The organism is Vibrio sp. A1-b2 (assembly GCF_021726015.1).
Lineage (GTDB): Bacteria > Pseudomonadota > Gammaproteobacteria > Enterobacterales > Vibrionaceae > Vibrio > Vibrio diazotrophicus.
Map to the genome: position 1 here is coordinate 576716 of NZ_JAKKCI010000002.1, position 40768 is coordinate 617483.

Annotated in this window: 38 protein-coding genes and 3 pseudogenes; 11 read left to right on the forward strand and 30 right to left on the reverse strand. The window is 38.9% G+C overall.

Features of this window, described 5'->3' with window-relative positions:
* The first annotated feature begins 279 nt into the window (after positions 1–279).
* The 4 genes from L3V23_RS07360 (at position 280) to L3V23_RS07375 (ending at position 1843) form a co-directional block, all read left to right on the forward strand.
* The gene (locus L3V23_RS07360; protein WP_102965641.1) at positions 280–552 is read left to right on the forward strand and encodes a hypothetical protein; all 273 of its coding nucleotides are present in this window, start codon (positions 280–282) and stop codon (positions 550–552) included.
* Positions 553–642: 90 nt separating this feature from the next.
* A complete protein-coding gene (locus L3V23_RS07365) occupies positions 643–849 on the forward strand; it encodes an ANR family transcriptional regulator (RefSeq protein ID WP_102965640.1) in 207 nt (68 codons plus the stop codon).
* A 23-nt stretch (positions 850–872) separates the two neighbouring features.
* The gene (locus tag L3V23_RS07370; RefSeq protein WP_102965639.1) at positions 873–1220 is read left to right on the forward strand and encodes a hypothetical protein; all 348 of its coding nucleotides are present in this window, start codon (positions 873–875) and stop codon (positions 1218–1220) included.
* A gap of 5 nt (positions 1221–1225) precedes the next feature.
* Positions 1226–1843: a response regulator transcription factor gene (locus tag L3V23_RS07375; RefSeq protein WP_102965638.1), complete on the forward strand. Its 618-nt coding sequence runs from the start codon at positions 1226–1228 to the stop codon at positions 1841–1843.
* Here the strand turns inward: L3V23_RS07375 and L3V23_RS07380 are convergent.
* The 5 genes and pseudogenes from L3V23_RS07380 to L3V23_RS07400 all read right to left on the reverse strand — a co-directional run.
* Positions 1828–2853 carry a serine protease gene (locus tag L3V23_RS07380; protein WP_237292142.1) on the reverse strand — a complete coding sequence of 342 codons (1026 nt, stop codon included), beginning with the start codon at positions 2851–2853 and terminating at the stop codon, positions 1828–1830. The two genes, L3V23_RS07375 and L3V23_RS07380, sit on opposite strands and share 16 nt — an antisense overlap.
* Before the next feature lie 348 nt (positions 2854–3201).
* On the reverse strand, positions 3202–3573 hold the full coding sequence (locus L3V23_RS07385; RefSeq protein WP_102965636.1) for a hypothetical protein: 372 nt from the start codon (positions 3571–3573) through the stop codon (positions 3202–3204).
* An 84-nt stretch (positions 3574–3657) separates the two neighbouring features.
* The gene (locus L3V23_RS07390; protein ID WP_102965635.1) at positions 3658–4683 is read right to left on the reverse strand and encodes an OmpA family protein; all 1026 of its coding nucleotides are present in this window, start codon (positions 4681–4683) and stop codon (positions 3658–3660) included.
* A gap of 173 nt (positions 4684–4856) precedes the next feature.
* Positions 4857–4955 (reverse strand): annotated as a pseudogene (locus L3V23_RS07395) (IS200/IS605 family transposase); the annotation flags it as partial.
* Positions 4956–5784: 829 nt separating this feature from the next.
* Positions 5785–6072, reverse strand: a pseudogene (locus tag L3V23_RS07400) (transposase); the annotation flags it as partial.
* Positions 6073–6142: 70 nt separating this feature from the next.
* Between L3V23_RS07400 and L3V23_RS07405 the strand changes: the two are divergent.
* Positions 6143–6848: pseudogene (locus L3V23_RS07405) on the forward strand (DDE-type integrase/transposase/recombinase).
* A gap of 74 nt (positions 6849–6922) precedes the next feature.
* Here L3V23_RS07405 and L3V23_RS07410 read toward each other — a convergent pair.
* The 18 genes from L3V23_RS07410 to L3V23_RS07495 form a co-directional block, all read right to left on the reverse strand.
* Positions 6923–7507 carry an OmpA family protein gene (locus tag L3V23_RS07410; RefSeq protein WP_102965634.1) on the reverse strand — a complete coding sequence of 195 codons (585 nt, stop codon included), beginning with the start codon at positions 7505–7507 and terminating at the stop codon, positions 6923–6925.
* Between the two features lies 1 nt (position 7508).
* Positions 7509–8942, reverse strand: a complete 1434-nt coding sequence (locus tag L3V23_RS07415; protein ID WP_102965633.1) for a hypothetical protein — start codon at positions 8940–8942, stop codon at positions 7509–7511.
* A 1-nt stretch (position 8943) separates the two neighbouring features.
* Positions 8944–9525 (reverse strand): tight adherence pilus pseudopilin TadF, encoded by a 582-nt coding sequence (gene tadF / locus L3V23_RS07420; RefSeq protein ID WP_102965632.1) that lies wholly within the window; start codon positions 9523–9525, stop codon positions 8944–8946.
* A gap of 22 nt (positions 9526–9547) precedes the next feature.
* On the reverse strand, positions 9548–10012 hold the full coding sequence (locus L3V23_RS07425) for a TadE family protein (RefSeq protein WP_102965631.1): 465 nt from the start codon (positions 10010–10012) through the stop codon (positions 9548–9550).
* Positions 10009–11196, reverse strand: coding sequence for a pilus assembly protein TadD (locus L3V23_RS07430; RefSeq protein ID WP_102965630.1), 1188 nt, complete (start codon positions 11194–11196; stop codon positions 10009–10011). Before L3V23_RS07430 ends, L3V23_RS07425 begins: the two co-directional genes overlap by 4 nt.
* Positions 11196–12062: a type II secretion system F family protein gene (locus L3V23_RS07435; RefSeq protein WP_102965629.1), complete on the reverse strand. Its 867-nt coding sequence runs from the start codon at positions 12060–12062 to the stop codon at positions 11196–11198. Before L3V23_RS07435 ends, L3V23_RS07430 begins: the two co-directional genes overlap by 1 nt.
* The gene (locus L3V23_RS07440; protein ID WP_102965628.1) at positions 12062–12979 is read right to left on the reverse strand and encodes a type II secretion system F family protein; all 918 of its coding nucleotides are present in this window, start codon (positions 12977–12979) and stop codon (positions 12062–12064) included. The genes L3V23_RS07435 and L3V23_RS07440 overlap by 1 nt, the downstream gene beginning before the upstream one ends.
* Positions 12976–14247, reverse strand: a complete 1272-nt coding sequence (locus L3V23_RS07445; RefSeq protein WP_102965627.1) for a CpaF family protein — start codon at positions 14245–14247, stop codon at positions 12976–12978. The genes L3V23_RS07440 and L3V23_RS07445 overlap by 4 nt, the downstream gene beginning before the upstream one ends.
* Entirely contained in the window at positions 14244–15455 is a 1212-nt protein-coding gene (locus L3V23_RS07450) for an AAA family ATPase (protein WP_237292151.1), read from the reverse strand. Before L3V23_RS07450 ends, L3V23_RS07445 begins: the two co-directional genes overlap by 4 nt.
* A gap of 8 nt (positions 15456–15463) precedes the next feature.
* Positions 15464–15949 (reverse strand): hypothetical protein, encoded by a 486-nt coding sequence (locus L3V23_RS07455; protein ID WP_102965625.1) that lies wholly within the window; start codon positions 15947–15949, stop codon positions 15464–15466.
* Complete coding sequence (locus tag L3V23_RS07460; protein ID WP_102965624.1) at positions 15949–17286, reverse strand: pilus assembly protein N-terminal domain-containing protein; 1338 nt, start codon at positions 17284–17286, stop codon at positions 15949–15951. The genes L3V23_RS07455 and L3V23_RS07460 overlap by 1 nt, the downstream gene beginning before the upstream one ends.
* 1 nt (position 17287) lies before the next feature.
* Positions 17288–18070 (reverse strand): hypothetical protein, encoded by a 783-nt coding sequence (locus L3V23_RS07465; RefSeq protein ID WP_102965623.1) that lies wholly within the window; start codon positions 18068–18070, stop codon positions 17288–17290.
* 95 nt (positions 18071–18165) lie between these two features.
* Positions 18166–18354 carry a Flp family type IVb pilin gene (locus tag L3V23_RS07470; protein ID WP_102965867.1) on the reverse strand — a complete coding sequence of 63 codons (189 nt, stop codon included), beginning with the start codon at positions 18352–18354 and terminating at the stop codon, positions 18166–18168.
* Between the two features lie 849 nt (positions 18355–19203).
* Complete coding sequence (locus tag L3V23_RS07475; protein ID WP_102965866.1) at positions 19204–22344, reverse strand: autotransporter outer membrane beta-barrel domain-containing protein; 3141 nt, start codon at positions 22342–22344, stop codon at positions 19204–19206.
* 208 nt (positions 22345–22552) lie between these two features.
* A complete protein-coding gene (locus tag L3V23_RS07480; RefSeq protein WP_102965621.1) occupies positions 22553–23512 on the reverse strand; it encodes a hypothetical protein in 960 nt (319 codons plus the stop codon).
* 425 nt (positions 23513–23937) lie between these two features.
* Positions 23938–24840, reverse strand: a complete 903-nt coding sequence (locus tag L3V23_RS07485) for a mechanosensitive ion channel domain-containing protein (RefSeq protein WP_102965620.1) — start codon at positions 24838–24840, stop codon at positions 23938–23940.
* Between the two features lie 48 nt (positions 24841–24888).
* Entirely contained in the window at positions 24889–25329 is a 441-nt protein-coding gene (locus tag L3V23_RS07490; protein ID WP_102965619.1) for a DUF2780 domain-containing protein, read from the reverse strand.
* A gap of 311 nt (positions 25330–25640) precedes the next feature.
* Positions 25641–26591, reverse strand: a complete 951-nt coding sequence (locus L3V23_RS07495) for a hypothetical protein (protein ID WP_102965618.1) — start codon at positions 26589–26591, stop codon at positions 25641–25643.
* A 549-nt stretch (positions 26592–27140) separates the two neighbouring features.
* Between L3V23_RS07495 and L3V23_RS07500 the strand changes: the two genes are divergently transcribed.
* Positions 27141–28436 (forward strand): dicarboxylate/amino acid:cation symporter, encoded by a 1296-nt coding sequence (locus tag L3V23_RS07500; RefSeq protein WP_102962240.1) that lies wholly within the window; start codon positions 27141–27143, stop codon positions 28434–28436.
* Between the two features lie 89 nt (positions 28437–28525).
* Here the strand turns inward: L3V23_RS07500 and L3V23_RS07505 are convergent, their stop codons facing one another.
* Together L3V23_RS07505 and L3V23_RS07510 are read right to left on the reverse strand one after the other, a co-directional pair.
* Entirely contained in the window at positions 28526–29203 is a 678-nt protein-coding gene (locus L3V23_RS07505) for a response regulator (RefSeq protein WP_102965617.1), read from the reverse strand.
* On the reverse strand, positions 29197–30789 hold the full coding sequence (locus L3V23_RS07510; RefSeq protein ID WP_102965616.1) for a sensor histidine kinase: 1593 nt from the start codon (positions 30787–30789) through the stop codon (positions 29197–29199). The genes L3V23_RS07505 and L3V23_RS07510 overlap by 7 nt, the downstream gene beginning before the upstream one ends.
* A 257-nt stretch (positions 30790–31046) precedes the next feature.
* Here L3V23_RS07510 and L3V23_RS07515 point away from each other — a divergent pair, with 257 nt between their 5' ends.
* Positions 31047–32453, forward strand: a complete 1407-nt coding sequence (locus tag L3V23_RS07515; protein WP_042479679.1) for an anion permease — start codon at positions 31047–31049, stop codon at positions 32451–32453.
* A 297-nt stretch (positions 32454–32750) separates the two neighbouring features.
* Positions 32751–34142 carry a sodium:proton antiporter NhaD gene (gene nhaD / locus L3V23_RS07520; protein WP_102962592.1) on the forward strand — a complete coding sequence of 464 codons (1392 nt, stop codon included), beginning with the start codon at positions 32751–32753 and terminating at the stop codon, positions 34140–34142.
* Between the two features lie 40 nt (positions 34143–34182).
* Here nhaD and L3V23_RS07525 read toward each other — a convergent pair whose 3' ends face one another.
* Positions 34183–34656: a methylated-DNA--[protein]-cysteine S-methyltransferase gene (locus tag L3V23_RS07525; RefSeq protein WP_102965615.1), complete on the reverse strand. Its 474-nt coding sequence runs from the start codon at positions 34654–34656 to the stop codon at positions 34183–34185.
* Between the two features lies 1 nt (position 34657).
* A complete protein-coding gene (locus L3V23_RS07530; RefSeq protein WP_180980289.1) occupies positions 34658–36025 on the reverse strand; it encodes a DNA-3-methyladenine glycosylase 2 family protein in 1368 nt (455 codons plus the stop codon).
* Positions 36026–36278: 253 nt separating this feature from the next.
* Here L3V23_RS07530 and L3V23_RS07535 point away from each other — a divergent pair, with 253 nt between their 5' ends.
* Complete coding sequence (locus L3V23_RS07535) at positions 36279–36719, forward strand: DoxX family protein (RefSeq protein WP_042479673.1); 441 nt, start codon at positions 36279–36281, stop codon at positions 36717–36719.
* Between the two features lie 93 nt (positions 36720–36812).
* Here the strand turns inward: L3V23_RS07535 and L3V23_RS07540 are convergent, their stop codons facing one another.
* Entirely contained in the window at positions 36813–37700 is an 888-nt protein-coding gene (locus L3V23_RS07540) for a LysR family transcriptional regulator (protein WP_042479672.1), read from the reverse strand.
* Positions 37701–37850: 150 nt separating this feature from the next.
* On the opposite strand from L3V23_RS07540, the gene L3V23_RS07545 reads away from it, so the two are divergent.
* Positions 37851–38219 carry a DUF413 domain-containing protein gene (locus L3V23_RS07545; RefSeq protein WP_042479670.1) on the forward strand — a complete coding sequence of 123 codons (369 nt, stop codon included), beginning with the start codon at positions 37851–37853 and terminating at the stop codon, positions 38217–38219.
* Positions 38220–38413: 194 nt separating this feature from the next.
* On the opposite strand, the gene L3V23_RS07550 is transcribed toward L3V23_RS07545, so the two are convergent.
* Positions 38414–38665, reverse strand: a complete 252-nt coding sequence (locus L3V23_RS07550; RefSeq protein ID WP_042479668.1) for a DUF3081 domain-containing protein — start codon at positions 38663–38665, stop codon at positions 38414–38416.
* Positions 38666–39052: 387 nt separating this feature from the next.
* Here L3V23_RS07550 and nagB point away from each other — a divergent pair, with 387 nt between their 5' ends.
* Complete coding sequence (nagB, locus tag L3V23_RS07555; RefSeq protein WP_102953330.1) at positions 39053–39853, forward strand: glucosamine-6-phosphate deaminase; 801 nt, start codon at positions 39053–39055, stop codon at positions 39851–39853.
* A 75-nt stretch (positions 39854–39928) separates the two neighbouring features.
* On the opposite strand, the gene L3V23_RS07560 is transcribed toward nagB, so the two are convergent.
* A partial coding sequence (locus L3V23_RS07560; RefSeq protein ID WP_237292143.1) for an IS3 family transposase occupies positions 39929–40768 on the reverse strand: 840 nt, incomplete at its 5' end.

A 40768-nucleotide genomic window follows, 5' to 3' on the forward strand; every position in this document is an offset into this window, starting at 1 on the left:
GAAGCAGAAGCATTATGGTTGAAGGCTCATTCTTATACACATGTAGGCGAACCAAATCGACACTGGTCATGGGCTCGCCAGGTCTATTGTAGGGCTCGTAGATTTTCTGACCATGTGAATTAAAGATCTGTTTTTGCTCATGGAGTTTAAAAATTTGTAGAATTTAAAACGGCAGAAGTTCACTAGGTAAAACATACTAAAATAATTTATTTCTTTGAATTATATGCAATATATCAGTCACTTACCCTATTTAATCTCATAGTTAATTTAGGATATAAAATGAAATATAGTTTGGACATAAACGATTGGATTTGTATTGAAGGTGACGAGAATGATTATGTCATAGAACGTTTTGAAGTGCGGATTAAGGGTAAAAAACCATTAATATTGAATAAACCATCTTTTTCTAAGTTGGTTTTTGTTACACAGCAGTACTTGAACCTACCACTAAATAATACCAAGACTTTCTTAAAAGAAACTGTATTGGACTCACCTGAACCTATGATGTTAGTTGAATATATTAGGTTGATAGAATATTTAGAATCAAACTAATATCTGAAATAATTGACAGGTTTAAAGTAAATTATTATTCAAGACATGATAAAAACAGAACCAATAAATTTTTAGTATAGGCTTAATAATATGAATAAGAAGACGTTATATATAGAACTAGCTCAAGAAGCATGCCAAAAAGAAAGAGAGTTTAAATGGGATGAAGCATATGCATTATGGAAGCTAGCATCTGAAGCGACCGATAATGGATCAGTTGATGAATATTGGGCAAACTGCCGAGCTAAATTTTGTAGCCGTTTCTATAGCTCCAACAACAGAGAAAACCCTTATTTTTAACAAAAAAATCAAAAGAGAGAGAAATGAATTATTTAAGAAGCCCACTAGCTATCAATGAAATCAAAGCAATTTCGCAATTCAGTATTTCGGTATCCATCGGGGAATTTCTTAACAAGAAAGAGATTCGCAATCAACATATTGAAAGTCATCTATTAAAAATTATGAAGATGAACGAAAAATCTGGTCACCCGTTAAATATTGGTTCTTTAAATGGTATGGATATTAATTTTGAAAATGCATTTCTAAAGGTAAAAGACCACGTTAAAATGATTGAAGAGACCAATGATTATTTATCTAAAATTCCTTTGAAAATTCTATTCATAGAGTTATTCAATTTCCACAAAAATATATTATCTGAAATTGACATTTAAATATTATGAAAAGCATAAATAGTACATTAAGCTGCTTGCTAGTAGATACCCCATCTACATCAAGTAATGTAATTTCAAATACACTAAGGAGTAAAGATTTCGGCAAGATTTTTCTAGAAGAAGATGTGTATCGATCAAGCTCGATAGTCGAATATCATGATATTGACCTTATCATCTTTAATATAGGAATAAAGAAAAAAAACGTCCTAGATTTTCACGAAAAATTAAAGGAAATCAATTATAAAGGTAAAATATTATACATGTCAGATCATGAAAGTGAATTGTACATGGAACTCGCTTACAGAAGTGGTGCCGATGGCTATTTTTGTAGGCACCAATGCTGCTTGATATTGAATGAAATTTTAGATTCAGTATTAAATGGATATAGTTATTTCAAAATTAGAAAAGGAATCTCTCCTGAAAGACAAAAAAATAAGCATCCAAAACTCTCTAGTCAAGAACTAAAGGTTTTAAGCTATCTACTAGATGGAATAAGTAACAATGAGATAGCTAAAATACTATCGATAAGTCCAAAAACCATTAGTACTTATAAAACTAGGATATTAAACAAGTACGACGTTAATACAATTTTTGATGTAATGAAGTTTCATAATAAATCGTGATTTTTGTACAACCTTAAAATTAACATAATAAAAATTGTTAACAATGAAAAATACCCGACAGAACCACCGTTATTGTTATTGTTATTGTTATTGTTAGCTTCCGTATATAAATCATCAAAATATTTAATTCTCTTTTCTTTACTAGAGGTAAATTTTGGTTTTTCATTTCCATTGAGGACCTGCTCAATCCATAGACTATAGTGCATTATCTCAGTAAACACTGATGTTGCATTATAACTTGGGTCGCCACAGAAAGTTGCAGGACCATAGCTCGTTAGACCTACCTGTATATAGTTATTTCCATTGTACCAATATAATGGACCACCTGAATCCCCATGACATGTGCTTGCCTCAAGTCCGTTTGATGGATTAATTCTTCCCTCCATACATATTTTCGTTTCCGACATATTACTATAGTTACATTCATCGTTGCTCACATAAATTAGCTCCGATTTCATTAGAGATTTATTGTTGTCCACTCTATATGATGTATTCCCATGCCCTACTGCAAAGAAAATATTCTCCGTTGATCTATAACTAATTCCTTCAACAGGCCGAATCAAAAAATTACTTTCATTAATATTGACCAAAGGTTGCTCTAGCTTCAGTATTGCTATGTCATTATCTAATGTGCCTCTATCGAAATCATTTGGATAGTAAATTTCTGAAACTCTTGATTTTTCAATAATATTAAACGGGTAATCCGTCTCATATTGTAGTAGTGGTACAGCAGTTGTGAAGAGCGAATATATGCTGTTATCTGGTTCTTCACTATAAACACAATGAGCAGCAGTAACTAAATGGAGCGCATCCAAAATCGAGGCTCCGCAATAACTACTACTATAAAAATTGTCGTATTCGATTGAGTCAACAAACAACGCCACATAAGAAGAAAAAGTCGTTATGTCGGCTTCAGTACCATTAACTATATATCCGTGGCTAGCTTCACGTGCTGATGCGCTCGCCCAGCTAATGCTCATGGCTAACAAAGAGACTGTCAAAAGTTTCATTACTACACCTTGTTTACATTTAAACGTCATAAAGGCGCACAATGTAACCAAGCCGTAACATGCTAAGCGAGCAGAAAAGCAAGCAATCCACAAATTAGCAGAGAGAACTAGAATTTTTATAATGTATATATGTAATATTCAGAATATAAAACCAAATAAGGCACAATTAATTTGTGGTTATATATTGTTAGAGAACAAGAACTGTATAAGATTTGGCTGACTGAGGAGGACATAAACACTATGCAGCCTAAAAGGTACTCCTGTTGATATGATTTTGCGCAATCTAAACGAATACGGACAAATCTAAATAAAGGCTAATAAAGGCTATTGACGAAGGAATCGTAATGTTTAATACCTACAGAATACTTCCAGTTTGTTTCCTTCGGGATCAAAAACAGAAGTTTTATAATGTTTATCCTGTCCAATACTAGGACTGCAACAAATATTGGCTCCTAAAACTAATGACTTCCTAAAGAAAAGATTAACAAGTTCACTGTTTTCTACGCTAAAGGAAACTGTTTTGTTCCTAGTTAGTCGTTCAGAATGCGTTACCCAAAAACTCAATTCAGGCCCTTTACCAAAGCCCGCTGCATGCGGTTGGCCGGTTAGATTACTTGGTAGTTCAATGATAAACGAGTAACCGATAGCAGACAGCAATTGCGTATAAAAGTGTTTACTTTCCTCAAAATGAACAACAAAAACACCTATTGAATCATTCATGAATAACCTACAACCTCAACAAAAAAAGCATAGGATGACTATCGTCGAACCTATGCTTTTTGATTTATTCATACTTTAAATAACTTACTTTTTGTATTTAAAAGGTAGTAGATTGGCATCTACACGGCGATTCAACTCACGACCTTTTGGTGTGTTGTTATCGGCGATAGGCTTACTTTCACCAAAACCAGCAAGCACCATCTGCTCGGCTGCAACGCCATTACTATTTAGCCATTTCGCAACAGATAATACTCGTTGCTTCGATAGTTCCAAATTATACTCTTCAGAACCTATTGAATCAGTGTGCCCTACAATTTCAACTTTCGCTTGTGGATGTGCGACTAGTTTTTTTGCAATATCAATAAATTCTTTAGATACATTGCTAGTAGAAAACTCAGTACTATTTACATCGAAATAAATAACTGTGCTTTGTGCTGGCATTTCACTTATAACAATCTCTACTACTGAATCTTTTACTGGTTGTACGGATTCTACATATGTTACGGGTTCAATATAAGATTCAGCCTCAGTGACAGCAGTATTTGACGAATAGTCACTGCCACCAAAAGTATAGGCAAGCCCCATGAAGATCGCGTGACTGTTATATTCATTATGACCTGGATCAATTCCATCAACATATTGATAACTTACAGACATTTTCACATTTGGAATAAAGCTGTAGCTTAAACCAACTTCACCTAAAGGAGAAAAGCCATCATTATCATAGCTACCTGAATCAACATTCCAGTATGCAACACCTAAACGGCCAAATAGACTCATTCGATCACTGAAGTACCAATCATACTTTAGTGCTGTTTCATATAGTTCTGTACTAACATTACTACCAGTGTAGTAATCTTCATAAGACTCAAATGTTTGATAGCCTAAATCCCAACTCCATTGATTATTGAACTGTAGACCACCATAAAAACCCAATACATCTCCATCAGGGCGACCACCTTGGTCATGCTCTTCATTAAAACCTAACTGGTGACCATATTTAAGACCAATAAATGGCGAAACACCTTCACTTGCACTTGCATTCACCAACAGCGAATTACCTAAAAATAAAGCCGTAGCTACCAATAAGCTCTTATTTGAATACCTCATTAAATCCTCATCGAAATAAAAAATGATAGAGATTATATTTTTTTTATTCAAAACACACGAAGCATCATAAATAATAAAAAGCTCTTCATGCTAAATGCGTACCCGTAGAAATCCGCCTCCTTAGAAGGCGGCTATGATTTACAGCCCCCATAAAGACAGCATACCCTTCGCTGTTAATCTAACCGCGCCTCATGTTCTTGGCCTTTCTTGTCTTGGTGTCTAACGTATCGCCTGATAATTTCTTCATTTACACTGACCGTATCAACAAAGTGAAAAAAGGACTTAAGAAATTTAGTTGTATTTTCTTTTTGTTAATTCTAGAAGCAGGCTGTAATTCAGAAGGCGCATTCACTGAACTACAAGCAGAAAGCACAGAATCAAATGTTAGTATTATTGAGATTGAGGTGACACCTTCGAAAGTTACCGTCTACAAAGGTCGTACACAAAAGTTCATAGCAAATGCAACGTACGATGATGGTACAGTTATTGATTTAGGCGATTCAGTGGCATGGGAGATTGTAGGTACCCATACAGTCGTACAAGTTTCACCTATTGGCATGCTCACTGACATTGAGGTAAACACCACAGAGGTTATTGCTTCTAAAGACGGTATTTTAGCAACCTAGTAAATGTTAAGGTATGTGATTTATCAGGGACCTGTATTGACGTATTCGATACAGGAGTGGAAAACTATTTACTAATTCACCATCCGTGCATTATTTGGAAAGTATAAAAGGGGCACCTCACAAGTGGAGTCCCGCGGGCGCTTAATCGTCCTGACAGCACTCAAGTGGAACAATGTAAACGCGCTATGCGCTTTCTATAATACAATACGAATAATTTCGGAGGACGTAATAACACGCGGCTTCCAACAAGATAGAAGTTAATCTCTGAAATATTCGATAGGTTCTGATGTGTGTGGCCTGCCGACCTAACCTATTGGACGTCGACGGAATACGGTTACCCATTTTACCATGTCGTAAATCTCAGCCATGGTGGCGACAGCGCCTATGCCATGAGTTTGGACTATTATGCCACCTGCGTATCAACTACTTAGCGTTTTGCTTTAGTCAAAATGGCTTCGTTGCGAAATATAGGAGTTTACAGCCCCCCTGAAAAGGAGCCTACCTGCTCTGTTAGCTTATCTTCAACTCTAACTTGATCTTTCTTGTCTTGGTGTATTACACATCGACTGATGATCTCTTCATTTACACCAACCATATCAACAATGTACTCTCTTGTCCGAAGATGATTCCCGAAAAAGTTTCTTTCTTATATGGGGAAATTTATTGAACTAGCGGGTTGCTTAACGTCAATTCAACATCTCAATTAAGGTTGATATCGATACTCTTGGGGTGCTATCACAACTAAATGAACGAAGTCCGTCTGGGCTTGTTGCAAAAAAAAACAGTTCTAGGTTGAAACTATCATCGTCTGTAGTAATGATTGGTAATAATCAATGACGAACGAGGCTAAATTGAATGACTTTGCGCCAGAAATTGTCTTATGGTGCGACCGTTGCTATAGGTCAACACCGAGAAGTCACGCCTATCTTAGTGACATGCTACAGGAGCCTGGTACTTCAGTAGATCGTTCAAACATTTACCGCACCATCACTTCGTAAAAAGTGAGACGCTATCAAATGATTAACTAAGAGTCATCCTAGCAACTGGATGAAACCTAAGTCAAAATAAAAGGAAAATGGTTTTATCTCTATCGAACTATCAACAAGCATGGCCAAGCGCTTGATTTTTGCTTCTCTCACAAACAAACGTAATCGTCATTCAGCCTATCAGTTTCTCAGACGTTGTCTGCGTTATCATCACCGAGAAAAACAGCCGCAAACTATAAATACGAACAAGCACTCTTCTCATGGTCACACGTAACTCGACTGAAAAAAGAAGGCAGATACTCAACAACGTCAATTCAAGCGTTTGAATAATGGTATCGAACCCGACCATGCCCCGATAAAAAGCTTGTTATCGCAACAGGCGGTTCAAAATATCGAAAGCGAGCCTGGTCAACAATTCAAGGTCTCCAGTCATTACGAATGTTGAACAAAAGTCAGTTAGATTTTTGTTTGAAAGGGGTGAACAAAAAAATTTAACCGGGAGCGTTCTGCCTTTATGAATCGTTTCTTCGATGCTGAGGTCATTTTCTACTAGAGCCAGAAAGCGTAATAATCGAAGTTTGTTTCGGATTGTTTTTTGCAACAAGTTCGTGCCTTGGATGATGATACCTAGTTTGTCATAAACTCGATTACTACTCTGCGATTACATCCTGAAATGATATTCAGCTCCTCCTCACAAACAGGCACATTTTCTCCGAATCCCTTATCTTCAATCTTTAAGCTTTGCTCCACTCTGTCACTAAGGTAGCTGGCAACTTGCTTAGCCCTGTTTTCTGACAAAATCTTATTATACTGTTCAGTTCCTGAGCTATCTGCATGACCGGATATCATTAACGTACCTTCTAACTGTTTATTCTTTAAATACATTAGGTAATTATCTAATAAGATTGTGTGACTAGGTGTCAAAGTAAACTTATCAACGTTATAATTTAGCAATAAAGATTCAGTATTTAAATCAAAAAAGCAAGTAGCATTCGTTGAACTATTATTCTCATATTTCACTCTTTCTCGGCTTATTACTTTATTTGATTTCTGCAGGCTTTCATCCGATAGCATGCCTGGTATTTGAGTATTGACTGTACGTGAACTTACAAATACCTTAGTGACAATATATTCATTACTTACGCTGTCTAAACAGCTAGCCTTTATGGTTGGCGCTAGTATCAACAGCCAAAAACTTAACCAATATTTCATATTAATTTCTCAATCGACCTTTATTAAGATTATCATCGTTTATCAGGGTAATAATTTTATTATAAACATTGTCAACATAATCAAATTCATAAACACCTTCTGAAAAACAGTTTTCATAGCTATCAAGGTTATGTTGATAAAATACTCCTGGCATAGGCTCACTAATGAAGGGGTTGTAAAAAGCCATCATTTTTACCTTTGTCCTTTCACTATGTTCACGGTTAGCCTTCTGCGCAATTTCATTACGCAGCTTTTCACATAAGCCAGAATTATATAAAGGAAGGGATCCACTGTCCCCACCTGAATAGCCGATGGAAGGCTCAAACAGAATAAACACCTGTTCAGCATTAATATCTTCTTCTTTGTAGGCTTTGTAAGCGGCATGAATAACCCCTTCAGCAGAATAGCCTCCAGAATAGCCAACAAATCTATTTCTAAAATCAGTTAAATATGACGATATTTCTAAACCATTATTAGTGAGAGCAAGAGCTGTATAATTTGCTCCATAATTAGGTCGCTCAAAAAAGAACTCATGCGCACGGTCCATGTTCAAAAACTGTTCCATCGTAGTATCGTCATCGATAATCGGAGTCTGCGAAGTAATTATAGGGTCATCAAATGGAGAAGAAATCACTACATAATCAAGCTTTTTAATATCGTCAAGGAACTTACGAAGCCCCCAGTAATCTCCACTCGTAGTGAATGTAGTACCGTTATTAGAAGAAGTTAAATGAGAAAAAATCTTGTAGTTGCCCCAAGAGTAAGGAAGGCCATAAAAATCCCCTGTAGTTCTTCCAAACTCTTTAGTCATAACCCCGCCAATACTATACCCAATGACAGAAATGCGCGAATAATTATCATTAGTGCTAGTGTGATAATCGTTAACTCTATCAACAATGTCGGCAATAGCTCGGTAGCTGTTATACTCTACAATCTCGTTCCCTAACTCATCTTGAACCCAAGACTCCATTGAGCCATTAAAACCAACAATAAAATAAATATCTTGTGGGGAACCTTGATATTGACGAGCAGCAGCAACACTATCAATATCAAATTGAGGCTCCAGCCCCATGCTGCTGTAACTCACCCATGAATGATAATTGCTTGTCGCGGAGACTTCATAGTCACTAAATGGGCTAGAGCAACCATCTTCAATCAAACACTCTACATGCGAAACATTCACTCTTATCGCACCATCATTATCAATGATATAAGAATCCACCAGTAAGTTGGCGTAAGCATTGTTAGCAATATCACTAACTTTTGGCGAAGCTACAATCGCAAGGCTAGCAACTTCCACTGCTTCTAGTGCTCTGGCATGCACCTGTGCTCGCTGGGATAACTGTACAGCTAATACAGTGATAACTACAATAAATGGCAACACCAAGGCAAAAATAATGCCTGCAGATCCTTTCTGTCGACGATAAATGTTCATACTACAATCTCGCAAAAGACAAAGAGGTACTACTAATGTGAAAGAGCTCACCAGTGCTAACACCACCAATAAGATCCATTGGAACCTCATAGCACAATGAAACTTTGTATAAAGGCATATATTGCCCGTTATAAAAAGGTAATAATTCGAGAGCATCTCTTTTTGTCGTATTTGACAAAGAACCAAAACTACAACCAGCCAACGGACCTCTATCATAAGTATTGCTAACCAAAGAGAAGTCTTCTGTGCCTCCAGAAACAGAATCTAATCTAACTTCACTTAAGCGTACGCCTAACTTATTTACCTCAAAATTTCCCATGGTGCGGTTTAGTGTTGACACCGCTATAGAGTGAACAGTGTCAACGAATGCAAGACACTGCATAGCAGAACCACACAAGCGCAGTTCTGAATCAAATAAAGAACGTTCTGAAACAATAGTAGCGAGAGAATAACTCGTCCGGTTAAGTTGCCCTTTTTGATTCAGTACTAACATGTGATTTGCAACAACTACTGTTAAACTGGTTGCAAGAACTAAGACAATCAGAAATTCAACAATAAAAACACCTTGTTGTTTTTTCAGCATCTGTTATCTCCATTTGATTGATTTAAATTTGATATTCTTGAATTGTCATAATTTCACGCCGAATTGGAATTTCGGGTAGCCATATTGAAAACAAAGGCTGATAAAGGTATTTCAATTCATATATAGCAATAGGCATAGCATAAGGAACATTTGTCGCCCCATAACAAGTCGTCACGTCATTTCCACGACATCCAGATAAAGCTGAAAAGTCTTGGAAATAACGAATATTTATCGTTACATTGTTTTCCCTGATCACATAGCTATAGGCTCCTCGAGCTTCTAACATTTTGTTTTTTGCAACCAATTCATAATTCTGGCCACTACTCAATTTTTTTGCGTACATGACTGCCCGTGTAAAGGCGTGATCTGTCATGCTCATCGAATAAATAAGAATACAATACTCAATCCAAGTAAAAATAATCATAAATAAAATGGGAATACCAATGGCTGCTTCAATAACAAACGAGCCTTTCTGCTTTGTCCTCATAACTCAATAAACCTTCTAGGATCATAATTAACAACAAAAGCGCCTGAAATCTCTATTTCTTTCAAAACTACATTTGCTGAATGTCTGTTATCAAATTGACCAACGCAGTACCTTTTCAGGTTTCCTTCTTGATACAGATAAACGACACCATGTTTAGCTTTTAAATCTTTTAAAAGTGAAGGAGGTATGACTCTATTTGTTGCCAACACTTGAATCCGGTATGAATTACTACCCACATTCACTTTTTCAACATCCATTACGTATGTTTCATCTAATGTGGAATAAGAAATACTTACATCCGAATCAGATTTAGCTCTTGGGGTATCATGCTCAATATCACCGATAGCTACTGATGAAGCCATACTATTCTGGTTAGAACGTGGGGAACTTACCTTTGCTAACGCAGAGCTATCTTCTTTCACTGCATCCGCAGCTTTTAAACTTTTTGCTTCCTCACTGAAACTCGTAGCTATACCAACCTTAGTAACAACCTCATCCAATATTCTTTTTGCAGAAAGTTCGTCATGTTCTTGCTTCAACACATCTAAAGCAATGTCCAGTCTATTCGACTTAACCGATGCTATAAGTAAATTAGATTGGATTTTTTTATCATTAGGTTGTTCAAGGTATAGCTTGTAAAGAATATCTGTAGCTTGGCGATATTTTGACTGCATCATTTGAATAAAAGCAATATTGTTATTTACTGATCGATCAGAAGCACCGAACTTGCGGCTTTCACCAAAATTTATAATTGCTTCATCATAATTTTTCTGCTCCGCATTAATTAAACCACTCAGCCAATAATAATCATAACTCACACCTTTACTCCTACGATATTGTTCCAATTTAATTAATGCAGAATCATACTGTTTTTGCATATAATCAAGTCGAGCGAGAGTAAGAATAAATTGAGGTAGTTTCCTTTCATTATCACTAAATGTATTCGCATAGAAACTCGCAGATTGAATATCGTTAGTATCCAAATAGATTTGGACTAGTTTTACTTTATATTCAGAAGAAATAGATAAATTGGATTTATAAAATTCTATCAACTTATGATTATCTCCAGTATTAATTAAAAGCTGTTCTTTAATAGCTAAACCATCATTATAACTATCTCCACTGACACAACCTGCAAGCACTAAAACCAAGGAAATAAGTGGTATCATAACTTGATTTTTCATCAGCCTAATAACCTCATTATACCTGGAGCAACAATCAAAATAACAACGGGAACCATGATAAAAACAATCATTGGAATAGACATTTTAGTAGACATTTTTCCTATTTTTTCTTCCAATTCGAGCATAGATATTTCACGAATATCTCGAGCCAAAGAACTTAATACTGGACCAATGGAAGAACCAAAGTTCAAACTCTGGTTTAATGTCATAGCAAAACTCTGCACTTCATTAGTAGGTACTAACTCATGAAATTCATCCAGAGCTTGCTCAATGCCGACAATACTGGCCCGTTCAACAGTGCAACGCACTACAAAGGCCAAATCTCTATCTACAACATTTAGCTCAGTACCTAGATAATCTAGGCTAGCTTCTATCGTCATACCAGTACCAACACAAACACTCATTAAGTCAAGCAGAAAGGGCAAACGGGAGCTAATATGCTTAGTTCTAGACTTTGCTCGCATTGAAAGGTACGTGTCAGGTCCGATAATGAAAATGAATACAATAAGCATCAGATAGAGCAATGCCATCATAAGACTAACTTGACCTATTGCCCAACCAGCGCCAATAGCTAGCAACAAAATCACAGATGGTATTATTTTAAAAAGATAATAGGTATTAACAAACAAAGGGTTGTATATCCCTGCTGAAATTAAATTTTTCCTAATTCCTTCCTTGTTAAAACTAAATCGACTGGACAATGTAGAGAGAAGTCGCTTATGATAGGACAATCCTTCATGTCCATTAATAATTTTACTAATAATGATTTCTGTTTTTGCATTTTCAAACATGCGAATAATTGTAAAAGCCATAACAAGCGAAAGAATAAGAAAGCCACCAACCATACCCATTTCATCAAATCTCATTACTTTACACCCCTTAAAATCAGCCAAATGCAAAAAAAACCGATAAACTCACTAAAAACAACATAGTAAAATATAATTTTCCCACCTTCTTCATGAATAACGAAATCATAATTTTCAGGAGTAAGAAAACGCATAATTAACAAGAAAAAAAGTGGTAAAAAGGCTAATATTTTTGCAGAAGATCGAGCTTCGGAAGTTAAAGCCAGTTTCTTTTTCTCTACTGCTCTGGAAACAAACATCAAACGTCCAATTTGTTTAATTACTTCTTTTAATTGACCACCACGATGTAAATTTATACGTATAGCAGATATGAAAAAGAAATACTCTAAATAAGGAAAGTTGGCGCAACTACGTTCTAATACATCGCCAGCATCTTCACCAATAAGTAGTCGATCAGCCATGCGTTTAAACTCATGACCAACCTCATTATCAAGTTGTTTTCCAACATACCCAAATCCATGGACAATACTTTGTCCGGAGGACATCGCTCCGCTAAGTATATTTAATGCATCAGGAAAGTGATTTTTAAATCTCTCTTGTCTATATTTTTTTAATTTTAAAACCAGCATTAAAAAAAGAAACGGTTCAACAACCAACCAACTATAAATAAAATCTTTTCTAAAAAAAATGTCATTAATTAAATATAAAACTACTGAAGTTAAAATGAAAAAAGCCAGTAATTTTTTAAACATATTGGGCTGTAAAATCATTACAATGCTTTTTATAGCTATCTTAATTGAATACAAGTAAGAATGTTCGAAATACTTTATATCAATAGCATTTCTCTCAATTCCAACAGTATCAGACTTGGCTAAACTACCATCTAGTAGTTGATCAAATATTTCACTTTCACGTTTACGAACAACAATCCAATAAACAATCAATAGTATCCAGAATAATGCGATGAGGAATATCATGAAAATAACTCCCTAACAGTAGAGTCCATACTAAAATACTTAGCACGCTCATAGATCACCGAGCGAGTTGATAAACCTAAACAGCGATATTCCCCATCCGGATGCCAGCTATCTTCCCCACATTCCCCGCTAGCTTCATATCGGAATATGTCCTCTAGTACTACATTATTCTCTTCTAATCCGACAACTTCTGTTACACACATAATTCGACGACTACCATCATGCAAACGTTTCACTTGCACTATTAAGTCAACAGCACTAACAATAGTCCTTCGAATAGCATCAACAGGTAATGTAGAAGTGGCCATCATTACCATACTTTCAACACGTGCTATAGCATCTCTTGGAGTATTGGCATGCAGCGTAGACATGGAACCATCATGACCAGTGTTCATAGCCTGAAGCATTTCAAACGCCTCTCCGCCACGGCATTCCCCAACAATGATTCGGTCAGGACGCATACGCAATGAGTTGATAACTAAATCTCGCGCAGTCACCTCCCCAGTACCTTCTACACTTGACTGACGAGTCTCAAGACGAACAACATGCGGTTGCTGTAACTGCAATTCGGCGGCATCTTCTATGGTAACAACTCGCTCCGACTCGCCAATGAATGCAGATAATGCATTAAGCAACGTCGTTTTACCCGACCCAGTTCCCCCCGAAATTAAGATGTTACACTTACAGTGGCTTGCAATAGAAAGCAGTTTCGCCATCCTCACGGAAAGAGCACCAAACTGAACTAAGTGTTCAAGACGGATTTTCTGTTCTTTAAATTTGCGAATCGAAATAGACGTTCCATCCAAGGCCAAAGGCGGTATCACTATATTGACACGACTACCATCTGAAAGCCTGGCATCACATAATGGTCGCGACTCATCAATACGACGCCCAACTGAGCCAGCTATTCGTTTAGCGATAGAATTAAGCTGCTTTTCGTTAACAAACTGAACTGCGGACTTCTGTATCTTACCGTTCATCTCAATAAATACATTATTAGGCCCATTGACCATGATATCGGATATATTATCGTTCTCTAGCAGTACCTGTAGTGGCCCCAAACCTTTCAATTCTGCAAGTAAAGCGTTAACTAATTCGCTTCGATGAGCGGAACTGACGCCAAGACGGCTTCGGTCAATCAACACATTCACAGAGCTAGTCAGCTGTTTATGCAATTCTTCATGACCAATTTCAGTCAAAGTTGCCGCATCTAACGCGTCAAAAATTTCTTCCCGAAGGTCAATATAAATATCTTTTAATTGATTCATTTTCGAAATCTCAACCATGAAAACTGAGATTTGACACTAATATTTTTTTTGGTAAGTAATTCGACAACCTGAGCTATAGGCTTCATATACTTCAAAGAACGTAGCTGTTCCATACCTTGCTTAATCAATATTGAATCTAGACTAGATTCGTAAAGTACATCCACTGCCGACTTCTGATGAATGCGCTCTTTGGCATTCTGCAAAGTCATCACATATTCCTTTGCTAAACGAGTTAGACTAAACACAACTTCAACCTGCTGCGGTTCAACTTGCTTTTTAAAAACGTTATAACAACGCAAAGAAGATACTGAAGGTTCACAAAGTATGAATATCCTATGATACAGGCCAGATTGAATCCTTTCATGTATCTCGTTGTACGCATCACAGGGAACAGAATCAATAATAAAATTGTATTCACTACTTAATGTCGAGGAAAGCTCAAACAAAGCAGAAGAGTGACCTGCTGAATCTACGCGAAGCTTCTCTAATGCCATATACGCTAACCTATCATTTAATTGATGCTGGTAGTTATTAGCGACTGCCCTATCAATATCAGACCGATTAACTACTCCACTTGAAGGTTTTATTTCAAAATTTCGAATACCCAACAATACATCGCTATTGCGTGCAGCAGAATCATAATCAACTAAAAGTGTTTTTAGGTGGGCTTGATTTGCAAGTGAATAAGAAAGTACGGAGCTGAACGTTGAAACACCAATGCCACCTTTTGTTCCGAGCACCAAAATCCGTTTAGCCTTTCGAGTGATGTCTCCACCTAATTTAATTCCTGTATGATCAACAGATAACGCGGCTAGTAGACCTGATAAATCGGGTTCCCACAATACATATACAGCACCAAGTGCTGAGATTTGCTTCTGCAATTTGATCGAGTCAAGCTTACTAAGCACCACTAAAGTTGATGAAACATCCAATCCAACTATGATTTCAGAAATTTTATCTATAATAGTATCTTTATCCATGTCCCTCATATCCAAGATCACATGAGGGAAATTCAAACCACTAGGAATTTGATTACCTTTTTTCTGTAGTAAAGATTGCACTTTCGGCTCAATAAACCCTTCCAGTGCATAAAGATCGTTGATCGATGCCAACAGTACCGAATCATTTGATATGACAAGATCCGGTAGTCCTTGGCCTTTCAACTCGCTATTATTTGAAGTGCTCTTAAATAGATTATTCAGATCCATATCCACGATTATCTGCCCTCGCCGATAGGGTTGGATAAGCTAACAGCTCGGTTATATTCCAAAGCACAACCAAACTTGTACACTTCACGTTGCAAAAAGTTATATGACCCACACTCAGGATCCTTAACCAATGCATAGTGAGCAGACAATTTAAACGGCTTATCTAGCTTCTCAGAAGAAGAAGCAATTGTAATCCGGTTACTATCTATCCCTGCAGCCTTAAAAACACGAAGAATGTGTTCGAATAAATATGGCGAGTTCACCACGTAAGACAAAACAAACTGAGATTGAGGATAGCGATGATTTACATTTTTGATGAAACTCTCAACTGGGTTACTCGGTTGTTGCGTTAGTTCCTCATCAAACTCGAACGACTCCGCTAATTCATAAATCACCGTTGTATTCGTATCATCAGCATGGGCAATGCGATAGTCACTTAGTTGCGAGCAACCACCACATAATAACAACACACATAAAAGTAAAACCTTATTCATTACTGGAAACCTCCCTCATCTGCGATTTTTTTTAATTCTTCAGACCGTGACAAATCGAGGTTTAAAAAGAGTTCTAAGTTGCTGGTACGTTCAAATTTCGGTAACAATAGACTTTCTGGGGCAACAGGATCGACAAAGTTGACTGTTGCAATAATTATTAGCTCTGTTTTTTTTCTGTTTGATGATGCGTAGCGGAACAATGAACCAATCAAAGGAATATCCCCAAGGCCTGGAATTTTTTCGACCACTTCTTGTTGTTCAGAGCTGAGTAGTCCAGCTAACACAAAGCTTTGCCCATTTTTTAATTGAACCGTAGTTTGCGCGCGACGAACCACAAACGCAGGCACAGATTGTAGACCATTTGTGGTTTCATTCATTTCATCCAGTGCGCTGACTTCTGGCAACAATGATAATCGCACATTCTCTTGATCTACTACTTTTGCAACCATAGAAAGTTTTATTCCGTACTCTTTGTATTCAATCTGATATTTATCGCCATCCCAAAGGGCAATAGGAACCTCTCCACCGACCAAAAAACTAGCTGGTTCTCCAGAAACAACCGTTAAATTAGGCTCGGCCAATATTTGTCCTATCTGGTCATTATTTATCGCGGATATAGCAGCAACAATATCTCTTGCTGAGAAATCGAACAATTTGCTAATAAATAGCCCAGGACTAGCTCCTGTATTGCTATGATAACTTATACCTAATTCCGATAAAAAAGTACTTGAGACTTCTGCCACAGTCACTTTCACATTAACTTGCTCTGTCTTTAACACCACAATATTATTAACAATCTCAGCATAAACAACAGAGTCAAAACCAGTAAATTCAGTAGCTTCATCACTACCACTGCCATCTGGACTAGTACTACCTGTCATAATGCTCGCAGGAGTAACGGCTCGCTCTTTTGATAACATTTCGCCAACCAATATATAAATCTGTTTTTTTACTCTCTCACTATTTACTGTACCGTTTAATACAACACGATCACCAATATTTATTATTTCAATAGATTCTTCAGGAAATTGGGACCGAATAGCTTCCTTTAATAGTCTTAAACTATAATTTACAACTAATTCAATATTTTTAATCTCTTTCCCAGTCTGGTCGTAAGCTATTAATGTAGTATTCCCAACACCAACACCAAATACAACCACGCGCTTATGATCTATTATTTCATAATCAGCGACTAATTTATCCGCAATAAATATTGTAGAAATTTGACGGTCCACAAAAACCGTCTTAGCTGAGCCTTGATCCAGATTTATGAATTCATTAGCAGAAACTGAAAAAGAGAGAATGGCTATATAAAAAGCAAATAAAATATCTTTCATGCTACCTCTTCGTTCCGTGCAATGTTCTAATATTAAACTTATTGTCTATGATATCTGTGCTATAAACAGGCCAGTAATTACCGCTATCTTTAGCTGGAACCACGCTTAAATCACCTATTTTTCTAGCCATTTCAATTTTAATTGCATCAGATTTTTTTAATGCAAGAATCAAACTATAATTCTCTGATTTTCTATTTACCTGCGTGGACACAGGAACATCAACATTAAATTTAACCTTATTTACATGAATAACTCTCGCGTTGCTGATTATCACTTTGCTGACAACTGTATTTAGATCTGTCGTAGTCGTAGAAATCACATTAACAATGTCATCATAAGAAAAGGAGCTTGATTGTATCCCAACATAATCATCACCATTAAATCGATATATGATTTCATCATCCTGAAGCAACAATGAAAAAAAACGCTCATCAGAGGGGTTTGCAATCATATCTTTAGTTAAATAACTGCCTGATGTAATATTTTTGGTATATAAAGCTCCATTTTCTATAACCAGATCAGTTTCTACCACATATTGCTCGCCCTCTAAATTCGACTGCTTTATACCTAAAACTCCATAGGTACTATTGGCAACTAGCTGATTTCTTTTAACATCAGAGTTCAATACGTATATGCGTATAACTGGATCATCAACGACTTCTTTTTCGACCACTGCGACTTTCGAATCTTGCTCTGGAGGAGTAGTAAAATAATTAATCTTTACATACCAGAATGTAAAAAAAAGAAGGGCTGTGACTGAGGATATTTTGAAAAAATTACTCATGATGGTCTCATAGTTAAACCTTGGTCGAAATAATATAAAAAACCATGAACAATAGCTCCAAATATAGAGCTATTGTTTAAAAACCAAATAAAATATTATTCGGCACCACCATCCGAGGCAGAATTTAGATTATCAGATACTGCTTGCAGAGCATTTTCAATCGCATCTCTTATACCATTTTCTGTGGTAAACGCAGCTAAAACGATAGCTGACATAACTACAGCAACAATAGCGTATTCAACAGCAGTGACGCCTTCCTCATCCGATTTAAACTTCTCCATCATAGCTGAAGTAGCAGAACTAATACTGCAATAGCTTTTAATCATAAAATTATTCATTTCATTTCACTTCCAGTAAATAACAAACATAGCGACAACATGTCGCGAATACATAAAAAGCATGCTTTCTAATTATCACTTCTAAATAAAAAAATAGTAGGCAAACAAAACATAAATAACCGCTTCGTGCTAAACAGAAAACTTAAACGATTAAAGAATGGAAAAAACACAAAATGAAATGGATATTGGTATACCGTAAGGAACTTGGTACCCATGTTCAAAATAAATGCCTTTGATAAATTTATTTTTGATAGAGATGATAAATAACTGACTCCCTCCAATTATCCCCATGAAGCAAAATGCAAAAATAATATATTGACTTTCAATGCTAAATAAAAATGAAATTAATAGCTTTGCATCCCCACCACCTATATAACCTTTGGACCAAACAATAATAATCAAGATTGCATAAAAGCTAACATAAGTAAAATTATCTGGAAAAGAATTTTTCACATACCCCAGAATGATGTTATTTATAAAAATCAATATACAAATCTCATTTTTTATCATCCGACTTTTAAAATCCGAGCACATTACCTTAATAGATAACAAGACATTAATTATTGAAAGAAACGCAGCAAAATATATCATTTCCAATCTTCTACAAATTTCATGTTGCAATATAAATGGAATACAAGACTAGTTACACCTACAGGATTTATTGCGTAATATAGAGGAGAAACCAAGCATCCAAAATAGCAAGACTTGTACAAAAAGATATACAACCTTCGTGCTAAATGCATATCCATAAAAAAGCCAACACGACTGTGTTGGCTTTTTTTTCTACGTATTTACTTAGAATGAAGCTTGATAACCAATACCTACATTAAAGTTCTCATCATAGGTTTCACCAAAACCACCACCCAACTCAGCGAATACTCTGTGTGTCTTGTTGATTTGCCAATTTACACCAGCTGTTGTATTAAACTGATAGCCTTCCAAGTTGCTCTTCATCTGAACACCGCTAGAATCAATTTCACCACCGCTGATTATCTGATCAACTAAAGAAACATTTAAATAAGGCTGTACATAAGAATCTTCACTGCCTAACACCATTGTACTGCCCACATTAAGTCCCAAACCATATTGGAAAGCATTGACAGAACCGCGCTCAACATCGACTAGGCTTGCACTATTTGCATCAGTAGAGAATCGGTCTCCAGTTTCATGTAAATGTGCAACTTTCAACATAGGTTCAATATAGGCACCATTGTCCATTGTGAAACGCTTACCAACATCCAGCCCAACGCTCACTGCAGCGCTACTCATTTTATAAGAAGTAAGCTCACCTTGTTCATCATACGCTTTGTCTTGAGTTGAGATGTGGAAAGCTTGAGCACTTGAATTAGCAAATACGCCTGAGTCATGCAACCACATTCCGTAAACACCAATAGTGTGGATATCCGAACTACCATTACTGTTATTCAATTTGTAATCAGTGCTTACTTTACCAACACCACCAAACAATCCAACAGATAAATCCGCATTTTCACTTACAGCAAAGGTTTTGTCTCCACCTAGATAAACCATGTCACTCTTAGTGTCAAACTCATTCCCAATAACATCTGCACCAACTGTTGCATCATTATGGTAGTAGTTCATCCATACATTTTCTTTTTGAATACCAGACAGGCGTAAATTATCCATACGTTTGTTAATATTGCGAGACTGGTCGAGCAAGTTAACGGTTTGCGCCGCTGAGGCACCTTGTAGAGTATGCGCTAAATCACTGGTCGCCTTTTGAGCCACAAACCCTTCGCCAGCGACAAATGCATCAAAGCCACCTTGTTCATCAAATGCTTGGCCACTCTTAGCTAAATCATCATCGCCGCCACCGTAGCTAGCTTCGCTACCGTCACCGTTAACTAGCCAATAACCAGTGCCACTTGCATCCTTCACTAAATGATAACGTAACATGCCTGAATCACGATATTGATTGCCAGCTAGAGTCACATCTGAACCAGTTGTAGTACTTTGAGCTGCCATTCCTGTACCAGTTTTAATGATACGCAGTGCCCCGTTAGCTTTAGTTGCGGCTTTACCACGATTTCTAACATCTACTTGATATTTGCCAGCCATCTGACCGTCAACAGACAATAAATCACCTTTGCCTAAACCAAGATTAGTATTCATACGTACGTTAGCAATACCGCCGTCAGTCTGTTCCATGTTCCCAGAAGTATGGATAGTTTTAAACGCAAAGTCTGAAGCGGGAGAGCCAAAATCAAGCGTACTATTTTTATCCATTTTTATGGAGGTAAAACTTGATGATTTATCACCAGCTGTATAAGTAGAGTTTTGTTTGACCCAAAGACCGATATTTTCACCAGTACCAGCCCAGTTACCACCTTCATTTACTGTAACCGTCAAATCAGCTTCACCGCCCTTAACAGCATCACCAATCCAGCTACCACCTTCATTTACTGTCATATCTAAAGCACCAGTGTCGCTGTTGTTAACGACATTACCTACAACAATACCTGAATCATTAACTGTAACTACAACATCACCTTCACCGTTATTCACAACATCGCCAGTAACAAGGCTATTTTCAACGGTCAAATCAATACTACCGTTACTATCGTTTACCACACCACCTGAAACTTTAGTCCCGTTTATTAATTCAATGGTTGTTAGACCAGCGACATTGCTACTTTCTAAATATATGCCATCTGTTTGTGCACTACCATCAACATTATCTAGTATAATCGTCGCTTTATTATTTGATGCTTGGTAATTATAATCGCCAGAAGATTCAATATAGTCAAAATCATCATTTACAATATATACAAGATGTCCACCTGCACTTGAAATATTCACATCCTTCAAATATATGTAGCTATGCCCTGGTTCAGCATCGACAGAAGAACGGTGTGATGATTGAACAACCTGCAAAAAATCTGCTTTATTCAGCTGACTCTCTGTTCCAATTTGTGCGTCTACACCTTCTAACACCATTATCTGGTCATATTCACCTAAAACTTCCGAATATACTCCTTCACCAGTACGCATATTATTATTAGATAAACGAATAACTGCGCCATTCTCTCGCCATTGCAAATCGTTAGGCTCTCCCACTTCATTCAATTTCAAACTAATGTCTGAAGCAACGAACCTGCTGCCGGCTCCATTTAAACCTAGCAACACTGGAGAATAAGTTCCCGTCTTAAATATCTCACCAGCAGTAACGCTATTGTCCAAAATAATTGTAGCACCTGAAGCTAACTCTATATTGCTGTTGGCTTGCCCTAAAACCATACCAACAAATGTAGAATTATTACCAACACTGAGATTAGCCATACCCTGAGTATTGCCAGAAATCGTTAATGCATTCGCCAAACCCTCTAAATATGCGTCATTACCTATAATGGTATTAGTATTTGAGCCAGCAATACGCATTGCAGCTATTCGACCACTCGCATCATCTCCCGTTTTAATTGTTAGTCGGTCACCAAAAACAAAGTTTGATACAGCACCATCCTTCTGATTACCAACCAAATATGCTCCATAGCTAGCGCTATCATTATTAATATTATTAATAATTGTAAAATCATTACCGACAGTTACAGATGAAGTCCCAGTGCTCACAGTATTATTAACAGCATAAATACCTCTTAATACATCGTCACCGCCCATAGTTAGAGTGATATTATCGCCACCTTCAATTCCCCCACCTAATGTGTACCAAACATTTCCATTGTTCTCGGAGCCTGAGGATGTCACGTAGCTAGAGCCACTTTCTACTACAACTAACTCACCATCACCTACTGACAAAGAATCTGCTAATCCAGAAAAAGAGACTAAGCCACACGCTAGTGCTAGCGATATTTTTTTTGTTTTATTACTACCCGTTTTCCCTGCACCTTTAGCAAATTCGGAAACGGCTACAGATTGTCCAGTATCTTTGTTAAATACTATTTTATAAATATGATTCATAATTATTACCACCACTTTAGAAGACTTGTTTAGCGGTATATTGCATTAAGTGAAGCCACAAAAATTAGCTTTAAAAAAAATTCAATCCATCCAATGCTAATCAGTTATTAATCAGTAACTTAAAAGTCAAAACAAGAGAGGTTTAGCACAAACCCAAAAGCCCGCACCTTAATGCTAACGCAGTAGCTTTTCGTCCTGTACAGCCAAATTAAACTTCGGCTAAATGCTGGTAATACTTCTTCAAATTACAACGATTACAATTGGAGTCACAGCTCTTAAGACATTTAAGTTTCTCTTGAACCAACGGTAATAGAATAGGGTTAGCAATCGATTTAATGATATCAACCTTAACCAAGTACACGCCTAAATTAGTAAATTTATTCTTTGGAGGATAGTACCTAACATCTTCACTACCAAATGCATGCTTTGTTATTTCATACGTCGAATAACCAGAAACGAAAAAATACACAAAACGTTTTTCGTTATACTTAAGCATTAATAAATAATTGCATATCGCATTAACAACCAGTTCAAAATAATGCTTTGAATTGTTAAAAAAACACACATTGATCAAGCAAGATTCTTTTAACTCTTTCTTAGTCAAAGATACGAATGAATACTTTCCATTGAGACTCTCTAATGATTCAACACTAACCCAATGACCTACAACTTCGTCATTTTCGTTTAACACCCGTATAGCCGGGTAAACAAGACCATTTCCCAGCTCGTATAACCCAGAGATAAACTTGTTCAGGGGATCAATGTTTTTATAAAATTCTCCAAAATACATATCGAATGTTTGAAAATCGAGCTCATCGTAATATACTTTTATTTGCTGCCTTGATTTCTTATAGGAAAATATCGGCTGAACATAATCCAACACCTTGACAAAATTTGAAACAACCCTAGATAATTTACTCGAACACTTTAGTTGACTTACATCGATGCTAATAATGAACTCTACAAGATCAATATTAAGACATTTTCCAATCAATATTTGTTTATATATCGGCGGAGTGGTTTTTCCATTAATCCATCGGCTAAGTGTAATAGCATCTAAACCACTAAAATTTTCATAATCAAACATCTGTAACTTTGCTATAAAATCACTACGCGATAAACCACTGCTATTTATCCAATCAAATAATACCTTGTTAAATAAAATCATACCAAACTACTGCACGCCTAATAATTTAAAATTACCCACCTACAATTACTATAAAAAGTAGGAACTAACTTACAATAGAGGCGACAATACATATAACCAAAAAACAAGAGTAAGCAAGATATTAAAATAGAAAGCAGCAATGCTAATAACATGGCTAAAAGGCTATCATTCCTGAATAAAGATCACAGATTCCCTATGTACTGATGTACTGATTTTTCTATTAAACAAAAAATAACCCTCTCACAGGAGGAGTTGTGAGAGGGTTAACTTGCCATTTCATACTACTGACATTGTTATATTATTTGAAGCAGCAACAAACCTGGACGAGTACTGCCTAAGTTCTAATTCCCTTCAAAACTTAAAAAAAGGTTAACAAATATTGGCAACTTAAAGTTAGCAATTCAGACCAATTACAAACTGCCATGCTATAGTTCTTCCCTACCTTCCTTTAGCTTCAAACTATACGATTTGGTTAGTCCTGCTAATTTAACTTCGGTGCGTGGAAATGGAATTTCTATACCATTTTCACTCAATGCTTTTTTGATATAGTACAATGATTCAAAATATACAGCCCAATAATCTTCTGTTTTACACCATGGACGCACGACAAAGTTAATGCTTGATTCACCAAGTTCTAACACTCCAATTGTAATCGCTGGCTCTTTCAAAATTCGCCGATCTTTCGATAAAGCATCACATATCACTTGTTTCGTTTTCTGCAAATCGGAGCGATAAGATACACCAATCAATAAATCTACTCGGCGATGTGCATACCGAGAAAAGTTTGTGATTGAAGAAGAAGTAACCACACTATTAGGCAGCATGACCATTTTATTATCGGCTGTTTTCAGTAAAATTTGAAAAACTTGAACTGCTTCAACTAAGCCTTCTACTCCCCCAACCTCAACATAATCACCAACTTTAAAAGGGCGAAAACTTATAATTAGTACCCCAGCAGAGAAATTGGAAAGAGAGCTCCCCATTGCTAACCCAACGGCTAAACCTACTGCACCAACAATTACAACACCAGCTGACGTTTCAACGCCCAAGACACCGAAACAAGCTAAAATGATGATCGTAAATAACACATACCTTGCCAGTCCCAAGGCAAAAGCAGCTACAACAGGGCTATCCATTTCACGCTTGTTTAGCAATTTTCTAATTATTTTCAAGACCATTTTGACGTTGAAATAACCAACAACCAAAATCAAAATTGCAGAAATAATATTAATGCCGTGTTGGAAAACTATCTCTTCATTAGAAGAATACCAACTATTAAAGTAACTAACTTCGTTCGGGAAGGCGAGTAATATTGCTTCCTCAGTCATAATCCATAACCTTAAATATACTTATCGTTAGGTAACACTTTGGTATTGTTATAAAGAAAACAATGATGACAATTCAGACAACAACGCACTTGATGCACCTCGTGCATTAAAATACTGAAGTATAATCGGGTTAAATATTGCAACATTTAACCCGACATGACTTAGAGTCTCTTGTACATCTTCTATTGTTTTATAAGGATCACTTGAACGAGTCTGAAACATCCCTCCAAGGAGTGATATAAACTCTAAACGATTTGATTGAGATAACTCATTTTGAGCATATGACAAGAGTGGTGTTACGCCTTGATATGCCTGTAAATTGCTAATATTAAGCGACGAACTTACTGAGTTGACCAATGATAAAATTTGTTCAGTGTTATTGACTACTGAGTTCGTTGAAAGCTTACTTTCATCAGTGCTTAAGCCATTAGATTCACAACCAACAGAAAAAATTGCCACTGAAATAATTAATAATGGAATAGTTTTCATATAATCTTTATTATGACTATCAAAAAACAGAATTATATTTTTCAGCCAATCAAATAAATTAGCACCAACAAAAACAATTCAAATCATTTGCTATTCAAATGATTTAAAAATCAAGAGGCTACTTTTGATTAATTATCACAATCATACAAATTACATATTTTCATTGAACACTCTAAAACCTTGTATGTCTAAAAATGGACAATAAATGATTAATTTTTAATACCGTTAAAATTTTCCATAAAATATAAAAAGGTAGTTATTCAATTTTAACTGAAGTTTAAATATCAATCTAACCATGTAGAACATTATTTCTAACATAAGGAATAGCTCTTAAGATTACATAAATTGCAATTTTCTTTGCAGTCTTCTAAGCAATTCAATTTCTCCTGAACTAATGGCAGTATTATTGGGTTAGCAATAATTTTAGTAATATCGATTTTAACTAGATAGATGCCTAATCGAGTTTTTTTATCCACAGGTGGATAATACTTTACATCCTCAGCATCGAAAGCCATTTTTGTAACCTCGTAAACAGAGTATCCTGAAAGTAGTAAATAGGCAGTCCGCTTCCCCCTAAATCGAGGAGCAAGTAAATAAAAGCAAATTGCTATACTTATTAATTGAAAAAAATGCTGTGAGTTTTGATAATAAGCAACATTAATAAGGTATCCTTCGCTAGCTTCTTCTTTTGATAGCGAAATAAATGATGATAACGATGATATTTTTTCTAAAGGCTCAATTCCAACCCAGTGCCCAATCATCTCATCTTCATTATTCTTAATACGAATACAAGGGTACGTCACTTCATCACCAAGTGAATATACATCTTCAGTAAGCTTCTTAATTGAAGGTATATTGCGGTAGAAATCACCAAATATATCTAGATGTTGTTGGTAGTCAAAAATATCAACATGTGTTTTTGCCTTAGAACAGACTTTTTTATATGAAAGTGTAGGGTTAATGTAGTCAAGCAACTTAATAAATTCCGAGACAATTTTAGACTTTGTGCTTGAGGATTTAATGCGTCCTATATCGATAGTTTTTATGAATTGGATCAGATCTTCATTCAATCCTTTACATACAAGTATTTGCTTGTGTGTATGAGGCGTAGTTTTACCATTCAACCAGCGGCTTAACGTTATTGCATCTAAACCTTTAAAACTCTCATAATCGTAAAGTTGTAGGTGAGCAATTAATTCGCTTCTCGTTAAATTATTTTTGTCTAACCATTCAGATAACACCGTTTTAAACTCTTTAATCATGTTAGCTCTCTTATCTTTCCTCCTCTAGGTGCAAATCTTCCGTTGATGAGCATACTTTTTGGAAGGTGTTTCAAAAAATATGTAATGTAACGAGAGTTATACCTTTTTGGTTAAAAAACGCACTAATCGAATTCTTATACGCTTGTAAGAAAAGGATTAACTATTTATTCCCGTTGCTCATTTATAATTTTAGGGGTTCCCAGACACCCCCAAAACTATCATTCAATATTTGTGTCAAACGGGAATATCTACAGTGACAGTATGCTTCCCCCATAACATTCACGGAGCATCAATTTAATAACCAGATACAACACAACATATTGCATATATTTCACAAAATCTGCATTTTATGCTTAAATATCAATCAATATTGTTTCAAAACTCTAAATAAATGTTAATTTTTGGTAATTTCAACCACTCGCACAGTGATCGTAATCACACTCGCAAATTTCACACCCCTTTTTGATTTTTGATTTCACGTTTCGGCTGATACCCTGCCGCCCTCTTCGAAATGAATGTCGAAGTTCATAACTATAAGGAGTGTTCTCAATGGATACCAAGAAGCCGTTATCCTTAACCAGCCGAGTTATCATCGGTATGGTTGCTGGTATTTTAACTGGATTCATTATTCGAGCCTTGTTTGAAGGCAATACATTCGTCGACGCCTACATCGTCAACGGACTGTTCGAAGTTGGTGGAAAAATTTTTATCGCCAGCTTAAAAATGCTTGTAGTTCCACTAGTGTTCGTATCACTGGTCTGTGGCACAAGCTCTTTAAAAGACATCACTACACTAGGCCGCATGGGTGGTAAAACACTCGCGTTTTACATCATTACCACCGCAGTTGCGATTACCCTTGCTCTGTTCATGGGCACGGTATTCCAGCCAGGTGCAGGTGCTGACCTAACTGCTGCAAGCACCTTTGCAGCAACTGAAGCGCCATCATTGGGTAAAGTGATCATTGATATGTTCCCGACCAACCCAATTAGCTCGATGGCTGAAGGCAAAACCCTCCAAATCATCGTATTTGCAGTGTTATTTGGTATTGCAATCAGCGCCGCCGGCGAAGCTGGTGAACGTGTGGCAGCGATGTTCAATGATCTGAACGAAGTGATCATGAAATTGGTCGCTTTACTGATGAACATTGCCCCTTACGGTGTGTTCTTCCTGATGGCTAAACTGTTTACTGGTCTTGGGTTGGGTGCCATTTTGAACCTAGCTGAGTACTTCCTCGTATTGTCAGCAGCGTTACTGATCCACGGGCTAGTCACCTACAGTGTGATGCTAAAAAGCTTCTCAGGTTTAAGCCCAATTACTTTCCTGAAGAAAATGGAAGACGCAGTGATGTTTGCCTTCTCAACGGCATCATCTAACGCAACCATTCCAGTGACGATGGAAACAGCAAAATACCGACTCGGTGTTGATAACAAGGTGGCATCTTTCACGATTCCGCTCGGTGCAACTGTCAACATGGACGGTACGGCAATCATGCAAGGTGTCGCGACAGCGTTTATCGCTCAAGCGTTCAACATCGACCTGACTATGGGTGATTACCTAACCGTTATCCTGACGGCAACGCTGGCTTCTATCGGTACAGCGGGCGTTCCGGGTGTTGGTCTGGTTATGCTGGCAATGGTTCTGAACCAAGTAGGTCTACCACTGGAAGGTATTGCTCTGATCATGGGTGTTGACCGTCTGCTGGATATGATCCGTACTGCGGTAAACATCACTGGCGACTGTTGTGTTAGCTGTATCGTAGCGAAATCTGAAAACGCGCTCGATGTAGAAAGATTTAACGACCCACACGCAGGCGAAAAAGAAGAAGAAGTTCATCTTCATAGATAAGCTGATGTGAATCTAAAAAGCCCCAAGTTGCTCTCGCACTTGGGGCTTTTTTGTTGGTTATTGTTATGTTGATTACTTTTAGAATCTGATTACTTCTTGATTCCAATAGGTCGGCAATAGACCCGTGTCGGTCTGCCCACTTTGCCATGCTCTAAAAATGCCGTCAGTTCACCACGATCAACCGCTTTATCAAGATAGCGTCGGGCAGTACTTTTACTGATGTTCATCATCTCCGCAACACTGCTGGCGGTTTGTTCCACATGAGCATGAGCAAACTGAGCAACAACCTGCTTCAGAGTAAACTCGTCCGTGCTGTTGTTTACTTCAGGAGTAGCTGGCGCTTGATAAAACAAGCTATCCAACTCACTCTGATGCAACTTATTAGCTTGAGATAAATGCTGGCGCACCTGAATAAATTTGTTCAAGCTCAGAGATAGACGCTGGTAATCGACCGGTTTGACTAAGTAGTCGAACGATCCATAGCGATGCGCTAAGTTGACCGTTTGAGCATCATTAGCGGCGGTAATTAAAATACACTCAGGTTTGTGCTCCAGCTTAAGCCACTCATAAACCAAATCGACACCTCGTCCGTCAGGCAGATAGTTGTCAACGATGACCAGATCTGGCTTGGCTATTTCCATCATTTCCCTTGCCATGCCAAATGAAACGGCAATCCCAACGAGTTTCAATGAAGGCTCTTTAGCAATAAAATGCGCATGTAATGCTGCGATCTCACTGTCATCTTCAACGATCATGACTTTCAGCATTCTGCCTCCTTATTCTTGGGAAAATACAAAGTAAATGATGTGGCTTGCGCGTCACTGTCCAACTCAATGTGTCCATTGGCGGCTTCGATGATGGATTGTGTCAAATAAAGCCCGATTCCGTGTTCTTTTGAATCCGATTTAGTGGTGTAACCTAATGTGGTTAGATCATCCAGAGGTTGTGTAATCTCAGTGCCGTTGTTTGTGACAGACAAACCATACTCAAACGACGACTGCCACATTTCCAACTCGATTCTGCCGTTGTTTTGTCCCTGCAAGGCATCCATGCTGTTATCTAACAAGTTACCCACCACGGAACAAAGCTGATCCTGAGTCAGTTTGTCTGGCATATGCTGCCAATGTTCGTCATTTGGCAACAATAACTCTATCTTGCGCTCTTTCGCTTTGATTAATTTTGCCAGCAACAAGGCGGAAAGCTGAGGGAATAGAGCAAACGATTTGAGTTGATCAAGCCCTTGTTGATCCGCTCTCGACTGGTCTAACACCACATTCAGCGCTTGCTCATACTGACCAAGTTGCAATAGTCCCGCAAGAATAGAAAGCTTGTTCTGATACTCATGGCGAGTCACCCTTAGACTCTCGATATATTGTCCAACCTGACTAAGGGTCTCGGATAGTGCTTGCAACTCTTCTGACGCACGTAAACTAAATACCGCGCCTTGTTCACCACTGCGAGACATCGGGATGGTTACACGGGTCATAACACAGTTTTGACCATTGATCCGCACCAATTTATCGAGAAAGTCTTCACCAGATAAAGCAAACAAAGCGCTGTCATCTACCCAGTCCTCAATGTTAGTCGTCAGCATTTTCCGATGAATACCGAGCAGCTTCTTGGCAGAATCATTGGCGACATAGACTCGCCCATCACTATTCACGGCAAGCAAACCTTCGTGAGTCGCTTGTAATACCCCTTGTTGCGTCACCAGTGTCTGTTTTAGCTCCCACGGCTCCATATGCTGCATATTCTGCTTCACGTAGGTTGAGAAACGGCTTGCTAAGCCAATAGAAACCACAAGAATAAACAGACCGAACATCAATAATCCAGCCAGACGTTTGCTGTTCCACATCTCTAATGTATTGAGTAAATAGCCGACCTTGATCATGCCGATGATCTGTTGATCAGCATTGAAAATAGGAGAAATATAGCGAACAGAAGGTCCTAATGAACCAGAAGCATAGGAAAGATAAGACTTGCCGAGCAAAAGTGCGTCATCGATATCGCCCCCCGTAACCGGTAAGCCAACTCGTTCAGATACAGGATGAGCCAATCGAATCCCCTGATGATTGCTCACTGTAATGAAATCCGCGTCGCTTACCGAATCGAACGTCTCAATGAGCGCACTGACTTGCTGAGAATCGTTTTGCTCGACAGCGGCAATTAAACTCGGCATTTTGGCCAACTGCTGCGATTGAACTTGTGCGCGGAGCGAAATTTGGCGAGTAAGAACGTCTTGCAGTTGATAGGCGCTATAAATCCACCAGCCAGTTGCGACAAGTAACAATGCTGCACTTAGCAACCAAAATAGATGCTTGGTAAATGTGTCCGAGATAAAGCGTACTGTCATTGTATTTTTCCACTTAGACGCTGAAACAAATGCCTAACGTGCGCATTAGCCTGAAATAAGAAACGCGAGCGATATCACCGCAATGAAGTTAATGATTTTTATGAATTTAAAACATCTAATTTCAAACATTTTACAAAGCAAACCAGAACCAACACCCAGGCTGGAAGTTAACCAAAAAACGAATGACTAGAAATTGATTTTACACAGTAAATGCCTCGGTTGAAGCGATAAACATAGCGAAAACTTAGGAGGTAATTATGATTTCTTCGGCTAACTCAAGGTTGCTTTTACTAGCATTACTCGGCGTCATTTTATGGTTCGTTCCTGTACCAGATGGCTTAACAGACAACGCATGGCAAATGATGGTTATTTTCGTCATAACCGTTCTTAGCCTAATACTTGCACCACTGCCCTTAGGTGCAATGGCTTTAATCGGACTGGTCGCTTGTACCGTTTTAGGTGTGCTGCCGATTAAAACCGCGCTTAGCGGTTTCGCCAATCCGACTATTTGGATGATTGCGGCGGCGTTCTTTATTTCACGTGGCTTCATCAGTACAGGCTTTGGGCGCCGTGTCGGCTATTGGTTTATCTCTAAACTGGGCCATAACTCGTTGGGTCTTGCTTACGGTTTAGTCCTAACGGACCTTCTTTTTGCACCAGCAACACCAAGTACCACGGCACGTTGTGGCGGTATTATTTCTCCACTTTTCCGCTCTGTGGCATCTGCCTATGACTCTGATCCTGAAAAAGGAACAGAAAACAAAATTGGTGCTTTCCTTGTTCAATGTATCTTCCAATGTAATGCGATTACCTGTGCGATGTTCCTAACGTCGATGGCAGGCAACCCACTCGCTGCAAACTTTGCTAAGGAACAAGGCGTTGAAATTACATGGGGTGGATGGGCGTTAGCGGCTATCGTTCCTAGTGCATTATGTCTGTTCTTGATTCCGCTGGTGATGTACTACGTGTTCCCACCAGAGCTTAAGAAAACACCAGAAATGCGTGCGTTGGCAAAACAGCACCTTGCTGATATGGGCGCAATGAGTCGTGCGGAATGGATGGTCGGCATTACTTTCCTAGGCATGGTTACTCTTTGGGTTCTTGGTCCGACTTTAGGTTTACACGCAACCGTAACCGCACTGTTAGGTCTAGTATTCTTGCTGATCACTCGTACCATCACGTGGGATGCTGTTCTTGGTGAAAAAGAAGCGTGGCATACCATTACTTGGTTTGCAGTGTTGGTAATGATGGCAGCGCAACTTAACAGCCTTGGTTTTATCAAATGGTTTGGCGATTACGTAAGCAGCTCACTGTCTGGTTTCGGATGGGTAGCCACCATAGCGATTCTGCTGCTGGTTTACTACTACAGCCACTATTTGATGGCGAGTGCAATGGCACACATCAGCGCTATGTACTCTGCATTCCTTGCGATTGCCATTTCGGCAGGCGCTCCACCAATGCTGGCGGCTATTGTTCTGGGTATTTTCAGTAACCTTTATATGTCAACAACCCACTACTCTTCGGGTCCTGCTCCTATTCTGTTTGGTGCTGGTTACCATTCACTGCAAAACTGGTGGAAGATTGGTTTCGTGTTCTCACTCATCGTTATCCCGATCTTCTTCTTTGTGGGCGGTGCATGGTGGAAAATTTTGGGCATGTGGTAAACCCAGATTAACGAGCTAAACTGACAACGCTTATCAGCCCATCCACCGATGGGCTGTTTCATTATCACGTCACTGAATTCTTTCAATATTTGTCCAAGCTCACACTCCGGTTATTAATTAAGCATATCTATAAGCAGAATCTACTGAGTTCACATTCTAGCCATACAATCCTTCCTACACTGAGGCATAACATTTCAACAACGCTGTAAAAAAGTGCGAGGATCCATAATGAAAAGAATGCGTTGCTTGCCCCATTGGCTATTTGCCCTTTTCACCCTTTTATTCTCTGCCTCAAGCATGGCGTCTGGTGGGGCTAATCATGGTTTGAATTTGACCCACTCCTATTTTGGTTATGCGGCTGTAACTATCTTCGTATTTGCTTATGTTCTCGTCACGCTTGAGGAGTATTTGAAGCTCAGAAAATCTAAACCTGTCTTGCTCGCCGCGGGTGTCATTTGGGCGATGATTGGCTATGTCTATCAGCAACAAGGGGCGACGGAGATCGCTCGTGAAGCACTCGAATACAATCTTTTGGAATACGCAGAGCTGTTGTTGTTCCTTTTGGTGGCAATGACTTACATCAGTGCAATGGAAGAACGTCGGCTTTTCGATGCGTTAAAGGCGTGGATGGTTAGCAAAGGGTTCAACTATCGAACACTATTCTGGATAACAGGCTTGCTGGCCTTTTTTATCTCTCCCATCGCCGACAACTTGACCACTGCGCTTCTGATGTGCGCCGTGGTTTTGAAAGTCGGAGGAAATCATCGCCAATTTGTCAATATCGCCTGTATTAACATTGTTGTTGCTGCAAACGCTGGCGGCGCATTCAGCCCTTTTGGCGATATCACCACATTAATGGTGTGGCAGGCAGGACACGTGAGTTTCTCTCAATTCTTAAATCTGTTTCTGCCTTCAATCGTCAACTACATGGTTCCAGCGTTAATCATGTCTTTCTTCGTCCCTAAAGAAACACCCGATACCGTCAATGAACATGTTGAGCTAAAACGAGGAGCCAGACGCATCATACTGTTGTTCGTTCTTACCATTGCCACAGCAGTCAGTTTCCATAGCTTATTCCATTTCCCACCAGTGATGGGGATGATGATGGGCTTAGCTTATCTGCAATTTTTCGGCTATTTCTTGCGTAAAACTCTGGCAGGATCTTTGGCGAAGAAAACCGCTAAGGCAATCGCCAACAACGACGAAGCAGCACTCAAACGAATTGGTTCGGTAGTGCCTTTTGATGTGTTTAGACGAATTTCACAAGCAGAATGGGACACTCTATTGTTTTTCTACGGGGTCGTCATGTGTGTCGGCGGCCTGAGTCTATTAGGCTATCTAACTATGATTTCAGAAGTGATTTACACCCAGTGGGACCCTATGTGGGCCAATATTACTGTGGGCGTTCTCTCTTCCATCATAGATAACATCCCTGTGATGTTCGCGGTACTTTCGATGGAGCCATATATGTCACTTGGAAACTGGTTGTTAGTGACCCTAGCGGCCGGTGTCGGTGGTAGCCTGCTATCGATTGGTTCAGCTGCTGGCGTGGCTTTGATGGGGGCGGCCCATGGCCAGTATACCTTCTTTGGTCATTTGAAATGGGCACCTGTCATCATCTTAGGTTATGCCGCGAGTATTACTTTGCATCTCATGCTTAACCATTCGCTGTTTAATATTTTCTTATAAGCGAATGCAAGAACTTCGCTGTTGCAGTTAGAACACTTTTTTATTTGGATCGTTCTAGCTGCAATAGTTTTTCTTTGGTTTCAACGCCACCTGCATAGCCAGTTAGTTTACCGTTCTTACCAATTACTCGATGGCACGGAACGATGACTGAAATAGGGTTTTTCCCATTGGCTAAACCGACTGCCCTCACCGCTTTAGGATTACCGATTTCATCTGCAAGTTGCTGGTAGCTCCAAGTCTCTCCGTAAGGAATTTTGCATAGCGCTTGCCAAACCGACTGCTGAAAATCAGTACCTTTTGCTGCCAGTGGTAAGTCAAACTGAGTGCGACGACCAGAGAAATATTCCTCGAGCTGGATCTTAGCTTGATTCAAAATAGCATGTTCATCGCTGTACGCCCCCAGCTCCTGCGGTTGTGTGGTCTGTATTTCAAACCAAGCGCCAAGCAAGCCTGTATCATTGGCTTGTATTGTCATCTGTCCATGTGGGCTTTGGTAGTAGGTGTAGTAGTTCATGTTATTGGTTCCAACAGTGAAAAGTTGCGTAGCTTCCCCAAGGCGCTACTTGCTGTTTGTTCAGTTGCGGGTATCCCGCGAGCGCTTTCTTGACCACAAGATCAGTATCCAGAAAACAATTACTGTCTGATAACCCTCTTAAACGTGCATAATTGACTGTCCATGGGCCGATGCCTTTTAATTTGAGCCAATGCTCAACGTCTCCATCGAAATGGTCTTGCATGTATTGAGCAAAGCGACTCAAGGTATCTTTGCGGCTTTGAGGCATGCGTAAAAATGAAAGATCGGCATTAGCTACCTGTTCAGGTGAAGGAAAGGTGGCACTTTCATTCGGTTGTTTCAGATGAGCAACCAGCAAGTTAAGCTGCCCAATCGCGGCTTTAATCGAAACCTGCTGACCTAAAATCGCTCTAACACCCGCTTCCCAAGCATTCCATACTCCAGGAATTCGAATACCAGAAGTTTTGATTAATCCCGGCGCAGCCTGCTCTAATTGTTTTTCAACCGCGACGATATCAACATCTAAGTCAAACAAACGTCTGAGTTTAACCACTAACTGCCGCAGATCCGTCATAGATTCCAGTTCAAACTCAATATCTAAGTGTGTCTCTGAGTTTTTCGTTGCTTTAAACCAGCCCTTTCCTTGACCTAATCTAACGTGTCGAGCGTAGCTATTGTCATCAACCGTTTCTAGCCCCTGAATCGCTCTCAAACGATAAAATGCCAACATATGTGCCCAATCAAAAGGCCCTCTAAAAGCAAGTGAGAGCTGATTTTTAGCCGTGACTGAGGCGCGCTCTTTACGTACCTGAGAAGGTGTCAGTTGCAATACTTTACTGAAAGCATCATTAAACCGCCGTGTGCTGTTAAAGCCACAAGCATAACCGATATCGGTTATCGACATTTTGCTGTTGTGTAGCAGCTGTTTCGCAAACATCAGTTGATGGTATTGCGCATACTGTTTAGGCGACATTCCGAGATGCGTTTTAAAGAGCTGACGCAGGTAACGATCTGATATCCCCAAACGGTCGGACAACTCACTAAGCTTATGACTTTGCAGCTCACCACTGTCAATCATAGATAGGGCGCGAATGAAAGTTGTCTCCACTCCCTTCCAAGCCCAAGAGCTTGGCGCACTATCTGGGCGGCAGCGCAAACAAGGCCGGTATCCCGCTTGAAGGGCTTGGGCTTGGTTCAGGAAATATTCTACGTTCTCTTCCTTCGGTAAATTTGCCGGACAGATAGGTCGACAGAATATGCCAGTGGTTTTCACTGCCACATAAAATTGACCGTCAAAACGAGCGTCTCTGCTTAGACGAGCCTTTTGGCACTGTTCATGAGTCAGAACGGCTTCTGCTTCTATCGACATGGTCTATCCTTAAACATTGAAATCAACGTTAGTTTACGACGCCTTCAACATAACACTAGCCATTTTCGGAACTGAATGCCCCACAAATCGTCCATTGACGCATAACTAGACTTAAAGCTCATTCGAATTTTTCAAACAACAAAGTCAATCTATGCCGATTATCAAATGTACAATCGTCTACTAAACTTCATTTCAACAGTTACAGACAACATCAAAACTTATTCGAAAGTTTTGAACTTTGAGGAATCTAAATATGTCAGCTCTTAAAAAACTCCTAGCATCAAATGCAGGATTTGCTCCACTTGCTTTACGTCTTCCTATTAGCATCATTTTCATGGCGCACGGCTCACAGAAACTTTTCGGTTGGTTTGGTGGCTACGGTCTTCAAGGCACAGGTCAATGGATGGCATCAATTGGCTTAGAACCAGGCGTGTTAATGGCATTCCTTGCAGGTAGCGGTGAATTCTTTGGTGGTTTATTCATTCTGATCGGTTTACTGACTCGCCCGGCAGCAGCCGTTCTTGCTTTCACTATGATTGTGGCTATCTTCAGTACACACTTTAGCAATGGTTTGTTTCTCTCTAACGGCGGCTATGAGTTTGGTTTAGCACTACTGGCGGCATCCGTTTCTCTAGCTATCTCCGGTGCTGGCAAATTGAGTGTAGACAGTCTGCTAAGTAAATCATCTCAGTAATTGACGAACTTCAAAACATAAGAAAGGCGAGCATATGCTCGCCTTTGTTTTATTTACTCGCTCGGTTTATTTATCCACTAGGCCAAAACTGAGTTACAAACTCGCTTCTCCGGCTCTCTGAATACTATAAGCGGTGAGAGGGTCGATCTTCTTCACCAACTCTTCTACATGACCGATAGCTTCTATAGTAGAGCTGTTTTTACGATAGCTTAAGTAAACAGGTCGATGCCACTCTTCAACTCCAGGAATCAAATTGAGCTCACCAGAGGCAATAAAAGGCTCAACAATCGATGTCGGAAGGTAAGCGCTACCTCCTTTCTCCAAAATGAAGTCCAATGCTATACGCGCTGTTGATGTGCGTAAAAATGGCGCTGGTGCCTTAGGGTGTCTGTCTGCATGCTCTGCCGCAAAGCGCGAACCCCAGTCGACGTAAACATAGCGATTCTGAAATACCGACTCTAATGTGTCATTTTGTGTCGAAACCAGTACTAATACGAGATCAGCGACTTTCTTGCAGTTCAGCTCTTCCGCTTTAATCTGATCAAAAGCAAAGGCCATGTCTAATGTGCGTTCTAGCAACTGTCGACTTAACTGTTCGCGACCCATCACTTCAGCCATAAACGCATATCCACTAAATGCATCGGTTACGACACTCAGACAGTTCTGTAAATACGCATCCCATATGTTCGGCGTACCACCGATCGTCAATTGCAACGCTTGACCATTTTCTAAAGAAAGTTCAAATTTAGCCTGCTGCAAGGTCGTCACCATGACCTCGGCATAACTGACCAAACGCTCCCCCGCAGACGTCAACTTAATGTTGTTGCGGTCACGAGTGAAAAGTTGCGTGTCAAAATAGCTTTCTAATTGTTTAATACGTGCACTTACAGCCGCTTGAGTTAAATATAGGTTTTCAGCAGCACGACCAAAATGGCGTACTTGAGCCAACTCAAGAAAAGTACGAAAGACTTTTACGTCCATATAGAATCCTCTGAATTTACAGTCGAAGATTAACAAGGAAGTACAATTATGACGATAAAAAATTTTTGTTTTTCTTTTATATAATTTGCGCCTAACTTTCGCGGTGAACCAAAGCTACATAGTAGCAGCTCATATTTACACGAGGTTGATATGTTTGAGACTGCATTTCGTTTAGGAAAAAAACGTTTTTACGACACGAAAAAGTTCCCACGCGGATTCGCGAAATCCGGTGATTTCACTCTTGCAGAAGAGGATATTCTAACACTTTACGGTGAAACTCTATCTGGCTTGGAAGCTGGTACTCTGCAACCTGAAAACGCGGAAGAACAACAATTTTTAAAAGTGTTGGATAATCCAGAATTAGCAGCAAGCAAAATCGAAAAAGCATGGTTGAAATACGTGCGTTTGGCTCGAGGTCGTAAACGCTTCCATACATTGAATGGTCGCAACAAACTTGACGCTTCATCAGATGATTACACAGATACTGATGACGAGCCTAGCTTAACCGAGGAAGGTTAATAGAAAGCTTCAGCACAGTCTCGTGCTGAAGCTATCGATATGAACGCAATTTCAACAGTTTTATCAGCAGGTCATTGCGCTAGATTCAAAATTCTCAATGTTGTGCTTTCGGCTTTGATCTTGTTTGAAGCTCAGGAAGTCATCCCCCTTATATCATCAGCTTTCCCTATCTACTCTTTTTCCTTTTCCCAAACCTATTTGGCTAACATAGCAACCTTCTTCAAAAAGGTTTCTTTCAAATGTTCTTGGTCATATTCAAGATGGTAGGTGTTATGGAATCCAACTTTGAGCTCTACGCCATTACCACGTAAGTAAATACTGTATCCATCGTAGTCAGAAAAAGCCTCTACACCCTCATAGATTTTGCCATGCTCGGTCGGCGTACCGTGTTCTATAATTGTCTCATACGCATGTAGTATTTTGGTTGGATCAAGTTCGTTCTTCATTGATTTACTCCTTAATCTTACCTTGCACATTAATTATGGGTAACTAACTTTCTCTTCGCCAATTTGCTATGAGTTATTAATCAAAATTTCACTTAATTTTAAAAGTAAATTTTGTTATGTAAACTTCTTAGTAATCGCCACGTAACACTGAGAAAGTCGCTTCTAAATCGACAATTATTGACTTTAAAAGGCCAGAAATCAGGTCATAGAATGAAAGTTTGACATAAAACAATGGCAGATGCAGAAAACTTATTTTATAATGCAAATTAATAAGACAACCCAAGGTGTTTAAAGCTGTGTTGTGATTGAATGGCAACGTTCGCAGGCAACCAAAAGTCAGTTTAGGCATTGAGGGGTGAAGACATTTACCAATATTAAGGGCGAAACATGAGACTTATCCCACTGAACAACAAAGCACAAGTCGGCAAATGGGCAGCGGCGCACATTGTTAAGCGTATCAATGCATTTAAACCAACTGCAGAACGTCCGTTTGTTCTAGGTCTACCAACTGGTAGTACTCCTCTTGAAACTTACAAAGCCCTAATCGAGCTTTATAATGCAGGTGAAGTGAGCTTCAAGCATGTTGTGACATTCAACATGGATGAGTATGTCGGTCTACCAGCGGATCACCCTGAATCTTACCGTACATTCATGTACACCAATTTCTTCAACCACGTTGATATCCAAGAGCAAAACATTAACTTGCTTGACGGTACTTCTGATGATCACGACGCGGTATGTAAACGTTACGAAGAGAAAATCAAATCTTACGGCAAAATTAACCTATTCATGGGTGGCGTAGGTAATGATGGTCATATCGCATTCAACGAGCCAGCATCTTCACTATCTTCACGTACACGTATCAAAACACTGACTGAAGATACACGTATCGCGAACTCTCGTTTCTTCGGTGGTGATGTAAGCCAAGTGCCAAAATACGCACTGACTATCGGTGTGGGCACTCTACTGGACGCAGAAGAACTGCTTATCCTAGCGATGGGCCACAACAAAGCATTAGCAGTTGAAGCTGCGGTTGAAGGTTGTGTAAACCACCTATGGACAGTAAGTGCTCTGCAACTTCATCCAAAAGCAATCATCGTATGTGATGATCAAGCGACACAAGAGTTGAAAGTGAAAACTGTTCGTTACTTTAACGAGCTAGAAGCAGAAAACATCAAAGGCTTCTAAGTTTCTCTCAGTATTGATTGAGAAATAATGTGTCGTCCTAAAATACGTTGACAGTTTTACACTAAGCCAACTGCGTTAGCAGTTGGCTTTTTCATGCACCTCATTCGGAGTTCTCATCCCAAGGCTAAGGTGCGGTCTCATATTGTTATGGATGTTGATTGATTCCTTTACCAACTGCTTAAGCTCAACGATATCCTTACACTCATGAAGTAAAAATTCTTGTTTCAGGATGCCGTTTACTCTTTCTGCTAACGCATTCTGATAGCAGTCATAACCATCCGTCATTGATGGCTTGATTGTGCCTTTTTTCAATCTATCTTGGTAAACTCCTGAGCAATATTGAAGCCCGCGATCTGAATGATGGATACACGAGCAACCATACCGACGTGTTCTTATCGCCATATCTAAAGCCTTTACAACATCCGTCGCTTTCATTTCATTGCTAAGTTCATAGCCCATAATTTTACGACTAAAGGCGTCAGTCACTAACGAGAGATAATGCACGCCTTCATCAGATTGGACATAGGTTATGTCACTCACCAACACATCTTCGGGATGACGAGGCTTGTAGTCCTTCAGCAAGTTAGGATGTTTTTTCATCCAATGTCGACTATTTGTCGTCTTCGTAAAACTGCGCTTAGGTTGAACGAGAAGGCGTTCATCACGTAAGTAATCGAAAAGTGCATCTCTACCTAGTTTGATCCCTTGTTCTTGAAGCTTGGGTTTAAGTAAGGAATACAATTTTCTAGTCCCTATTCGAGGCATATAGCGCCGAAGTTCTAGAACCCTCTGTTTGATAGGGATGAGCTCTACCTGACGGTGAGCGGCTCGCTTTTCTCTTTGATAAACGCTTTGCCTCGATATACCGCACAACTTACAGACTCGGGCTAGGCTGAGCCCTTCCTGTTTTTGAAG

Excerpts from the sequence above, each read along its gene's own strand:
- L3V23_RS07480 (WP_102965621.1), bottom strand. The coding sequence starts at position 23,512 with ATGATTTTATTTAACAAGGTATTATTTGATTGGATAAATAGCAGTGGT.
- L3V23_RS07460 (WP_102965624.1), bottom strand. The coding sequence starts at position 17,286 with ATGAAAGATATTTTATTTGCTTTTTATATAGCCATTCTCTCTTTTTCA.
- L3V23_RS07360 (WP_102965641.1), top strand. The coding sequence starts at position 280 with ATGAAATATAGTTTGGACATAAACGATTGGATTTGTATTGAAGGTGAC.
- L3V23_RS07370 (WP_102965639.1), top strand. The coding sequence starts at position 873 with ATGAATTATTTAAGAAGCCCACTAGCTATCAATGAAATCAAAGCAATT.
- L3V23_RS07530 (WP_180980289.1), bottom strand. The coding sequence starts at position 36,025 with ATGTCGATAGAAGCAGAAGCCGTTCTGACTCATGAACAGTGCCAAAAG.
- L3V23_RS07495 (WP_102965618.1), bottom strand. The coding sequence starts at position 26,591 with ATGATTAAAGAGTTTAAAACGGTGTTATCTGAATGGTTAGACAAAAAT.
- L3V23_RS07535 (WP_042479673.1), top strand. The coding sequence starts at position 36,279 with ATGTCAGCTCTTAAAAAACTCCTAGCATCAAATGCAGGATTTGCTCCA.
- L3V23_RS07470 (WP_102965867.1), bottom strand. The coding sequence starts at position 18,354 with ATGATGGAGAAGTTTAAATCGGATGAGGAAGGCGTCACTGCTGTTGAA.
- nagB (WP_102953330.1), top strand. The coding sequence starts at position 39,053 with ATGAGACTTATCCCACTGAACAACAAAGCACAAGTCGGCAAATGGGCA.
- L3V23_RS07425 (WP_102965631.1), bottom strand. The coding sequence starts at position 10,012 with ATGAGGACAAAGCAGAAAGGCTCGTTTGTTATTGAAGCAGCCATTGGT.
- L3V23_RS07455 (WP_102965625.1), bottom strand. The coding sequence starts at position 15,949 with ATGAATAAGGTTTTACTTTTATGTGTGTTGTTATTATGTGGTGGTTGC.
- L3V23_RS07435 (WP_102965629.1), bottom strand. The coding sequence starts at position 12,062 with ATGAGATTTGATGAAATGGGTATGGTTGGTGGCTTTCTTATTCTTTCG.
- L3V23_RS07410 (WP_102965634.1), bottom strand. The coding sequence starts at position 7,507 with ATGAAATATTGGTTAAGTTTTTGGCTGTTGATACTAGCGCCAACCATA.
- L3V23_RS07380 (WP_237292142.1), bottom strand. The coding sequence starts at position 2,853 with ATGAAACTTTTGACAGTCTCTTTGTTAGCCATGAGCATTAGCTGGGCG.
- L3V23_RS07515 (WP_042479679.1), top strand. The coding sequence starts at position 31,047 with ATGATTTCTTCGGCTAACTCAAGGTTGCTTTTACTAGCATTACTCGGC.
- nhaD (WP_102962592.1), top strand. The coding sequence starts at position 32,751 with ATGGCGTCTGGTGGGGCTAATCATGGTTTGAATTTGACCCACTCCTAT.
- L3V23_RS07510 (WP_102965616.1), bottom strand. The coding sequence starts at position 30,789 with ATGACAGTACGCTTTATCTCGGACACATTTACCAAGCATCTATTTTGG.
- L3V23_RS07540 (WP_042479672.1), bottom strand. The coding sequence starts at position 37,700 with ATGGACGTAAAAGTCTTTCGTACTTTTCTTGAGTTGGCTCAAGTACGC.
- L3V23_RS07550 (WP_042479668.1), bottom strand. The coding sequence starts at position 38,665 with ATGAAGAACGAACTTGATCCAACCAAAATACTACATGCGTATGAGACA.
- L3V23_RS07505 (WP_102965617.1), bottom strand. The coding sequence starts at position 29,203 with ATGCTGAAAGTCATGATCGTTGAAGATGACAGTGAGATCGCAGCATTA.
- L3V23_RS07375 (WP_102965638.1), top strand. The coding sequence starts at position 1,226 with ATGAAAAGCATAAATAGTACATTAAGCTGCTTGCTAGTAGATACCCCA.
- L3V23_RS07490 (WP_102965619.1), bottom strand. The coding sequence starts at position 25,329 with ATGAAAACTATTCCATTATTAATTATTTCAGTGGCAATTTTTTCTGTT.
- L3V23_RS07500 (WP_102962240.1), top strand. The coding sequence starts at position 27,141 with ATGGATACCAAGAAGCCGTTATCCTTAACCAGCCGAGTTATCATCGGT.
- L3V23_RS07450 (WP_237292151.1), bottom strand. The coding sequence starts at position 15,455 with ATGGATCTGAATAATCTATTTAAGAGCACTTCAAATAATAGCGAGTTG.
- L3V23_RS07430 (WP_102965630.1), bottom strand. The coding sequence starts at position 11,196 with ATGAAAAATCAAGTTATGATACCACTTATTTCCTTGGTTTTAGTGCTT.
- L3V23_RS07385 (WP_102965636.1), bottom strand. The coding sequence starts at position 3,573 with ATGAATGATTCAATAGGTGTTTTTGTTGTTCATTTTGAGGAAAGTAAA.
- L3V23_RS07440 (WP_102965628.1), bottom strand. The coding sequence starts at position 12,979 with ATGATATTCCTCATCGCATTATTCTGGATACTATTGATTGTTTATTGG.
- L3V23_RS07545 (WP_042479670.1), top strand. The coding sequence starts at position 37,851 with ATGTTTGAGACTGCATTTCGTTTAGGAAAAAAACGTTTTTACGACACG.
- L3V23_RS07445 (WP_102965627.1), bottom strand. The coding sequence starts at position 14,247 with ATGAATCAATTAAAAGATATTTATATTGACCTTCGGGAAGAAATTTTT.
- L3V23_RS07365 (WP_102965640.1), top strand. The coding sequence starts at position 643 with ATGAATAAGAAGACGTTATATATAGAACTAGCTCAAGAAGCATGCCAA.
- L3V23_RS07485 (WP_102965620.1), bottom strand. The coding sequence starts at position 24,840 with ATGACTGAGGAAGCAATATTACTCGCCTTCCCGAACGAAGTTAGTTAC.
- L3V23_RS07465 (WP_102965623.1), bottom strand. The coding sequence starts at position 18,070 with ATGAGTAATTTTTTCAAAATATCCTCAGTCACAGCCCTTCTTTTTTTT.
- tadF (WP_102965632.1), bottom strand. The coding sequence starts at position 9,525 with ATGCTGAAAAAACAACAAGGTGTTTTTATTGTTGAATTTCTGATTGTC.
- L3V23_RS07390 (WP_102965635.1), bottom strand. The coding sequence starts at position 4,683 with ATGAGGTATTCAAATAAGAGCTTATTGGTAGCTACGGCTTTATTTTTA.
- L3V23_RS07415 (WP_102965633.1), bottom strand. The coding sequence starts at position 8,942 with ATGAACATTTATCGTCGACAGAAAGGATCTGCAGGCATTATTTTTGCC.
- L3V23_RS07475 (WP_102965866.1), bottom strand. The coding sequence starts at position 22,344 with ATGAATCATATTTATAAAATAGTATTTAACAAAGATACTGGACAATCT.
- L3V23_RS07525 (WP_102965615.1), bottom strand. The coding sequence starts at position 34,656 with ATGAACTACTACACCTACTACCAAAGCCCACATGGACAGATGACAATA.